This window comes from Asaia siamensis (assembly GCF_014635085.1).
GTDB classification, from domain to species: domain Bacteria; phylum Pseudomonadota; class Alphaproteobacteria; order Acetobacterales; family Acetobacteraceae; genus Asaia; species Asaia siamensis.
Genome location: NZ_BMCH01000003.1, coordinates 288358 through 344045 on the forward strand (window position 1 = coordinate 288358; position 55688 = coordinate 344045).

The following is a 55688-nucleotide window of genomic DNA, read 5'->3' on the forward strand; positions in this document are numbered from 1 at the left end:
GCGTGACCATTATTTCGACGCAGGTGTCACCCAGTCTCTCCTGCCCGGCTGGCATGCCTCATTCGATGCCTATGTAAAGCTCGCCAAGAACATGATCGATGAGGGCCAGTTTGGGGCACCGATCATTCTCTCAGCCTTCAACTATCGACGCGGTCAGGTGAATGGCTACGAGCTTTCAACCAATTACGAGCACGGGCCGCTCTCTCTTTACGGCAATGCCTCATGGTCGCGCGCCATCGGCAAGGATATCACCACAGCCCAATGGACCATGGACCCCGATGATCTGGCCTATATCCAGCATCGCTGGATCCATCTCGATCATGACCAGCGCTGGACGGCCTCGGCAGGTGGCAGCTACTCCTTCTTCTACCATACAGGCCACCCGACACGGATTTCAGCCTCCATGGTCTATGGCAGCGGGCTGCGCGCGGATGGCACCGTGCCGAATGGCCGCTCCGTGCCGATCTATGCGACGTTCAATCTCTCTCTTGTTCAGTCCTTCAGGGATCTGTTCCGTGTGCCGTTCCTCAAGCGCACCGAACTGCGCCTGGATGTGCTGAACCTCTTCGACAAGACCTATGAAATCCGTGATGGCTCGGGCATCGGTGTCGGCGCCCCGCAATACGGACTGCGCCGCACGATCCTGACGGGTATTTCCCAGCGTTTCTGATACTGCCTCAAGGTTTTGCCCCGAACCGCACGAAAGGCGACACCCTTTGGAACCCTATCCTGGGGGATGAAAGGGGTGCGCCCCTTTCCGGGGCGCGGGGTAGCGCCCCGCATCACCGTTATACAAGCGGAAAATGACACGCCACACGGCGCAGGCCCGGCCGCTCCTGCAGTTCCGGCCGATCGACCGCACAGCGCGACTGGGCCACAGGGCAGCGCGTGTGAAAGCGGCATCCTGTCGGCGGCGAAAGCGGGCTCGGCACGTCGCCTTGCAGGGGCGTCCCCAGCAGTTTGCCCGGCTGAGGCACAGCCTCGACAAGGGCAAGGGTATAGGGATGTGACGGTGCTGCGAGCAGCGCGAGCGTCTCGCCCTCCTCCACGATTGCGCCGAGATACATGACCGCAATGCGGTCTGAGATCTGACGCACCACGGCGAGGTCGTGGGAGATGAACAGGCAGGCCAGATCGAGTTCGGCCTGGAGATGACGCAGGAGATTGACGATCTGTGCCTGAACCGAGACATCGAGTGCCGAAACCGGCTCATCCGCCACGATCAGACGGGGCGACAGGGCGATCGCGCGGGCGATATTGAGCCTCTGACGCTGGCCACCCGAAAGAGCCGCGGGATAGCGGTCGAAGAATGCAGCCGAAAGCCCGACACGGTTGAGCAGGGTTTCAAGACTCTGGCGAGACCAGGGGCGCCCGTGAATGCGAAAGGGCTCGGCAAGCGCGCTGCCAATGGTCCAGCGCGGGTTGAAAGCCGAGGCGGAATCCTGAAAAACCATCTGCAACTGACTGCGCAGGGCACGCTGCTCTCGTGCGGAGCATTTTGCGAGATTCTGGCCATCGAACAGGATCTCGCCGCTATCCGGGCGGTCGAACCCCATGAGAAGCCGCCCGAGAGTGGATTTGCCACAGCCGGACTCGCCCACAAGGGCCAGCGTCTCGCCGCGCGCCACATTGAGAGAAATACCATCTACCGCACGCAGGGCAGCGCCACCGCCGAGCTTGTACATTCTGGCGACATTTCTCGCCTGGAGAAGCGCTTTCATGGCACCAGCACGCAGGCTGCACGATGCGCCCCCTCCCCCCGCATGGGCGGACGGATGGCACAGTCAGGCGTGACTTGCGGGCAGCGTGGCGCGAACACGCAGCCCACGGGGCGCGTATCTGGCGAGGGTGGCACCCCGTCAATGACCGGAAGGCGCTCTGGCCGTGAGCCAGTCATGGGCGGAATGGCGCGCAGGAGGGCTTTTGTATAGGGGTGGAGCGGCGCCTGAAGCACTTCAGCGACCGGGCCGGTTTCGATCACCACGCCAGCATAGAGCACGGCCACATCGGTGCAGCTTTGCGCCACCACGCCCATATCATGCGTGATGAGCATGACGCTGGCCTCGCGCGCGCCAATCTCCTTGAGAAGGGTGAGGATCTGGGTCTGAACCGTTACATCCAGCGCCGTTGTCGGCTCATCTGCGATAAGAAGCTCGGGATCGCAGGAGAGCGCCATGGCAATCATCGCGCGCTGACGCAGGCCGCCGGAAAGCTCATGCGGAAAACGCTGCGCCGTCTGCTCGGGCGACGGCACGCCCATGCGCCCCAGAAGCGACACCACACGCTCTCGCGCAGCCTGATGCGAAAGCGCGGTATGCACTCTTATCTGCTCGACAATCTGTGGGCCGATGCGCCGCACCGGCAGAAAAGCCGTCATCGGGTCCTGAAAGATCATGGCGGCGCGACGCCCCCGAAACCGACGCCAGTCACGAGAAGAGAAACGGGTCAGATCTTCGCCGTCAAACCTCAGGGTGCCGCTGAGTTGGCCTTGGGGCTGCAAACCCAGCACGCTGAGCCCCGTCAGGCTCTTGCCTGAGCCTGACTCCCCCACCACACCCAGTATCTGGCCCCGTTTGACGGTCAGGGACACCCCATCGAGCAGAATTCCTGCCTGTCGATGCTGCAGGCGAAGATCGGATACGCTGAGAAGTGCCTCACCCGTCATGAGACCCCCTTCCCATACGTGGGTCCAGCAGGCGGTAAAGCCCGTCGATCAGGGCATTCGCGATGACCACAAAGAAAGCGGCATAGAGCACTGTCGCCATGATCAGGGGCAGATCGAGCGTGCTCAGGCCCTGATAGGTGAGATGCCCGACACCGGGCAAGGCGAACACCACTTCAATCAGCAAGGCGCCACCGCCCAGTAACTGCGCAAAATCGAGACCGAAAAGAGAGAGCGCGCTCAACCCCGAAAGACGCAGGGCATGGCAGAACCAGAGGCGCCACGGCCCAACGCCCTTGGCGCGCGCCGTGCGAAGTGCATCGTCCTGCATGGCTGTCAGCAGATCGGTTCGCAGCACGCGGCTGTAGAGACCGATGAAAGCGACAGCGAGTGTCATGGCGGGCAGGATCAGAGCCTTGGCCCAGCCAAGCGGGCTGGTCATGAACGGCACATAGCCCAGCGGCGGCACCCAGCTGAAAAGCCAGCTGTCATGAAAACGGCTCTCGCTCACCAGATTGACCATTTCTCCCAGCCAGAAAACCGGGATCGACAGACCGATCAATGCGAGCAGGGAGACCAGACGATCGATCCACTCGCCCTGAAACGCAGCACCGATCAGACCGAAAACAAGGGCGCCTGCGACCCAGAACAGAGCCGCCCAGAGCACGAGAGAGAGCGTGACAGGCGCCGCCGCGAACACTTCGGACACGACATTCTGGCCGTGATTGACATAGGAGGTCAGGTTTCTGGAGATGAAAAGATGGTCCATCATCGTCAGATAGCGCATGGGCAGGGGACGATCGAAACCATAGGCGTGACGCACCCGCTCGATGACCTCAGGGCTGGCCCCCCTTCCTGCAATACGCACTGAGGGATCGGAACCCGGTGTGGCAAAGAACACCGCAAAGACCAGCACCGAGATGCCGAAAAGCACCAGCACCATCTGACCAAGACGCGAGGCAACGCCCTTCATCTTCTGCCTCGTGCGCGAAGTTCGGCCTGCGCCGCGTCACCCAACGCGTTGAGCGCGAGCACAGTCAGGATGATAGCAACACCGGGCGCAATCGCCACAACAGGACGGCTATAGATCAGCCCCTCGCCATCATGGATCAGGCTCCCCCAGGACGCGGCAGGCGCCTGCACACCCAGACTCAGAAATGACAACGCTGACTCGGCAAGCAGGCAGAGCGCCATGATGAGGGGCGAGAGAACCAGTACCGTCTCTGCCAGGAGAGGCAGGATCTCGCGAAACACGATACGCAGCGACGACGCCCCAAGCCCGCGTGCGGCCAGCACGAAACCGGCACTCGACAGGCTTCGGGTGCGGGCTCTGATAGGCCTTGCGGCATAAGGCACGTAGATGAGCGCGATGATACCTATGGGCAGCAATAGACTATCGGGTTGCACGTGAAACGGCCCGAAAGACAGATCATGCCCGACCGTTACAACGCTCAGGCTGATGGCAAAGAGATAAACCGGCACAGCCCAGAGAATATCGAGCGCCCGGGAGATGATGATATCGATCCAGCCACCGCAATAACCGGCCAGCAATCCGCAGAACGTCGCCATGACAAGACAGAGACAGGCCGCGGAAAAAGCGATCAGCAGTGACGCCCGCGCGCCGTAAAGCAGACGCGCGGCAATATCGCGCCCCTGGGAATCTGCCCCAAGCGCATAAGCTCCCCACCGCCATGACGGCCCGATAGGAGACAGGCCCAGATGAAGCGGGTTGTCATTGGGCTGCATGATATCAACACGCTTCCCGTCACGCAGCACCGTGCCCGCCAGAGAGGATTCCATCGGGTCGACGCCGACGTTTTCTGCGTAAAGCGGCGCTGCAAGAGCGCAGAGTATGAGTAAAAGCAGCATGCCCAACGCGGCCGCAGCGCTTTTCCGGCGGTACAGAAATCTTCCGGTCGCAGAGAAAATCATACCACGCACCAGGCCTTGCCAGCGTGATCCGGCATCAGGGCCTGCGACAGGAGGATGAAGCAGAGACGACTGATCGGATAACCTCCCCCTGTCAGAATACGGCACTCTCAGCCGTGGCAGAATCACGGCATAATTTCAACGCAGGAATGATCGCGGACCGAGACAAAGCTGGGCGATCAGACGGCGCGACAGGGCAAGATCGGGGCAACCCGTCTGCTTGCAGGCCAGCTCGAACCCCTGCACCGCTTCGCAGGCCCGCCTCAATCCCGCACCATCCCAACGCTCGAGCGCCTTGGTAAAACTGTCCATCTTTTTGAAGAAGACGGGCGGCTTGAGCAGCTTGATGGCTTCCTGGCGCGATTTTCCCTCATCCATCCAGTCGAGCACGCGCTGAAGTCGCGTCATCAGGGAAAGGCAGGCACGCGCAAGGGCTATGGGAGAGAGACCATCGGCAAGGGCCCGCTCGAGCGCGATATCGGCCACGGCGCGGTCGCCTGCCATGGCAGCGGTCGTCGCATCATCGAGCGTGGCATTGGCCGAATCACCAATACAATCCTGCACATCATCGAGCGAGAGCTTGCCGCCCTCCCCCGCATAGAGCACGAGTTTTTCGACCTCGCTGCGCACTGCCGCCCGATCGGCGCCCAGAACGGAAGAAAGCCAGAACAGCGCCTCCCGATCGACCGCCACAGAGGCATCGCGAAAAAGATCGCTCAGTGAGGCGATCAGCGTACGCCCCTCTTCAGGATAGCAGCCGATCGAGGCGATTTTCGGATGGGCTTCGAGGGCGCTGCGCAGTTTGGCGCGTGACGCAAGGCCGGGGGCCTCGATCACCAGCACAGTATCGCTATCAATGGCCAAGGCAGAAGTCACACGAGGAAGCAGCGCATCCTGAGCATCACGCACCCAGACCACGCGGCGCCCGCCGATGAGTGAAAGCGCACCGACTTCTTCTTCCACGCGACCATGCTGTTCCTGGTCGAGCAGGGCCACACGAAACGGATCATCAAGCGAGTCAGCAATCTGACGCACGCATTGCGCGGCGCGCTCGCGGATCAGCCCCAGATCATCGCCGTAAAGCAGAACCCCGCGCCACTTGCCGATTTCGGCAAGTGTACGCGCAGTCGAACGGGCATCGATCTTCATGCGCGATCAGTCGTCGTTCTGGCTGTTCATGTCTGTACGACCCGTCGCCGCTGCAGGGAAGCCGTCAGGACCGGCCTTTTCGTAGGGCTGTCCATCCTTGGTCGGCATGGCTGTCGGATCGAAATAGGACGGTATTTCGCTCGGGTTGTTGCGAGAAGGCTTGATCTGCGTCTTGAACCAGGTTGCGATCTGCTGGCGAATGGCGCCAGCGAGGGTTTCGGCAATACGCGCCCTGACCGTCTCGTCATTGAGTGTCTGGGCAAGATATTGCTCGAAGGTCGCATTGAACCCATCAAGCGTCGATACATCGCCCTCGGCGAGGAATTTGGGCGACGGCTCGACGGTCCACAGACGCCAATGGGCCGTGCCAAGCTCGCGATACCGACCCGAGGTATTGTCGCTGTGAATATCGATGGCTGATTGATTGACGCCAAAACTTACATTCAGCGTGTAGCCATCAGGCGCCTTGGTGCTGGCGCCACCAAGCTGCTCCTGCAACGCCAGACGCAGTTCCTGCCCCTGACGTTCCGGAATTCTGGCAACGTAGATGCGCTGCAACTCATGCATGACGTGCGCCCCGCCTGCCCCGTTGCTTCCGTAAAGCGGCTGGAAACCACAGCCGCTCAAGGCCAGAGAGGCAAGCAGAACGAAACGACGCATGAAATCAGCCTGCCACCACGAAATTGACGATACGGTTCGGCACGTGGATGCGCTTGACGATCCGCTTGCCTTCGAGCATCCGCGCCACATTGGGCTCAGCCTCGGCGAGAGGCAGGACCATATCAGAGGGCGCATCAGGCGGCACCTGAATTGTGCCGCGCAGCTTGCCCATGATCTGGATACCAAGCGTGATGCTGTCGAGCGCGAGGAATTCCTCGAGCGCAACCGGCCAGGCACGTTCGACAACCATCGCGCTTTCCGGCTCGAGCAGCGCCACCATTTCCTCGGCCAGATGGGGCATCATGGGCGCAATGAGAAGCGCCAGCGACATGGCGGCTTCGCGACGGGCTGCACCGATCCCTTCCTCATCCGTTTTTTCGGCTTCGGAAAGCGCTGCGCTCAGCTCATGCAGACGGGCCACAGCCACATTGGGCGTGAACCCTTCCAGGGCTTCGGTCACGGCCTTGATGGTGCGATGCGTCGCCTGACGCAGGCTGCGCCCACCCTCGGCAAAAGCGGCACCCTGCGGTACCGAGACTGCAACGGCCTGGACCAGACGATAGAGACGCTGGCCGAAACGGGCTGACGCCGCAACACCTGCCTCGGTCCATTCCATATCGCGTTCCGGCGGGCTGTCAGAAAGCACGAACCAGCGCGCCGTATCGGCGCCGAAACGCTCGATGATCGCGACCGGCGACACCGTATTACGCTTGGATTTGGACATCTTCTCGAGACGGCCAAGCTGTACCGGGCCGCCATTGTCACGGCGCACATAGCCATCGCCCGAACGCACGACATCTTCCGGGGCCAGCCAGCCATTCTCGTCGCGATAGCTCTCATGGGTGATCATGCCCTGGGTGAACAACCCGCCAAAAGGCTCGTCGAGATCGAGATGCCCCGTTTCATGCATGGCGCGCGTGAAGAAGCGCGCATAAAGCAGATGCAGAATCGCGTGTTCGATGCCGCCGATATACTGATCGACCGGCAGCCAGGAATTGGCTGCGATCGGGTCCGTCGGTGTCGAGGCATGAGGCGCCGTGAACCGCGCAAAATACCAGGAGCTGTCGACGAACGTATCGAAGGTGTCGGTCTCGCGCCGCGCCGCGGCCCCGCATTGCGGGCAGGCGACATGTTTCCAACTCGGATGATGATCGAGCGGGTTGCCGGGGCGGTCGAACGTCACATCATCCGGCAGCTTGACCGGCAACTGGTCATCAGGCACCGGCACGGCGCCGCAGGACTCGCAATGCACGACGGGGATCGGGCAGCCCCAGTAACGCTGGCGCGAAATACCCCAGTCGCGCAGGCGCCAGTTCACGACTGAACGGCCAATGCCCATTCCTTCGAGGCGTTCGATGGCCTTGCGCTTGCCTTCTGCCGTGCTCAGCCCGTCGAGGAAGCCCGAATTGATCAGTGTGCCATCACCCGTGACGGCGGTCTTGCCGACGGTAAAGCTGCTTTCTTCCTGACCTGTCGGCAGGATGACAGGACGCACGGACAGATCATATTTACGGGCAAAATCGAGATCGCGCTGATCGCCGCAAGGGCAGCCGAATACGGCGCCCGTGCCGTAATCCATAAGCACGAAATTGGCGATCCAGACCGGCACCGTTTCGTCAGGGGCAAACGGGTTGCTGACGCGCAGCCCGGTATCGAAGCCACGCTTTTCGGCTGCTTCGATCGCCTCTTCAGACGTACCGAGGCGCTGGCACTCCTCAATAAACGCACGCGCGCCCTCATTATCCTGCGCCACCTTCGCGGCAAGCGGATGATCTGCCGCAATGGCGACAAAGCTCATGCCGAAAAGGGTGTCGGGGCGTGTCGTGAAGACCTCGACAGAGTCCAGATCGACATCGAACCCTTCCGGCGGCGCATGGAGCGCAAAGCGCACGCGTGCGCCTTCCGAACGGCCGATCCAGCGTTCCTGCATGACGCGCACACGCGCAGGCCAGCGATCGAGCTTGTCCAGCCCTTCAAGCAGGGGGGCAGCAAAATCGGTGATCTTGAGGAACCACTGCGACAGGCGCTTCTTCTCGATCAGCGCGCCTGAACGCCAGCCGCGGCCATCGACCACCTGCTCATTGGCCAGCACCGTGTTGTCCACAGGGTCCCAGTTGACCGCCGATTCACGACGTTCGACCAGGCCCTTGCGCCACATATCGAGAAACAGCTTCTGCTGATGTCCGTAATATTCCGGCAGGCAGGTGGCGATTTCACGCTCCCAGTCCAGCGAGAAACCCAGGCGCTGCAACGTGCCACGCATGGCGGCGATGTTGTCGAGTGTCCACTGGCCAGGATGCACACCGCGTTCGCGCGCCGCATTCTCGGCAGGGAGACCGAACGCATCCCAGCCCATCGGATGCAGCACCGAGAAACCGCGCGCACGCTTGTAGCGGGCAACCACATCGCCAAGCGCATAGTTGCGCACATGGCCCATATGGAGCTGACCAGACGGATAGGGAAACATCTCGAGCACATAATATTTCGGCTTGTCGGCAGCGGGATGATCCTCCGCTGCAAAAGCGCGCGCGCTATCCCATCTGGCTTGCCATTTGGGCTCGGCCTTGTCGAAATCGTAGCCGAGTGTCTCTTGTTCCGTCATGATCTTCTATCGTTTGTTCCGGTCGCGTTTACGTCGAAAGGCCGGGAATTAATCCCGGTTGCCATTATCAGCACGAAGCTGACGCGCGCGGGCGAGAATACGGGTGGTGATGTCAGAGGTCGTGTTGGGCGCCACAGGGGTATCGACCCATTCCGTGCCCTGCTTTTCCTGACGGAAAACCGAGACGCGCAGTGCATCGGAGCGCAGACGACGGTCAAGAATATAGGCCGCAATCTTGAAGCGCTCGTTGGTGCTGGCCGGCGGCTGATACCAGTCTGTCAGGATCACGCCACCATTGGCATCGGCCGATGCAAAGGGCATGAAAGACAGGGTATCGATCGCACCACGCCAGAGATAGGCATTCACGCCACCCTTGAGCTCGTCGTCACCGCCTGTCGCGCCACGATCAACGCCCAGAAGATGGTTGCGGGGCTGGGTCAGGCTGTCCGGATCGCGACCACCGCCACAGGCGCTTAGCGCCATCAGGGCGCAAAGCGGCAGAACGGGCAGAAACCGTCCCAGAGAGAGGGGCGCCCTGACAGGCGCATTGAGAGGGGCAATCGGCTGCAAACGAGGAGTCATGATGTCCCTATTAGACTGGCACTGGCCGCGTGTCGAAATCCCCGATCGCGATACCCGCGTCCGGCGCTGAAAACAGTTCATATCGCGCCCGCCCGGTCACGCCAAGCGGGGCAATAGCTTTATCCTCTGGGGATACTGACGCGTTCAAGCATCTCGCGCAGCCATGTCTGCATGGTGTCAGGCAGATAGGCATGGCGTGAGAGGACACCAGCGATGGTCACTTCCGGCACCAGACGCAGGAGATGACGCTTCACGCGCTCGGCCTCTTCACCCACGCCCTGTGCGGCGAGTGCGACAAGGTAGTACAGCACACCAGCTGCACTTCTCGGATAAAGACTGACAAAAGCCGCACCGGCCTGACGGGCTTCCTCGGCATTGCCGGACAGTTCGAGCACGAGAATGCTGAAGGGCTCGGACAGCACGGCGAAAGGCTGAGACGCCCGCAAGGCGCGGAACTGCTGGATCTCTTCCAACGCGCTGGCTTTCTCCTCCGAGAGAAGGGCTTGCGTTGCCTTGAGTGCGTGAATGGAAGGCGAAATTGCAATTGCCGGGAAGACACCGCCTGCACCGGTATATTCGGTTGTCAGCGCCTTCGCCTCGTCCAACTGCCCCGGCGTAAAGGTGCGGGTGATCATGGAGAGCCAGACGCCCAGCGGGTTCGCCCGAAGCTGGATCGCGACATAACCGGCAGCAGAGGCAATCTCTTCCATCTCCTCCTGTGCGCTGCCGGACCAGTTATCCTGATAAAGGAAGAACCGGATGAGCGACCGCACATACAGGACGAAAACCGATTCCTGATCGGATTGATAGGCACGCTCGGCGAGTTCGCTCACCTCGCTCGACAGCGTAACATCGCAGCGCAACAGCAGGGTCAACGCCCGGATGGCCATCTGGAAAGCAGAGAGCTCGGCAATCGGACGCGACATCATCCGCTGCCCCTCGGAGAGGAACAGAGACCATTGCAGCGACTTCATGACGTAGAACAGCAGCGCGCGCTGGGCGCGTGTGTCCTTCGGCAGCTCGAAACGATCTGCCCAGACAACGCTTCCTTCCTGACGCAGGCTCAGCAATCTGATGATCACATAGCCTTCCGACGTCTCATCATGCGCGCAATTGGCGCGCACCAGACCCGAAATAACGTAATCGGTACCCGGATTATGGGTATTGCCCAGAAGCGGCCCGGTCTCTCCCTGAGGAGTCTCGGGGAAAGGCACGACCGTGAAGGTCTGCAGGCCTACCAGCTTCACCTCGAGACGTTCCGTCAGCTCTGCCGCAAGGGCCTCGGCATGCTCGCCCCCCGTCGCCTTGATCGGTGCGACGGCAATCGAGCCCAGCGTGCGCAGTGGCGGGCCAGCCGATAGAAATGAACCCTCTCCTCCCGCCGCGGCGAAAAGACCCACGCTTTCGGCATGGCGGTCGGCGTGAATCAGAGCGGAATCGACTTCGGGCGAAGCACCATGATGTGACTTGGCATAGGAATCGAAAGCGATTCGTTCCTGCAGCCCACGGACCAGACCCATGGTTGCCGGGCCTGGCACCGTGCCAAGCTGATCCTGAAAAAGCTGCACGACCTGATCGCCCAGGGCAGCAGCCTGAGCGTATTCACCCTTGGTCACCCAGGCCTGGATACGCGCGCGCCAGGCAGCTTCGTTCAGACCGTCGCGCAGCAGCAGATGATCGGCCGTCTCAAGGATCGCATCCGGATCGACCTGTGTGCGCAATGCACTTTCGAAAAGCTGATAGATGTGACGGTTAAGGCGCGTGCGCTGCCCTTCGATCCACTCATTGAAAGCAGGATCGATGCCATTCAGTTCACCCAGCAGAACCTCGCTCGGTGGAGGCAGTTCGCGCAGGATAGATTTGCCACCATTGAGAATTCGCTCGACATCGACCGAAGTCAGGGCAGGCTTGAGAGCAAGCGTATGACGCTGGACATCGATTACATCGACACCGAGCGGGCTCAGCGCATCGAGAAGGCGATGAATTTCCTGACGCAGTGACGCACGCGCCAGATCATCAGGGCGACGGCTCCATAGCAACTCAGCCAGATGCGACCGCGCAACGGGTTTACGATCCGACAGCGCAAGTATGGCGAGCAGGCCCTTGGTCTTTCCGCCGACAGGAAGCACACTTTCGCCAGTAAGCGTTGTCGCTTCCATGCGACCGATAAGTCGCAAACGCAGCAGGGTGGAATCAGTTTTAGCAACACCACGGAGGGCCAGATCGAACATTACTTCACGCTTTCACTTCTTAAAGCCTTATATCACATTTTTATCTCGGTTTTTTTACGAAACGTATTTCACACTTCAACATCGCGCGCAGTCGAAGGAAAGACGGTGGTGCCGAGACTGTGCTTGTCGACAATGGCCCCTTGGGGGACAAGACGCAGTAAATCTTTCGTCCCTCACAAACAGAACATCTCTACATACCCGACGTCGACCGGGCAGGAGACTTACTACAAGAAACAATCTTAGTTTGACTTGGCAGTATTGCAACCGATGATAGGGAACAGAAAAATTTGAAAGCCCGGCGCTTGCCTAGCCTGCGTGCGGCCCCTAGAATGGCTATGGTGGTCCGCGTAGCTCAGCAGGATAGAGCACAGGATTCCTAAAAATTGGGCGCCATGGTCGGAAACGTCATGGTGGATCTGCTCAAATTCGGGGAAAGCTCTGGCAATATGCCGTGCCAATCCCGAGCCAAGCGCTTCTCTGAAAAGAGCGGTGAAGGTGTAGAGACTGTACGGGCAGCGCCTGTCGTCCGGCTTGCCGGGCCATGGTGAAGAGACAGTCCAGACCACGAACGACAAGCCGGGCTCTCTGCCCGCCTGTCGGCGGCGAAAGCCGAAGTGGGATGAATCCTGGGGCCGTGGGTTCGAATCCCGCCGCGGACACCATTATTTCATGATCACCGCAAAATCCGGATCTTGCCTGACCGGCCCCTTTCGGGGCACTGACCGATGGCTGGCGTCAGAACGCGACCGCAGTCGTCTCCGGGGCAAACAGCGCGTGCAACAGCAATGCGATCAGAACGACCCCGATCAACACCCCGAAAAGACGTCCGAAGAGACGAAAAGAGCCCACGACAAGGAGGAGGAGCAGCAGGGCCAGAAGCGCCGTCTGCACCTGATGTGGGATGCCCAGCGCAACAAGGCCTCTTCTGGCCGCCTCTTCGATTACGGCGATCACGGAAACGATCAGGGTAAACAGCCCCAGAATCAGGCCGACCACCACCGAGATTGCATTCTGGATCACGCTATTACCCTCCGACGCGGCCCGACCGCTGTGTTGCCACGCTTGGTGTTCATATTACCGAGATCGTTCCCCCTCACAACGCGCCATTTGCTTGCAGCCCTGAAAACCGCTGCAAACCACCATGTCACCATCGACCCGTTCCGCGAGCGTCATTTGATATACTGTGACGTAATGGCCTAGACCATGAGCCATCGGGAGCCCCTGCCAGACCGGACAGGGTTGCCCGATGGGCTGTTTCCCGATCTGCGCCGCAATAGCGTATTGTCTGGCGGATCAGTTTAAGGCCCGGTCTTCAGGAAGGAAGAAACATCACCATGAAGCGCATGAGTATGACCACGATCATCGTCATCGCGATGCTGCTCGGCATCGGCGTAGGCGGTACGGCCCATGCGCTTATTGCCGACACCATCATGCAGCAGCATTTCGCGCATTACGTCTCGATCGGCTCGACCGTCTTTCTGCGCCTCATCAAGATGATCATCGCCCCGCTGGTTTTCTCGACGCTGGTCGTGGGCATTGGCCACATGTCCGACGCTGCCTCGGTGGGGCGCGTGGGGGCGAAGGCGATGATCTGGTTCGTAGCGGCCTCCCTCTTCTCGCTGACGCTCGGCATGCTGCTGGTCAATCTCTTCGGTCCGGGCCTTGGCATGCACCGCCTTCAGGGCGTTGCAACCTCGCCGGTTGCCACGGCTGGCATGTCGCTCGACAGTTTTGTCAAACATATCGTGCCGGATTCCGTGTTTCGCGCCATGACCGATAACGAGATCCTGCAGATCGTGGTGTTCTCGGTGTTTTTCGGTATCGCCTGCGCCTCGATGCCTGAGAAGGCCCGTGTGGTCATGGAATGGACCGAAAGCCTGTCCCATATCATCCTGAAAGTGACGGGCTATGTGATGATGCTCGCACCCGTAGCGGTTTTCTGCGCCATGGCCGCCACCATCACCACGAACGGGCTCAGCGTTCTGATCAATTACGGCAAGTTCATGGGCGAATTCTATATCGCCCTCTTCCTGCTGTGGTGCGCCTTGATCGCAGCAGCGTTTCTCATTCTCGGGCGACCGGCACGTCGCCTTGTCTCGCTGATGCGTGAGCCCTTCCTGCTTGCCTTCTCGACCGCAAGTTCAGAGGCCGCCTATCCGCTGATGCTCGACCAGCTTTCACGCTTCCCGATTTCGCGCCGGATCTCGTCTTTCGTGCTGCCGCTCGGCTATTCGTTCAATCTGGACGGCACGATGATGTATTGCACTTTCGCCAGCATCTTCATCGCCCAGGCCTATGACATCAGCCTGCCCTGGAGCACGCAGATTATCATGCTGCTCACGCTGATGCTGACGAGCAAAGGTGTGGCGGGTATTCCGCGTGCCTCTCTGGTGGTGATTGCTGCGACACTCAGCCAATTCAAACTGCCGGAAGAAGGCGTGCTGCTCATTCTCGGCATTGATACATTTCTGGATATGGGCCGCTCTGCCACGAATGTCGTTGGCAACTCTCTGGCGACCGCCGTGGTCGCCAAATGGGAAGGCCAGCTCCCGTCTGAACCCGCCCAGCCCGTCAAGGGCTGAGCGGAGCAGGTCGCAGGGTCAGGCCCTGCGACGGCTCAGGGCGATCAGCCCCCAGCCAAGGGCCAGGATCAGCCCAATGAACGGTATGGCGATAACCGTGTAGGTGCCCTCGGGGTAGTCGAGGGCCATCATCACAACCACAAAGCCCAGAAAGCCGAGGGTCAGCCAGGCGGTATAGGGCGCACCCGGCATACGGAAACCTGCGCTCTCGATCTCACCGCTATTGACCAGTTTGCGCATGCGTATCTGGCAGATCAGGATGAAGCTCCAGGTGCTGATGATACCCAGGGCTGCCACATTCAGCACGATCTCGAAGACGCGCGCGGGAATGAGATAGTTCAGCCCAACGCCTACGAGATAGACGCCAACCGTGGTCAGAATGCCGACATAGGGCACTGACTGACGGTTCATTTTGGCCAGAGCACGCGGCGCCGACCCACCGAGCGCCAGAGCGCGCAGAACACGTCCAGTCGAGTAGAGGCCCGAATTGAGGCTCGACAGCGCCGCCGTCAGCACGACGATGTTCATGACCGTATCGACATGTGGCACACCAAGCGCCTGAAAGAAGGTCACGAAGGGGCTGATACCCTTGTGATAGGCCGTCCAGGGCAGCAGGCAGACCAGCAGGATGACCGATCCGACATAGAAAAGGCCGATGCGCCAGATCACGCTGTTGATGGCACGGGGAATGATCTCACGCGGATTGGCACACTCACCTGCGGCAGTGCCCACAAGCTCGATGGCCGAATAGGCAAAGACCACGCCCTGCATCAGAAACAGGGCCGGCATGATGCCATGCGGGAATAGGCCGCCATTTTCCGAAATGAGGTGAAAACCGGGTACAGCGCCACCAACGGGCATTTTCAGGCCAAGCACGACGCAGCCGAAAATCAGGAAAAGCGCGAGAGCCACCACCTTGATGAGCGAGAACCAGAATTCCAGCTCGCCGAAATAGCGTACGCCAATCATGTTCATGGTGCCGACGATGCCGAGCGCCACGAGTGCAAACACCCATTGCGGCACATGATCGAACGTGCCCCAGAAATGCATGTAGAGCGCAACAGCCGTGATATCGACAATGCCGGTCATGGCCCAGTTCAGAAAGGACAACCATCCTGCTGCATAGGCCGCCTTCTCACCCAGAAACTCACGGGCATAGGAGACGAAGCTGCCCGCACTCGGGCGATACATCACCAGTTCGCCAAGGGCTCGCAGGATGAGGAAGCAGAAAAGACCGCAAACCAGATAATCGATAGCCAGAGACGGCCCTGCCTGTTGCAGTCTCGTCCCTGCCCCGAGGAACAGGCCGGTGCCGATGGCGCCACCGATGGCGATCATCTGGACCTGACGTCGCCCCAGATCCTTGTGATAGCCCTCATCCACTTGTGGCGGCGGATGGTGATGTGACTTGGATGGAATGTCCAAAACTTTGTAATCCTGACCCAGTTGACGAATTTTCTTATGTAATCGTAACGAAATCTTTGACCTCTGCCAATCGTTTACATGAACGACGGGCCGAAGGCGGCGATAATGAAATCGAGATCACAGGGGCCTCTCTGTCAAGACATGACCCGTCCCGCAGGCGCGCTGGACACCTGGATTTCAGGCAGGATCAGGGGCCGCCCAGATGTCACATCAATGTGTCTTTCATCACATCGATATGTCATATTCCTGAACCGTTTCCCCTCCTAGTCTGACCGGCCTGAGCGACATAGAGGGCGCAAAAGCCCGGAAACTGACGCGGAGACGAAGCATGAAGCGGTTTTTCAACACGCGCGAGACCATTGTGAAAGAGGGGCTGGAGGGCCTGCTGCGCTCCTCCTATGGAGCCGATCTCTGCCGGTTGGATGGCGCGGAAGACATTCACGTCATCCTGCGCAGGGACTGGCAGAAAGAGCGCGTCGCCGTGCTCTCCGGCGGTGGCTCGGGTCATGAGCCCGCCCATGCCGGATTCGTCGGCAAGGGCATGCTGACAGGCGCAGTCTGCGGCCAGCTTTTCGCCTCCCCCGGTGTCGACGCCATTCTGGCCGCCCTCAGGGCTGTCACCGGCGAGGCGGGCTGCCTTCTGATCGTCAAGAACTATACCGGCGACCGTCTGAATTTCGGCATCGCAGCCGAACAGGCAAAGGCACTGGGGCTGAAAGTCGATCTGGTCATCATCGGTGATGACATCGCCCTTGGCCGCACCGACAAGGCGCGCGGCATCGCGGGCACCGTGCTCGTTCACAAGATCGCTGGAGCAGCCGCTGAAGCAGGTCAGTCGCTGGCAGAAATCGCCGCTCTTGCCCGCAAGGTGGCAGGCTCGCTCAGTTCGATCGGTCTGGCGCTGAGCGATTGCAATGTGTTTACCCCGGACCAGAAGCCACGCCTTACCGATAACGAGGCAGAACTCGGGCTTGGCATTCATGGTGAAGCCGGGGTCGAGCGCATCCCCATGGCAAATCTCGACACCCTTATGGCGCGCACGGCAGACAAGCTTGAAGCATCCCTGCCGGATGAGGGTAAATTCGTCATTCTGCTGAACATGCTCGGCAGCGTGCCCCCTCTCGAGGCATTCGCGCTGCTGGATGGTTTTTCACGCACGTCTCTGGCCGGTCGCACGGAATGGATCATAGGCCCGGCGCCCCTCATGACTGCACTCGACATGAACGGGTTCTCGCTGACAGCGCTGCCCGCAGACCCGGCCTTCATCGCTGCCCTTGCGGCCGATGCCGCGCCGCGATCCTGGCCGGGACTGGCGCATTTCGCGCCCGTCGCGACGCTGCCCTGCCCGGCCCTGCCGGATACTTTCGTCGATGCGCCTTCCGATGATCCCATCCTGCGCAAGCTGATCACAACAGGTGCTGAGGCGCTTCTGGCCAATGAGGCGCGGCTGAACGCCCTCGACGCCAAATGCGGTGACGGTGATGCCGGATCGACCTTTGCAGAATCTGGCCGACAGATTCTCAAGGCGCTCGACTCATTGCCGCTCGCTTCACCACAGAAGCTGCTGGCCACAATCGGGCGCCTGCTGGCGCGGCATAGCGGCGGCTCCAGCGGCGTTCTGCTTTCGATCCTTGCCACGACAGCGGGGCATGACGAAAACTGGCGCGAAGGCCTGCAGAAAGGCGCAGCGCAGATGCAGGCCTATGGGGGGGCCCATGCGGGTGACCGCACCATGCTCGACGCGCTGCTCCCTGCTATCGAAGCGCTCAATGCCGGGAAGTCCCCGGCTGCAGCCGCTGCTGCTGCCCGCGCAGGAGCTGATGCCACACGGAGCATGAAAGCCCGCGCTGGCCGTGCCTCGTACATCCCCGCAGACCAGCTTGCCGATATTCCCGACCCGGGCGCTGAAGCCATTGCGGTGCTTTTCGAAAGCCTCGCAAAGAGTCTCTGAAAAGAGCGGCTTTCCCATCATGGCGACGGGGAAGCCGAATTCTTCCCGCTTTGCACATCGGCCTCGAAAAGCAGGAAGCGCCTTGTGACCGACGCAATCGATGAAGACGATACCGCTCTGGTCACTTCCCATCCGGGCGGGCGTCTCATGAAGAGAGGCATCGCGGGCCGCAACGCACAGTCGATGTCGGGACAAGGCATTATGTGACGGTTCAGCCCACCGCCTCAGCGTCGCTGCCGGAGAAAGTCGCTGCTCGCCACAGCTCTTTCGTTCACGAGCGTCTGGCCTGATCTCCTGCCTGGCCTGTCGGGCAGAAAAGCGGCGTTCTGTTTATTCACTGTGCAGAAGTTTCCCCTGCTAAGCAGCGCCCTGTCCTGATCAGCCGTGAGCGTCGTAGACCCGCTGAAGCCTGGTTTCAAACCTCGAGCCGGTCGAGCAGGCTTTCGACCATGCCGAGATAGGTCTGGCCGAAAAGCCGATAATGCACGAGGGCTGGCCACAGGCGATAGACATCAATCGAACGATCATAACCGCCAGGCAACGGGCCGTAGCTGCGCCAAAAGCTTTCGGGCGGTGCGGAGAAAAGTGTCAGCATCGCGAAATCGGCACTGGCATCCCCGATAAGCGATGCCGGGTCTATCAGCACAGCTTTGGTCTCGGCGCGCTCGGTTCGGGTCAGAATGAAATTCCCACCCCACAGATCGCCATGCAGCAGACTGGGGCGCGGCGCCTCGGGAAGGAAACGCTCGAGCGTCCTGCTGATATGGCTGACTCTTGCAGCGGTCTCTCTGGGTAAAAAGGAGAGACAGGGTTCCAGCCGGTAGTCACGCCAGAAATCACGCCAGTCGGAGGTCCAGGCATTGGCGATAGGCATGGACCCGAAAGCATAATCTTCAGACCAGCCATAACGGGGCGGTTGATCGGCAGCGTGCAGGGTCGAAAGGGTTTTTCCCAAAGCGGCCCATCCAGCCTCGGAAAGCCGTGCCGCCCTGATGAAAGACAGAACGAGCAGATCCCCCTGTGCTGCCAGTATCTCCGGCACCGGGGCACCGGTCGCCCCAATGGCACGCAGCATGGCCGCCTCTGCCGCTGCCTGACCGCCAAGTTTGACGACCGCCTCACGACCCGATTCGAAACGAAGATGCCAGATTTCAGAGAGGTCGCCGCCGCCCATCGGCGCGGCGTCGAAACTGAATGACTCCCCGATCAGCAAGGCCGCGCTTTCAAGCCGTGTGGGCATCAGGAATCCAGCGTGAAACTGGCAAGACTGGCGCAACCAAGCGCGATTTCCTGCCACGCTGCCTCGAAGTCTATATCCTTGCCATAGAACGGGTCGGAAATTTCCTCCCCGCTACGTTCGGGAACATAATCGAGCAGGAGGCGGATACGTTCGTGATCCGCCTTGGGTGCGAGGCGACGCAGGGCCCGCAAATGGCCGGAATCTAGGGCAATGATGTGATCAAAGCGGGTAAAATCGTCCTCCTGAACCTGCCTGGCGACATAGTTCTCGATATCGAGGCCATGACGCTTGGCAACGCGGCGGGCACGGATATCGGGCGCTTCGCCCACATGCCACACGCCGGTGGCAGCAGAGTCGATATCCAGCGTCAGGCCGCGTTTGGCAGCTTCGGCGCGCATGGCAGCTTCAGCGAGCGGGGAACGGCAGATATTGCCTGTGCAGACAAAGAGAAAAGAAGGCAGAGGCATAGGGATATTCCCGCTTGATCACTATTCAGAGCCCGTGGCGGGGATAACACCCCTGCCATTAAAGGATCGATACAGAATAGACCGCCCAGCGCCGTTGAGAATGGCGCGTCTTATCAAGACTTTGCTACTTCAGATATACGGAACTTTCCTCCTGATGGAAGATCAGCCCATCAGCGCGGCCAGTTCCCGAGAATGTCGTCCCGCACAAAAGCCGGCAGGGTGATGTAGTCGAGCTTTCTGGCCTCATCCTCTCCATCGCGCAGACCGATTTCAAAGAACCGCCTGACCTCGGGGTGCGAGGCTCTGGGTACGATGGCATAGGTTGCACTCATGATCGGCCAGGCGTTTGCGCCGGGTCCGTCGAGCAGATCGATCACATGGCCCTGTGCGTGCAGCCAGTCAGCCTGTGCCGCCGCCGCAGCGAAATTCGCAGGATTGGCCTCAACATAGGCCCCGTCATGGCTCTTCATGCGCGCCATCGGAATGTGGTTATGGTTCGCATAGGCATATTCCACATAACCGATCCCGCCAATCGTCTCGCGCACACTGGCCGCCACACCGTCATTGCCGCGCGCGCCAGCGCCCTCGGTCCAGGCGACGGAGGTGCCAGCGCCAGTCTTGGCGCGCCATTCGGGCGAGACGTGAGAAAGATAGGATGTGAACACGAAGCTCGTTCCCGATGCATCGGCACGATGGATAGGGGCCACATCGATATCCGGCAGGGTCAGATCGGGATTCAGCGCCTTGACGCGCGGATCATTCCACTCGCTGATGCGTCCATCGTAAATCGCAGCAAGCGTCGGACCATCGAGACGCAGGACGCCGGCAGGTAAATCGGGCAGATTGACGATGACCACAATGGCACCGAGCGCCGTCGGGAATTGATAAAGCTGATGATCAGCCAGAAGCGCCTTCCCGGCAGGCTTGTCCGAGGCGCCGAAATCGACCGTCCCCGCCACAACCTGATTGAGGCCCGCGCCAGAGCCGACACTCTGGTAATTGACACTGATACCGCCCTTGCCTCGTGCCAGCACGCCCCAGCTTTCGTAAAGTGGAGCAGCAAAGCTTGAACCGGCGCCCGTGACGCTCTGGGCATGCGCCACAGAGGGCGAAACGAAAGCTGCCAGAGTAAGCAAAGTCAAAATACGCGAAGACGAAATCATGTCACCGATCAGTTTTCTGTAACAACAGCGGGCCTCTTCAGGGTAGCGTGAGCGCAGAAGACCCGACTCTTTCATTACCACAGCACGGCAAAAGGATCGAAATCCCCATGCAACCCGGTTTTTCTCAGGCGTGGCCTGTTTCTCAACGCAGCGAACGGGCAAGGCGTTGGGCCTGGATCGTGCACATTCTGTTCATCGCGTCGTTTTTCTTCGGCATCACCAGTATTCCCGGTGTGATCGTGGCCTATCTCAAGCGTGGCGATGCAAAGGGCACGATCTATGAGAGCCACTTCACCTATGCAATCCGCACTTTCTGGCTGGGTCTGTGCGGCGCGGCCATCTCAGGCGTCCTCTGCCTCGTCTTCGTCGGCTATATCCTGTTCAGCCTGCTTTTCGTCTGGTGGCTGATTCGCGTTATCCGTCCGATCATTGCGCTCACCGACGAAGTACCCATGCGTAACCCGCGTGGCTGGTTCTGAAGCTGTCTCTGCGCCTCCCCTGCGGGAGGTAGGTCAGCTCGCCTTTGGCAGCCAGATACGGCAGGTCATGCCTTTGCCAAGGGCGCTTTCGATACGAAGGCGCCCACCATGGCGATCAACGATGTGTTTCACGATCGCCAGACCAAGCCCGGTCCCGCTCTGGGAAGCCGTGACGCGCCCTTCCACCCGGTAGAAACGTTCGGTCAGCCGTGGCACGTGCTGCGTATCGACACCACGCCCATTGTCAGAGACCGAAATCTCGACCCCCCTGCCATTATCGGCGACGATCCCGACACGGATCTCGATCTCAGACCCTGCATATTTGAGCGCATTTTCGACCAGATTAAGCAGAACCTGCACAATCTGGTCTTCATCTGCGGGAAAGAACAGATCTTCATCCGTCGGCAGAAGGATCAGCTTTGCGTCTGAGGATCGTATCAGGATCTGGCTGTCTTCCAGCAGGCGATCCATGATGTCCTGCGCCGCCACGAGATCATTGGGGCGCATATGCTCGAGACGCTGCACGCGGGAGAGATAGAGTAGACGCTCGATCAGACGCTCCATACGGGCGGCCTGAGCCGCCATGACAGCCAGAAACTGCTGCTGCGCCGCCGGATCGTCAGAAGCAGGCCCCTGCAAGGTCTCGATGAACCCGATCAGCGAGGCGAGAGGTGTGCGCAGTTCGTGGCTAGCATAGGCCACGAAATCGGCGCGCATACGATCCACCACCTCGACTTCCGAACAATCCTCGAGCACGGCAAGAACGCCATCAACCCAGCCGATATCGCTTGCGAAACGCTCGGACCATTTGCGGAAGGTCACCTGCACGATGCGTCGCACAGGCACGTCTAGTTCGACACGCGTGACGACACCGGTCTCAGGCGTCAGGGTCGCGAGTACCGATTGTACCGCCGGATGACGGATTACCGCACCCAGCGCATCGCCAAAGGTGGAATGCGCGACACGATTGGCATGATAGATACGCCCGCCCTGATCGAGCAGCACGGCCGGAATTGGCAGTAGATCGCAGAAAACCGGCGCCCCTGGCGCCTCACCTTGAACGGGCTTGGGCGTCAGGGCGGTGGGGGGAACCAGAACCAGCCGGCGCCGCCAGGCGCGCCATGAAAAACCCCACCCCAGAAGCGAGAGCGCAAGAAGCGCGATAAGAGCAAAGGTCAGGGCCGGGCTCCCTCAGGCCTGATCGTCGAGGGCGTAGCCGGCAGAGCGCACGGTACGCACATAATCCATCTCGTCATCCAGATTGAGCGCCCGGCGCAGGCGCCGGATATGCACATCGATCGTCCGCAATTCGACATGCACATTCGAGCCCCAGACCTTCTGAAGCAGATCCTCGCGCGAAAAGACGCGCCTCGGGTGGCGCATCAGGAACTCAAGCAGACGGAACTCGGTCGGGCCCAGCGTAAGGGCGCGCCCGTTGCGCTCGGCACGATGTGTCTGCAGATCGAGTTGCAGGTCGGCAAAATTCAGCACGTTCTGCTTGACCGGTTGGGTGCGACGCAGCAGCGCGCGCAGGCGGGCGTCGAGAGCCTCAATGCTGCATGGTTTGGCGATATAGTCATCCGCCCCGCTGTCGAGGCCGCGAATGCTGTCCTGCTCGTCAGCACGGGCCGTCAGCATCAATACCGGCAGGTCGTGAAGCGACGACGTGCCTCTGATGCGCCGACAGAGATCAAGGCCCGACATACCCGGCAGCATCCAGTCGAGCACAATCGCATCGGGACGTGCGCGCGAAATATGCTCCCACGCCTGCTCGGCTTCAGGGAAGGCCGAGACGTCATAGCCAAGCTTGTCGAGATTATAGCGTATCATCAGCTGAAGAGACGGATCATCTTCAACGACAACGATCTTTACGAGGGCACCGCTCATCGTGAAACCAGATCATCCCCGGCTGCAATCCCGCCACGCGGGCGCACCGCAGGCAGATTCTCACCCGTCACAGCATAATAGACGCGCTCGGCAATATTGGTCGTGTGGTCACCGATACGCTCGAAGTTCTTCGCGATGAAGAGCAGATGCGTACAGGGGCTGATATTACGCGGGTCTTCCATCATATAGGTGACAAGCTCGCGGAACATCGCCGTGTAGTATTCGTCCACTTCGCGGTCAGCCTGCCAGACTTCCGTCGCGCGGTCAGAATCCTGCTGGGTGACGGCATCGATAACGCGACGCAGATTTTCCTGCACAAGGCGCCCCATGCTGCGCAGGCCCGAAAGCGAGATCTGACGGTCAACCAGGTCAAAACGCTGGCTGCGACGCGCGATGGAGGCCGCGTAATCGCCGATGCGTTCGAGATCTCCCGTGATCTTGAGTGCAGCCACGATCTCGCGCAGATCGCCAGCCATCGGGCTACGCAAGGCGAGCAGACGAATGGCCAGCGCCTCGACATCGCGCTCGAGCATATCAACCTGCGGGTCCTGCGCAGGGGCCGCCTGGGCCGCGTCTTCATCATGCTCGGTCACGGCGGCAACGGCCTGCGCCACCTGGCTTTCGACGATGCCCCCCATACGCGCCATCATGGCGCGCATGCGGTCTAGTTCCTGCTCGTAGCTCTTGACGGTGTGAAGGCTGTCCGCTGGCATAATTGCTTGTCCCTACCCGCTTGGGGAAAACTTAACCGAAACGCCCGGTAATATAATCTTGTGTCTGCTTCTGACGCGGATTGGTGAACATCCGGTCAGCACTATCCATTTCAATCAGAGAGCCAAGATAGAAAAAGGCCACCTGATCGGCGCAGCGTGCCGCCTGCTGCATGTTATGCGTCACGATGGCGATAGTGAAATCCTGTTTGAGCTCGTCGAGCAGTTCCTCGATACGCGCCGTCGAGATGGGGTCCAGCGCCGAGGTCGGCTCATCGAGAAGCAGAACCTCGGGCTTTGTCGCAATGCTGCGCGCAATGCACAGGCGCTGCTGCTGACCGCCCGACATGCCGCCTGCCGGCTCCTTCAAACGGTCGCGCACTTCCTTCCACAGGGCCACGCGCGTCAGGACGTCCTCAACGCGGGCATCCATCTCGGAACGCGAAAGCTTTTCATGCAGGCGTACCCCGAAGGCGATGTTGTCGTAGATCGACATCGGGAAGGGCGTCGGCTTCTGGAAAACCATGCCGATACGCGACCGCAGCATGTTGAGATCAAGGCCCGGATCGAGAATATCCGCACCATCGAAAAGCACCGTTCCCGTGGCTTTCTGACCCGGATAGAGATCGTACATTCGGTTGAAAATGCGCAGCAGCGTGGATTTGCCACAGCCCGATGGGCCGATCATGGCGGTCACATTCTGCTTGCGAAAATCCATGGTGATGGATTTGAGAGCCTGTTTCTCACCGTAATAGAAATCCAGCTCACGCACAGCGAGAGCGGCCTCAGGCGAGGCGGGACTCTGCGACGAGAGGGAAAGATCCTGCAGGGCTTCGCTCATGAGCGTAACGTCCTCTTGCTTATGACTGTTTGCTGCGGAAGCCGAACCGCACGATGATATTGATGCTCAGAACGCCAAGTGTGACCAGCAAGGCGCCGGTCCAGGCAAGGCGAACCCAGTCGTCATAGGACGCACCAGCATATTGATAGATGGCGATCGGTAGGCTCGCCATGGGTTTGTTGAGGCTGAAAGACCAGTTCTGATTGCCCAGCGAGGTAAACAGGAGCGGCGCCGTCTCGCCGCTGACACGTGCCAGCGCCAGCAGGATGCCCGTCAGGACACCCGGCAGGGCCGAGCGCAGGCAAAGGAACAGCACCACACGCCAATGCGCTGCCCCAAGCGCCGAGCCAGCCTCGCGCATAGCCACCGGCACGAGGCGCAGCATGTCTTCGGTCGTGCGCACGATGATGGGCACAGCCAGAATGGCAAGCGCCACCGATCCGGCAATGCCGGAGAAATGGCCGAACGGCGCCACGAGAACGAGATAGACGAACAGACCGATCAGGATGGACGGCGCCGAAAGAAGCACGTCGGACACAAATCGAACCGCTGTCGCAAATTTCGAGCCACTGCCGAATTCGGAAAGATAGATGCCGCAGCCAAGGCCGATCGGCGTTGCCAGAATGAGCGCCACCGCCGTCTGAATGAAACTGCCGAGAATAGCATTGGCCAGACCGCCGTTGCTGCCCGGCGGCCCCATCGGATGGATCAGCGCTGCGATGGAAAGACCGGCAAGGCCGTTCCAGAGCAATGTCCAGAGGATGGATGCCAGGGCAAGCACGAGAATGCCCGTCGCGACGAAGCTCATGCCCGTTGCAAGGCGGTCCATCACGAGGCGCTGTGTGGCGCGCGGGTCCTTGCGCCAGCCCTCTCCCATGGTCTTGCTCATGCCTTTTTCTCCCGCAGCAGCCAGCGCGCAATCGCAAGGGTCGTGAAGGAAAGCAGCATCAGAATGAAGCCGAGTGCGAGTAGCGAGGAAAGCTTGAGACTACCTGCAGCACTTTCGGGAAATTCTAGTGCTACCAGCGAGGCCACCGTGTTGCGCGGGGCAAAAAGCGACCAGCCGATCGTATTGGCGTTGCCGATCACGAAGGTGACGGCCATCGTCTCGCCAAGGGCGCGGCCCATACCCAGCACCACACCGCCGATCATGCCAGCGCGTGACCAGGGAACAATGACCCGTCGCATGACTTCCCAACGCGTGGCGCCCAGCCCATAGGCACTCTCCTTGAGCATGGGGGGCATGACAGCAAACACGTCACGCATGACGGCCGTGACGAAAGGCGTGATCATGACGGCCAGAACGATGCCGCCCGTCAGCAGGCCATAACCAAACGGTGCGCCATGCACGAGCCAGCGGATACCGGGCACATGACCAAAATGGTGACGAAAAAAGGGCTGCACATGCTGCGCCATAAAAGGCACGACGATAAAGAAGCCCCACATGCCGAAGATGATCGACGGCACGGCGGCAAGAAGCTGCACGGCTGTACCGACAACACCAGCCACCATCGGGGGTGCAATATTGGTCAGCCAGAAGGCCGCGCCGAAGGCCAGAGGTACACCGATCAGGACTGCGATAAGCGTGGAGCCGATCGTGCCGAAAACCGGAGCCAGCGCCCCGTATTCGTTGGTAACCGGGTTCCAGACATTGCGAATGACAAAGGATGGACCGAAGGTGCTGAACGCCTTGCTGCCGCCGAATGCCATCGTGAGAACGAGCCCGCCGAGCGATACCAGAACAAGCAGGGCGCAGGCAGCGACAAGCAGCCGAAAGAGGCGATCGCCCTTCCAGAACGGGATTTTTCGGGCTTCCTGTATCGGTGCAGGCTGGGTCCGCGGAGCGGCGGCGCTAGTCATTCGGTCGGTACGTCCTGGCTCAGACAAGAAGTAAACAGGTCAACAAGGCACCATGTGCCAGTCTGTCGTGTAGCTTCCCCGTCACGCTGAGACAACAAGCCTCGCCAATCGGGCGCCATGAATATTTCATGACATGCTCAAAACTGCCGCCCTTCTGCCCAGCCGTGAAGGAGGAAATGCATCAATGGGCCAAGAGCCCAGCCTTTCACATCCTCATGCCGCGCCTCATAGGCGCTGCTGGACCAGGGCTGAACCATCCGACTGTCGCGCATCAGAACCGGAGCATTATCGAGATGCACAGGCAAGGCTGACGCAGATTTCGCCCATGGCAGGTAAAGATGGAGCATACCATTATAGCGTGACAGGTAATACTCCTCGTCCTCAAGCAGGATATCGACGAGATGACGTCCCGGAAGATTGGGGGTGGCCGCATAGCGCGTCAGCATGGTGCGATCGGTAGGATCAAGCAGGGAATTGGATAGTTTCACCCGGGTCCGGCGCTGCATTTCCTCATAATCATGGTTATGCCAGTGCAGATAGGAAAAGCGTGTCATCGCGTAGCCGGATGCCAAGCGCGAAGATGGATTATGCTGCCCGTTATCCATCACCCCGATGCTGCAGGCGGGAACAAAGCCCTTGAAAAACTCGATATCAAGGGCGAACCAGCCGGGACTGGAAGGGATATTGAAAAGGGAGCTTCCAATACGGAGCGTCCGTCTCTCACCGATATGCGCGCTGAATTCGCGCATTATGCTCTCTCTGCTCGTCGATATTCCGAAATCTCCAAAGACGACGAGGAACTCATCGCAATCGACAGGCAAGGCGAAGTCGTAATGATCGCCTTCATCCCAGAGCCGGATCTGCTCCGCCAGATGAAGACCCTTGCCATGAAAATCGGCCGGATCGTTTCGGTCGCGCCTGACGGTCGCACCACATCGCGCGGCGTGGTCAAGCAGATGGAGCGTAAAGGGGTCGCACGACCCATTGTCGAAGATCGTCAGATTCTCAAATCCGAAGATCTGACCGTAATAGGAAAGCCATGCCATGAGCATGTTTCCCTCATCACGCTGCATCATCACGACGCGTATTCTGGGCTCACCTGTTCTGGGCTTGGGCCTCATGAAACAGCCCCATCGGGTCGAAATCGGGGCATTTATCTAGCCATAAAGATGGAACTGCGGCATCTCTGGAAGCAACGACGCAAAACGGTTATCGATCCGATCGGCACGAAAGACAGAATATGCACGCTGCCCCAGCCAACAGTCCGTTCATCGGTTATTGCGATGGTGTCCATAAGGACACCCTGATCGGATGGGCCGTCAACAGGCTCGACCCGACAACCCCCACACGCCTGCATATTCTGATCGACGGACAGGAAATTGCCCAGATCCTGGCAGATCAATCGCGCAGCGATGTGCAAACAGCGCTGAAGGCGCCGCATGACAGACTGGGATTTATATTTTCCATTCCACCGGAATTCATGGATGGAAAAGAACATAATATTTCCATACGCCTTCCCGATCGGACAATTCTACCAATTACAGACCAGACTGCACCAGAAGGCAAAACATTATTTCATGTTTTTACAATAGAATCGAGAGCTGAATACACCAGCTGCGTCGATGGTATCAAACAGGGCGCGCTCAAAGGCTGGATCCTGCAGAAAATGCCAGGCGAAGACGAATGGCGTGGCGATTGCGTGGTATCGGTGTCGGCCAATGGCGTTCTGGTGGCGCAGGTCAGAGCCGATCGTTACCGCGGAGACGTGGCCGCCGCCGTTGGCTGCGCGCCCAATTGTGGATTCGATATCCCGATTCCGCAACGTTTTCGTGGGTCTTCCCCACGCAGCTTTTCGGTCAAGGTTCTTCCCGAGGGCGATGAACTCATGGGAAGTCCCTTTACCAGTTCCATCGCTGACGATGCGCTCGAAACCCGCCTGCTCGATATTGCCGATACCATCGACAAGCTTCATCGCGAACTGACCAAGCTTCGCACAGAAATACGCAGCGCCATCCCGCAGGCGGGCTATAATCTTGGCAATTATGACCGCTGGGCATCACTTTACTACACTGCGCTACGCGAGCGCACTGCGATGCTGCGTATCAAGGCGCCGATTGCAGAAGAGCCTTTGATCAGCATTCTCTGCCCGACCTACAAACCTCTCCGGGCCGATTATGTTACGGCCATCAACTCGGTTATCAGTCAGACTTGGCGCAACTGGGAATTGATCCTGATCGATGACGGCATGGTCTGCCCGCAGACCACCGCACTCATGGAGGATTTTGCGGCAAAGGACAGCCGCATCCGCATTCTGCCCCTCAGCAAGAACCTTGGCATCTCAGGCGCGACCAACGAAGGCATGAAAGCTGCGACAGGGCAGTATACGGTCTTCTTCGACCATGACGATATGCTGGTCGATGTCGCCCTCGAAACCATGATGCGCAAAGTGCAGGAAACCGGCGCGCGTCTGCTCTATTCAGATGAAGACAAGGTTGATCAGGCCAATAACTGGCAGTCGCCCAATTTCAAGCCGGATTTCAATTATCGCTATCTGCTGGGCTGCAACTACATCTGTCATCTGACCATGATCGAAACCGCCACCATGCGTGACGTCGGGCTTCTGCGTGCAGAGTATGACGGGGCGCAGGATCACGATTTCATTCTGCGCGCCTGCGAGATCCTGCCTCATGACGAGATCGCCCATGTGCCAGAGCTGCTCTATCACTGGCGCATGACCCCCAACTCGACGGCGGTGACGGTCGGCAACAAGAATTACGCCATCGCAGCCGGGGTCAAGGCGGTATCCGACCACCTTGCGCGCCGGGGATACGAGGCCGCGGTTTCCTCCATCAACGGGCTGACGCTCTATCGCGTTGACTGGCGCCTGACAGACACGCCCTCCGTGTCGATCATCATCCCCTTCAAGGACCAGATCGACATCACCCGGCGTTGTGTCGAGGAATTGCTCAACCATACGGATTACAGCAATTTCGAAATCGTTCTTGTCGATAACTGGTCGGTCACAGCCCAGGCACGCGACTTCATGCGGGAATATGCCGCAAAGGAAAAAATACGCTTCCTGACAATCGAGGAGGCTTTCAATTATTCACGCCTGAACAATATTGCCGCCCAGACCTGCACGTCAGACTACCTCCTGTTCCTCAATAACGATGTTTTCGTCGAGCAGGCTAACTGGCTGCGTCTGATGATGAATGAGGCACTGGCGGGCAATCGCGTCGGCGCTGTTGGCGCGCGCCTTCTCTACCCCAACCAGACGATCCAGCATGCCGGTGTCGTCGTGGGGCCGGCAGGTGTCGGTGCCCACGCCCATCGCGGCTGCGGCCCCGAGGATTACGGCTATATCGGGCGAATTCTGCTTAGCCATGAGGTGACCGCCGTTACAGCAGCCTGCATGCTCGTGCGTCGTGACGTCTTTGACGAAGTAGGATGCTTTGACGAGGAGCATCTCAAGATCGCCTATAACGATGTCGATCTCTGCCTCAGAATTCGGTCGGCAGGGCATCGCATCATCTATTGCGCCGAAGCCGTTGCAGCCCATCATGAAAGCCTCACCCGTGGCTCCGATGACGTGCCGGAGCACGAGGCCCGCTTCTTCGAAGAGGGACAGGTGATGCAGCGGCGCTGGGCAGGACAGGCGCTCTATGATCGCGACCCTGCTTATCCGCGCTTCTTCACAGTCGACCTGCAGCCTTTCTTCGACCTGGTCGATCCGCGCAGCACATAAAAAAGGGGGCCGAGGCCCCCTTCCCCTTATTCACGGGATGGCTCAACTTTCTTGTTCTTGAACTCGTCGGCGATGCTCAGGAGATAGATGGCAAACCCGCCCAGGGAGAGCGCCAATCCAACCCAGCCGACAGACGTCCAGCCGAGCCCGGCGGAGATGGCAAGACCGCCGAGCCAGGGCCCCACTGCATTGGCGATGTTGAAGGCGCTCTGGTTGAGGGCTGCCGCCAGGCCTTCGGCACCAACCGCAACTGTCAGCAGACGCGCCTGCACCACCGTTGCCAGACCACCGCTCGCACCGATCATGAACACGTTGATGGCCAGCGGTATGAATTTATGCGCCGCCTCTGGAAAGCCAGCCATGGCTGCCGCCCCCATCAGAAGCACACCAGCGAGGGTTGGCATCATCTTGTGGTCGGCCAGCCAGGCGCAAACCAGTGTCCCGATCGTCATGCCCACACCGAACACGGCAAGCATGATCGGCACATAGGATTCAGGCACCTGGGTTACATGGATCATGATCGAAGCAAGATAGGTATAGACGCAGAACACACTACCAAATCCGACCGCTCCGATGGCGAGGGTAAGCCAGACCTGCTTGATCTTGAGTGCCGTAAATTCATTGAGAATGCTGGCATCCTTACGCGGCGCATCCTGGGGGGCGAACAGGATGATGAGAATCGCCGTGCAGAGTGCGAGAGCCGCGATAAGGCCAAAGGCCCAGCGCCATCCCACAATCTGCCCGATCCCGTTTGCCAGCGGCACGCCACCGATCGTGGCAATCGTCAGGCCGAGAATGACCCGCCCCACTGCCTGCGAGCGCTTGTTCGGCGGCACGAGAGAGGAAGCCAGAATGCTCGCGATGCCGAAATAGGCACCATGCGGCAGACCGCTGATAAAGCGGCAGACAAGAAAAAGCAGATAATTGGGAGCAACCGCGCTCAGCCCGTTGCCGAGCGTATAGAGCAGCATCATGCTGATCAGCATGGTGCGACGGCTGATTCCGGCGCTGAAAAGCGCGATGGTCGGCGCACCGATACACACACCAGCGGCATAGAGCACGATGGCATGACCAGCCTCGGGATCACTCACACCAAAAGTATGGGCGATCATGGGCACAAGACTCATCGCGGCAAATTCTGCCGTGCCGATTGCAAAGGCGCCCAGGCCAAGACTAAAAAATATGACGCGTATGTCACGCATCGACCGTGCCAGATCGCCAGATCTCAAGCCGCTCATGCCACCCTCAGCAATTCTTTCCAAAATTGTAATCTTGAATCAGGGCGCGCCCATGGACCTTACCGCCAACCCCGAGACAGTTTCAGCCCTTACCCTAGCTTCGGATCAATACGAAGAGGCTTTGGCGCAGAATGATGTTGCGACGCTCGACGCATTATTCTGCGACGACCCGAACGTCATCCGGCTGGGAGCGACCGAAAATCTCTTCGGCCCTCTCGAGATCGCAGAATTCCGCCGTCAAAGGCGTGGCGGAGCCCCGCCACGCGAGCGGCTGAGGCGCGAAATTGTCGCTCTGGGGCCAGAATCAGGCTGCGTGACAGTTATCTTCAAAAATCTGCGAACAGGCCAGACCGGGCGCCAGAGCCAGACATGGATTCGCCAGAATGGCGTCTGGCGTGTGCTGGTTGCGCATGTGTCTTTCCTTGTCTGAGCGCGCAACCGTCCCATATCTTTCACGTTCAATCATCATCGCTTTCTGCGACTGTCCGATAGAAAATCGTAAGGGTGAAACCATGACAACGAAACATGCGATGCACACGACACAGAATGCTCTCAAGTCGAATGCAAAGACCGTCTCGATCGAGACGCTGAATGCCCGCCTTGCCGATCTTATCGATCTTGCGCTGATCACCAAGCAGGCTCACTGGAACCTCAAGGGCCCACAGTTCATCGGCGTTCATGAAATGCTCGACGGCTTCCGCGACAGCGTCGATAATCTGGTCGATGAAGTGGCTGAACGCGCTGTCCAGCTCGGTGGCACGGCTTACGGCACAACGCAGGACGTGACCAAGAGCTCGTCTTGCAAGCCCTATCCGACCGACATCTACAAGATTGCCGACCACATCTCGGCGCTGATTGATCGCTATGCAACGGTCGCAAACAATGTGCGTGCCTCGATCGATATCACCGATGAAGCAGGCGATGCCGATACCGCTGATCTATTCACTGAAGCTTCGCGCGCGCTCGACAAGCATCTGTGGTTCCTCGAAGCACACACCCAGGAGCCGACCGGCCAGATGCGCGACGGCGATCACGATGGCGCCCGGTAATCTAAATTTTTCTTAAATATTTTGAATAATTTAGAAAAGTCCCTGCCTCCAACCGGTGGCAGGGACTTTTTTTGTCTCATTAGTCAGCAAAAGCATCTGCTTAAGCGCGAAAACCCATTAATTATTTTCTAAATTAACCAGTATAATTATGTTTTGATGTTTTTTGACGATTTAAGGACGTTTATAAACGATAATCTTATAAAGATAACGTAACTGGTCGTTTCAACTACACTCGTTTAACGACAATACGCTCGTAGCGCCCCCGGGCTTCCTAAATGAGGGTGGAACATTATGAGCATTGTCACGATTGTCGGGAGTTCCGGCACCGCAATTCACGTCACTGTCGGCGGCGGCAAGGCACAGGACCTCGCAGAGGTCTATGCGCGGCAGATGGTCGACGCCTTGGCGCGCGACAAACTCACAACTGTCCTCCTCTCACCCGGTGTTTCCACCCCCCATGATACGGACGGGAGCCTCTATAGTGGCTTCGTCACAACCGGAGGCAGCTACGCTCCTACCGGCACCTATGATTTCATCGGGGTCGGGGCACTCAACGACGCTACTAATTCAATGGCCTCGCTCAATGAGCGGGTCACGGTCAACGGTTCGGGCATCAACGCCACGGGCGTCCTCTCGGTGCTCGGCGGCACTACTGCGGGCCTGACCTATGAAGCTGGCGTAAGCGATGGCAGCTTTCTGGCGGTGACTGGCGACAACTATTTCAACGGCGGTACACAAAGCGCGAACTGGACTATCGTCACGGCCGGTGGCAACGACACCATTCTTGCTACGAACGGCACCAACTCCATCGACGCAGGCACCGGTAACAATCTGATCCTGCTGCAGCAGGGAACGAATAACGTCGTCTCCGAGGGACGAGACACGATTACAGGTGGCACAGCAGGCAATGCCTCCATCACAATCCAGGGCGGCAATACGATCGTCTCGTTAGGCGGCACCGCTTTCATCAGTGACGATGCCACGATCGGCAGTCTTATCACGGTTGGCGATAACAGCACGGTGCAATCGGGCCAGGGCTCTACCGTGGTCTTCTCTGGTGCCAACGGCACATTATCCGGCGCGCAGAATGACACTGTTTCGGCGTTGGGCAATCTGTCGGTAGTTCACGGCAGCAACCAGACGATCAGCGTCTCGGGTTCGCTGCAGTTCATCGCGGGCACGGGCAGCACCAATATCTCGGCCGCTCAGAGTACGCTCTGGGGTGCCAACGATCTCTCAGCGACCGTCTCCGCCGGAAACACGGCCCTGTGGACCGGCAACCAGCTGGGATCGAGCAGTAACCAGTTGATTGATGCCTCTTCTTCGAAGGGAACGCTGGAAGCATGGACGGGCGCTGGTGATCAGACCGTCATCGGGGGACAGGGAAGCGATCATTTCGTCTTCGGTACAGAATATGACGGAAACACCGACGCTACTTATGTAACCGTCTCAGGCGGCAGTGGGTCAGCCAACTCTTTCGGCGTTCTTACAGGTCACACGGCGGGCGACATTACAATCACCGATTTTGCTGCGGCCAGCGGCAACAAGTTCTTCATGTATAATTACAAGCCGGAAGACGCCGAAGCAGCCGTAAAGAACCTGCTTGCCACAGCCACAGTCCAAGGCGGTAATACCTCAATCATGCTGGATAATAACATGAAGGTCACGTTTATGGGCGTGACCGACCTCAACTCGTCGAATATCAATATCAGCTGAGACAGCTTTTGACCGTCCGCAATACGGAAGATGAGGTTTCTGCCTCAGCGATTGACGAGCGCCATATTGCCTTCGTTATAGCGCGGCCCCGACACCTGATCGGCTGTCAGCGCCCTGTCGAGCTGGGCCATATCCTCATCGACCAGGCGGACATCCAGAGCACCGAGATTCTCGTCGAGATAACGCGTACGCTTGGTGCCCGGGATTGGCACGATATCGGGCCCCTTGGCCAGCAGCCAGGCTAGAGCGATCTGCGCAGGCGTGACCTGATACCGCGCGGCTACGTCTCCGACGCAGGCCGCAGCCTTCATATTGGCCTCGAAGCATGCCCCCATGAAACGGGGATCGGTATGGCGGAAATCCGTAGCAGGATAGGATTCCGCAGGTTGCGCCGTCCCCGTCAGAAAACCGCGCCCCAGCGGGCTGAACGGCACGAAACCGATACCAAGCTCGCGCAGAACGGGCAGAATGTCAGATTCCACATTGCGCTCCCACAGGGAGTATTCGCTCTGAACCGCCGTCACAGGATGCTCGGCATGAGCCTCTCTGATGGCGGCAGCTCCGGCTTCTGACAGGCCGAAATGCAGAACCTTGCCTTCCTCGATCAGGCGTCCGACTGTGCCTGCCACCTCAGCCATGGGCACCTCGGGGTCGACGCGATGCTGATAGAGCAGATCGATCCTGTCGGTTTGCAGACGCTGCAGCGATGCCTCGACAACCTCACGGATATGGGCGGGACGGCTATCAACGCCGTTCACCTTTCCATTGTCGATTTTGAAACCGAACTTGGTGGCGATTTTTATCCGACTGCGCCTTGAGGCCAGGGCACGACCCAGCAGCGCCTCATTGGTGAACGGACCATAGACCTCGGCCGTATCGAACAAGGTAACACCGCGCTCGATGGCACGGTCCAGCGTTGCAAGACTCTCCTGCTCATCTGCCGCGCCATAGGACTGGCTCATACCCATGCAGCCCAGCCCGAGCGCGGAAACCCTGAACCCTGACGATCCGAGAACCCGATAGTCCATCCCTCATACGCTCCCTGCCTGTCTGATCTTGGGAATGAGAAAGCCTTTCCGGGTTCAGGGTTGCCTTCATGCGTGGGTCACGTTGGCGGGTTTGCGCAAAAGCCGCGTGAGATAGCCCATCATCATGGTCTCATCCGCAGAGAGATCATGGGCACCGGCTTCGCTGTCCAGCAGGGTTTCTGCCTTGCGCGCGAAGGCTTCTCGCAGACTGCCATCGAGATAGCCCGTCAGGATCTGGGGATGGATGTAGCATTTCCGGCAGACCGAGGGCGTGTTGCCAAGCTGCGCTGCGACATGCTCGATCGTCCGCAGGACGTTCTTCTTGGCCCGAGCCTTGGTATCACTCTGTGCAAGACTGGACAAGGTAAGGGCGGCGAGATGGGTCGCGGCCCAGGTCCGGAAATCCTTCGCCGTTATATCCTCGCCCGTGATTTCCTGCAGATAGGCATTCACGTCATGCGAATGAATATCGTGGCGCGCGCCCTCATCATCGAGATATTGAAAGAGCTTCTGGCCAGGCAAATCCTGCAATCGCGTCAGCACCCGCACAAGACGGGCATCCTTGATTGCAAAATGCGCCTCGATCCCGTGCTTGCCCTTGAAATCGAGCGCGACCTGCCCGCCCTTCAGCTTGACGTGCCGATGACGCAGCGTCGTGAGCCCGAAACTGCGATTGTCACGCGCATAGCTTTCATTACCAATGCGCGCCATGGTGCGTTCCATCAGACGTACGACGGCAGCAAGCACGCGCATACGATTGAGTTGGGGATGACGCAGATCTTCATCCACACGACGGCGGATTTCGGGAAGTTTTTCGCCAAAGACAAGCATCCGCGCGAACTTGTCTTCATCACGCACGAGGCGCCACCGGGGATGATAGCGATATTGCAGTCGGCCACGCTTGTCCTTGCCGACTGCCTGAAGATGACCACGCGGATTGGCGCAGATCCACACCTCATCATAAGCAGGCGGGATGGCGAGCGATTTCAAACGTCTGAGCGTTGGCTCATCGGTAATCCGCTCACCCTGCGTGTCGCGATAGAAGAAGCCGCGCCCAGCGCGATGCCGGGTTATGCCGGGTCTGGTGCGGTCGACATAAATCAGGCGCGCCGCTTTGGCGTGATCGCGCGCTTCCTGCTCTGCACTCGAAGTCGTCTCGTCGCTCATGAACCGCTCTTCCCTCCGGGAGGGGGAGAGCGCAGGAGAGGGAAAATGGTTCCGGCCCTCTCCCGCAGGATCGATCAGTTACCCGGCAGACGGATCAGGTAATCAAAGGCTGAGAGAGCTGATTTGGCGCCATCGCCGACGGCGATGACGATCTGCTTGTAAGGCGTTGTCGTCGCATCGCCCGCAGCGAACACGCCCGGCACCGATGTCGCCCCGTGATCATCAACCCTGATCTCACCGAAATCATTCAGCGCCAGGGTATTGCGCAGCCATTCGGTATTGGGCAGCAGACCGATCTGTACGAATACGCCTTCGAGGTCGATATGATGGTCCTTACCATCGCCACCACGATAGGTCAGGCCATTCACCTTGGTGCCATCACCCTCGATCTGCGTGGTCAACGCCTCGGTCAGCACCGTCACATTGGGCAGGCTCAGCAGCTTGTCCTGCAGCACCTTGTCGGCTTTCAGCTTCGAACTGCGCTGAAGCAGCGTGACATGGCCGACAATGCCAGCAAGATCGATCGCTGCCTCGACACCACTATTGCCACCACCTGCAACGGCAACGCGCTTGCCCTTGTAGAAGGGGCCATCGCAATGCGGGCAGTAGGCCACGCCCTTGGTGCGATACTGTTCCTCACCCGGCACACCGAGCTGGCGCCAATGAGCCCCTGTCGCCAGAATGACCGTCCGGCTGTGCAGAATGGCCCCACTCTCGAGCGCGATCCCATGCAGCCCACCGGGCTTGGCAGTCGGGAAGAGTTCCTTGGCGCGCTGTCCGGAGATGATCTCGACGTCATAGCTGCGGACATGCGCCTCGAGTTGTGCCGAGAGCTTCGGCCCCTCAGTCTCCTTGATCGAGATGAAGTTCTCGATTCCGGCCGTATCCATCACCTGACCGCCAAAGCGATCGGCCACCAGACCCGTACGAAGCCCCTTGCGCGCTGCATAAACGGCTGCAGAGGCACCGGCAGGCCCGCTACCGATGATCAGCACATCGAAAGCAGGCATGTCCTTGAGACGCTCGGCAGCGCGACGCGGCGCATCATCATCGAGCCTGGCCAGGATCTGCTCGACATCCATACGGCCGGAGCCAAACACCACGCCATTCAGATAGATCTGCGGCACGGTCATGATATTCTTAGAAGCGACTTCTTCCTGGTAAAGAGCGCCGTCGATGGTCGTTACTTGGATAGCCGGATTGAGCACGCTCATGGCGTTGAGCGCCTGTACCACGTCAGGGCAGTTCTGGCAGGAAAGCGAGACGAAGATCTCGAAGCGGAAATCGCCTGCCAGCCCTTTGATCTGGTTTGCAATCTCGGGGGAGATCTTGGGTGGATGGCCCCCGGCCTGCAACAGGGCCAGAACGAAAGAGGTGAACTCATGCCCCATCGGAATGGCAGCGAAACTCACCCCGTGACGCAGATCTGCCCGGCGAATGACGAAGGAAGGGCGCCGTTCGCTGACGCCCTCTTCCGAAAAGGACAGGTTTTCGGAAAGGGCAGCTACTTCCACCAGCAGGTCGCGCATTTCGCGTGCCTTGTCGCTGCTGTCGAGAGAGGCTTCCAACACGACCGGATGGGCCAGATTGGCCAGATAGGTCGTGAGCTGTGACTTGATGGCGTCCTGCAACATCAGGCTTATCCTGCTCTTTTCCGAAAAACTGCATTATCGCGGCGCGCCATCGGGGCGCGCCGGAAATGACCCGGCGCAATACGCCGGGTCATGACGACCTCAGATCTTGCCGATCAGGTCGAGCGACGGGGAAAGGGTGGCTTCGCCTTCTTTCCACTTGGCCGGGCAGACTTCACCCGGATGCGACGCGACATACTGCGCTGCACGCACCTTTTCGATCAGTTCGGCTGCCGAGCGACCGACGCCACCGGAGGTGACTTCGATGTACTGGATCTTGCCTTCCGGATCGATCAGGAACGTGCCGCGATCGGCCATGCCTGCTTCTTCGATCATGACGTCGAAGTTGCGGCTGATGGTGCCGGTCGGGTCAGCAAGCATGACGTACTTGATCTTGCCGATAGCCGGCGACGTGTCGTGCCAGGCCTTGTGCGTGAAATGCTTGTCGGTGGAAACCGAGTAGATCTCGACACCGAGCTGCTTGAAGGTCTCGTAATTCTCTGCGAGGTCTTCAAGTTCGGTCGGGCAGACGAAGGTGAAGTCAGCCGGGTAGAAGAAGAAAACGGACCACTTTCCCTTGACGTCGGCGTCGGACACCTTGACGAACTTGCCTTCGTGATAAGCGTCGGTTTCGAAAGGCTTCACTGACGAATTGATGCGTGGCATGTCATATGCTCCTGGGTTGCACATCTCTATTGGGTGACGGGGAGACTGTCACACGCATACGAACGCTTCGGAAATCGTTTCTGTCAATGGCAGTTATCGGTAAAACCTTTTTCCTCTGACACAAGGATTGGTCCTATCTATGGGTATGACCTATATTCCTCTTTCAGGCCTCTCCCTGCGCGATATCGAGTATGTGGTGGCGGTTGATGATCTGCGCAACTTCTCACGTGCGGCCGAACGCTGCGGCGTCAGTCAGGCTGGATTGTCAGAACAGGTACGTAAGCTCGAATTGCTGCTGGATGTCACCTTGTTCGAGCGGTCTCGCCGCCATGTGGCCCCGACTCCGGACGGAATCCGGCTGATCGCCATGGGCCGCGAGGTTCTTGCCTCGGCCCGCGCCATGATCGAAGCCGCCCGTGCACGCACCGGCCCGCTTGAAGGGCTTCTACGCATGGGGGTGATTGCCACGCTTGGCCCCTATTACGTGCCAAGTCTTCTGCCGCTTCTGCGCCGCGCCTATCCCGAATTGCGGCTGCAACTGACAGAAAGCCTTACCCATCTCATGCTGGCCAAGCTGCGTCAGAACGAGCTCGACCTCGTCTTTGCCGCCCTGCCCATATCGGGAGAGAGCTTCGAGACGGCACCGCTTTTCGAAGAACCCTTCATGGCAGTCTTTCCAAAGGCGCACCCTCTGGCTGCGCGTGAGACGCTGACGATGGAAGATCTGGCGAGCCACGATCACGAAAACGGGCTACTGCTTCTCGAAGACGGTCATTGCTTGCGTGATCAGGCGTTGTCTGTCTGCGGCATGATGCCAATGCGCGACCAGCAACGCCTGGCCACGAGTCTCGAAATGCTCTGGCATATGATCGGCGCCGGTGAAGGCTACTCACTCATTCCGCAGCTTGCGCTCAGAAACCGGGCGGAATGGGACGAACTGGTCGTGACCCGCCCCATGACACCCGCCAGCCGACAGATCGGCCTGGTCTGGCGCAGTTCCGACCCACGTGGACCGGCCTTTCGCGATTTCGCCGCGTTTCTGGCCAGCAAGATCCCTGAAGGGTGCCTGCCCGTCACGGCAGAATAACCCGTTGGGTCTGACCTGAAGGGAGGAACAGGCCCCTTCCCCTCAGGTCAGACCCGGAAACCCCAGCGCCGCGACAGCGTCAGAACAGCCAGCTCCAGAAGCCCTTGTCCTTGAGATCGCTCTCGCAGCTTGAATATTGCGCGGCATAGACATTGGCCCGCGCACCTACCTTTCTGGCTGCCGTCATCAGCCAGCCCTTGCTGGCGTAGGAGCGCTTGCGATAGCCGCCCCACCCCTCGTGATAGGCAAGATACTGCCGCATCCCGTCGGTCACGGGCACCCGCGCCTGTTTCTTCGTGTTGGTGACATACCAGTTGATGAAATCGAGCGAGTCGGAGAAATTCTCACGGCTGGCGCTGGTATCGGTCGCCTTCTGGTAATCCTGCCAGATATCCGTCTTGGCCTGAGGATAGCCATAGGCGGTGGTCACGTAGCCCCAGGGGATGAACCAGAGCAGATAAGTCCGCTTGGTGTGCAGGTTACTGTGGAAGCCCGACTCTTGGTACATGATGGCCATGGGTACCGAGAACGGGACATTCCATTTCTTCTCCTGCCGCAGAGCCGCGTGATACCAGCCGCGCTTTTCGTGAAAGACGGAGCAGATATCGTCCGGATGGGCCGGTGGCGCCGGGGTGCAGGCACAGAGAAGCAGGGATGCCAGAGAAGAAGATGAGACGATCCTGCTGACTGACACCTTGTTCCTTACCCTTCCCTGCTCAAAGCCGATCCCTGCCGACCGGCTCTTGTGCAGGGTCAGGAACGATGCGGCGCCTCAGTCCTCGAGTTTGACATCTCCGGCCCACTGGTCGCGGGGCACGAGTGTCAGATCGGCTGCGCAGGTGCCGACCATATAGCGATCGGCATCCCAGGACCAGATTTCGGGTGCGTTCAGCGGCTCATCGCCACCATAGGTTGGCAGCGAAAACGACAACCCTACTGCGCCTGTCTTGATTGCCTCGAAGAGGCTGTCCAATGTCGGATACATCATGTGCCGTGTGCCTTTTGTTGCGATGAACCGGTTATTGTTTTCCGGCTTGCAGGCAAAACCTTCCATGCACAGGCGAGTTTCCCTTGAGCGTCTGGAGACTCGTCTCACATTTTCGACAGTACCGAGAAGGATCTTTCCCCGTGACACATAGCGCCGAAACGGAGCGTTCCGATGAGCAGGAAAGACAGCGGCGCCTGAATCTGCTGATCGACAGGCTGCCTGAACGGCTGCAGCGACTCACACGCTGGCTGCTGGCCCCCTCCCGTATCTGGGTGAGAATACCGGCAGGCATCCTGTTCATGATCGGGGGATGTCTCGCGTTTCTGCCCATTCTCGGCGTGTGGATGCTGCCGCTGGGCTTCTTTCTTCTGGCCGAGGATGTGCCGTTTCTGCGCCGGCTCAGCGGGCGCCTGCTGCTCTGGATAGAGCAGCGTCATCCAGGCTGGATGGGTCTCAAGGACTGAGCCCCCCGCCCGGGCTCGCCCCTACTGCGCGGCGGCGGCAGGCTCTGGTGCCTTGCGGACACAGGCATCCTGCGTCTGCACCTGGTCGGTGCATTGTGGCAGAGGCTGCGTGGCTGGAACCGGCCAGAACAGCCGGATGCCAAGCGAAACCAGGACCAGCACAAGCGCCACCAGGGCCCAGGGCATGATCGAGGGCAGTTTTTTCGGGGGCTCCGGATCAGGAACCCCCTCCTGCATGATCCGATGAAGATCGTTCACCCGCTCAGCCCTTTTTCAGGACGGCCTGCATCTCTTCCCATTCGCGCTTGGTCAGCCCGGAATCGGACTGGGCAACCACTTCACCGGCAAGCTTGCGACGCAGCACGTCGATCATGCCGGCAGAGAAGGTAAAGGCACCCAGACGATAATCCTCGAAAGCGGATGCCGTGATCGGCACCCAGGCGCGCAGCACATCGAGCATCGCCTCGGCATAGACGCGTATCTCATACTGGGCGTGGCTGTCGGCGCGCAGGCTCAGGAAATGCAGCAGGTTGTGAAGATCGATCTTCCAGTACCACTGCGTGTAGGTGTTGAGCGTCAGGTTCATGCGTGCGAGTTCACGCGCCAGACCCAGACCCTCAGGATCGAGCATGGTCTCATAGTTTTCATAGCAGCGCGACGCATCCTGACGCAGCAGATCGAGCACTTCCGCCGCCTTATCAGGCGAGAGGGCCTCTGCCCGGCCCTGACGGTTCGAGACGCTCTGGGCCGAAACCTGACCGGGTTCGGGCAGATAGAATTCGCGGTCGAGAATTGAATAGCGCGCCGAATATTCGTTCACGCTCGCCATACGATGGCGAATCCACTGACGGGCAACGAAGACTGGCAGTTTCACATGGAACTTGATCTCGCACATCTCGAACGGCGTCGAATGGCGATGACGCATGAGATAGCGGATCAGCCCGGTATCTTCAGAAACCTTCTTAGTGCCGCGCCCATAGGAAACGCGGGCGGCCTGAACCACGGCCCCGTCATCGCCCATATAGTCGATAACGCGGACGAATCCGTGGTCGAGCAGCTCGATAGGGGTGAAAAGAAGCGCCTCGAGCGCAGGCACGGTCGGCCGGCTCGTCTGGGAGGGCGCAAGGCGGGAGGCGTCGATCTCGGCGCGTTGTTCTGGTGTCAGCGGCATGGGGCGAGGCTTACCACAAGATGCCGGGTCATGACACCGCTCGATGGGGTCACAACGCAGTTTGCCCGGCGTACTTCCTGCGCCTGCAGCCCCGCACAGGGCCCCTTGTCGCCGGAGGCCAGAGCGCCTATATGCAGCGGTGCCGGAGGGCTTGCCCTTGGCTATGGTGATAAACGGTAAGTGGAATAATCGTTACGGACCCGGGGGCAGTGCCCGGCGTCTCCACCATTCTTTCCTTATGGAAAGTCAGGGGACGAAACAGGCTCGACGTGCGTGGTAAAGACTTATCTTTTGCTCGGCATTGTACCGCCGTTATCGGGCTAAATCACAAGTGCCAATGATAACACAAAGGTGCTCGCTGTCGCTGCATAAGCGATAAGCGCGGTTCGGGAGGGCACCGGGCAACAGAAGCCCTCCCACTTTTCTCCATCCCCTTCTCTGCCCTTGCCATGAGGCATGAAACGTCGCATCCCTGCGGGATCGTTTTTCGAAAAATGGATGGGTTGGAATGAGCGACGATCAGGGCGACGGCATGGATCACGATTTGCCAGAAAGCCTGCTGCCCTATGACGAGTGGGTCGAGGACGCCTATCGCGAGGTCATGCTGCGCGCACTCGATTACGCCGGCGCCGAAGGCCTGCCGGGCGAGCATCACTTCTATCTGACTTTCCTGACCGATTATCCGGGCGTCATCATTCCCGACCGTCTGCGCGCGCAGTATCCGCACGACATGACGATCGTGCTCCAGCACCAGTTCTGGGACCTGAAGGTTGATCGTGAAGCCTTGACCGTCTCTGTCGGACTTTCTTTCGGCGGGATCGGCAGCGTGCTCGTCATTCCGTTTGCAGCGATCACCGCCTTTGCCGATCCGCATATCCGCATGGCACTGCGCTTTACGGTCGCGCCGAGCGAGATAGCGACGGAAGTGGAAGAGCCCGAGGCCGAAACGCCCGAAGAATCCTCCTCTCAGGCATCTGGCGAGGAAGGTCAGGTCGTGAGCCTCGACGCCTTCCGCAAACGCCCTCACTGATTTTTCTACTACGGACCGACAGGTTTTGCTGTCGGTCCGTTCAGGGTTTCAGGCGGCGCTGACCAGCGAGAAGACGAGTTTGCGGATCTCCGCCTCGACCGCCCCCTGCCCCTCACCTGTCACGAGCTGCGGTGCCAGCTTGAGCACATGAAGCAGCACGATACCGCGTGCCGCTGCAGTGTCCTGCGCTTCAGGACAGGTCTTTTCCAGAACAGCCACGACACGCGCCAGAAACTGGTCGCGCCACGCCTTGCCTGACTGCTCGGCATCGGGACGCGCTGCCAGAAGCAGCGTCGTATAATCACGCTCGTCACGCTTATCGAGCCAGGCCCCCAGCAACTGCCCCGTCACTGCATCGCAGTCACCCGGTCGTGCTCCGGCGCAGATCTCGTCGAGCCGCGCCAGACGATCATGGATGAAGCGCTCGAGCAGGGTGAGAGACAGGCTCTCCTTGGTTGGAAAGAAGCGATAGAGCGAGCCGATTGCCGTGCCAGAGCGCGCGGCAATCTCTGTCATGGTCGCACCGTCAACCCCCTTTTCGAGGAACAGGGCTCCAGCCGCGTCGAGAATACGCGCCACGCGCTCACGCCCGCGCTGTCTTTTCGGCGCAATAGCGTTTGACTTATGCGAGGATTCCCTCTCATAAGTGGGGGGTGACGTGCTCATAAGCGGAAAGATCTCCCATGCTTGCTCTTGATCCCAAAACGACAGCGCTCGTTCTGATTGACCTGCAGAAAGGCATTCTGAGTATGCCTGTCACGCCCCATTCCAGCAAAGACGTGCTGGGAAAAGGCACGTCGCTAGCGCAGCGCGCTCGTGCCGCGGGCGTGCCGGTGGTGCTCGTTCATGTCGGCTTTGCTGCCGATTTCGCCGATGCGCCGCCCCAGAATGTCGATGCCCCTCTTTCTTCCGCAGCGCCACTTCCCGCTGACTGGAGCGATTTTGCTTCGGGCTTGCAGCAGGAGGGCGATCTGGTTGTGCTCAAGCATCAATGGGGCGCTTTCACCGGAACCGATCTCGATCTGCAGCTGCGCCGCCGCGGCATCAAAACCATTATCCTTGCAGGCATCGCGACCAATTTCGGGGTCGAATCAACCCTGCGTCATGCTTGGGAACTCGGCTATGACCTCGTGGTTCCCGAAGATGGCTGCACCTCTCTCGACAAGGACCTGCATGAGATGGCGTTCACACGCGTCTTTCCGCGGCTTTGCCGTGTGACACGCACCGACGAGATCAGCTTCACGGCATGAGGGCATGATCATGACGACCAGAGCGCAGACGAGAGCACGGACACTTGCCGGGCTGGGAGTGCTCTCCGCGCTTCTGACCGGGGGCCTTGCTCTTGCAGGTTTCCCTGCCGCGTTTCTGGTCGGCCCCATGATCGCCGCGATCATCATCGCCGTGATGGGTGCAGACATACCACTCGATCGACGATTGCCGCCTCTGGCGCAGGCCGTGATCGGGCAGCTCATGGCGCATAGTCTTACGCTCAAAGTGCTGCATGAAGTCGCAGCGCAATGGGCCATTTTTCTTGGCGGCGTTTTCTCAGTCATCATTCTCAGCTTCACGCTCGGCTGGATACTCGCGCGCTTGCGGGTCATGCCGGGCAATGTGGCGCTCTGGGGAGCCTCTCCCGGCGCCGCCACGGCCATGACATTGCTATGCGAGAGCTATGGGGCCGATCAGCGCCTTGTCGCCTTCATGGTCTATCTGCGTGTCCTTCTGGTCACACTGGCCACTTCCATTGTCTCGCATCTCGTTGTGACGACACGCAGCCCCGTTCATGCCCTGACATCAGGGGCAGACCTGCCCTGGTGGCCCAGCCTGGCCATTGTGGCTGTGACGGCCCTGATCACGCCTCTGGTCAGACTTGGCGCAGCCCCGCTGCTGCTAAGTCTCGCAGGCGGGCTGATCGTGCAGACCGGTCTTGGCTTTCACTACCGGCTGCCGCTCTGGCTGCTGGCGCCGAGCTATGTGGTTATTGGCTGGATGATCGGGCGGCGCTTCACCAGAGACGTGCTTCACCATGTCTGGCGCGCCCTGCCTGCTGTCACGGTTTCGACCAGCATCCTGATTGCGGGCTGCGCTCTGCTTTCCTGGCCATTGGCGCATATCGCGCATGTCGATCTGCTGAGTGCCTATCTGGCCACAAGCCCCGGCGGCGCCGATTCCGTTGCTATTATTGCCGCCTCAACGCCGATCGATGTGCCGTTCGTCATGGCCATGCAGATCGCCCGTTTCATGGTTCTGATCCTTGTGGCGCCGGGCATCGCCACCTTTCTCACCCGCTTCCTTCCGGCTAACGGGACATCAGGTGTTAGGGCCCGCTAGCGCTTAAGAATATAGCGGAATGACGGGACTCCTTGCGATGAACAGGATGCAGGGTGTGGTATCTGATTGGGGATAGAGGACGCAGAAAGCGCTGCTTGATGCGAGACGCACGGAAGGTAAAACATCGGCTCGGGCTGTGCGTTGAGCAGTAGTGGCCATTGTCTGGTGTTACCAACAGCGCGCAACGTGGTGCGTTCCTTCTGGAAAGCCTGATCACCAGGTGGGCGCTACCCGCCTATCCATCCTTCAGACGAAGCGAGGCGTCTGGGCAGACTTCCGGGATAGAGGGGTCGACCCGCTTGCCCTGCAGGTGCACCACGAAACTGCGCTCGTCCCCCGAATGGGCCTGATGCCACTGAGATCTCGATGCCAAGCTCCGGGCAAGTCTCAGAAAATGGCGCGCTGTCGAAACACGACAGCAAAAAACCACGTCTTCCCTCCCCTTGGTGACTCGCATTGCGTCCGCCGCAGATCGCTTCCGGAACCGACAGACCCTAGTCAGGCAGGGCGCAACCCTGATAGTGCTTGATCCGCTTCTGTTTGATGCGCCCCTGTCAGCGAAGGTTCGGCCCGCATGCGTTTTACCGTCGATCGCCTCGACCATATCGTTCTCACGGTTCGTGACCGTGCGCTCTCCGCCAACTGGTATCAGCGCGTTCTGGGCATGGAAATCGAGGAATATGGCCGCAACAACCGTGTCTCGCTGAGCTTTGGCGGCCAGAAGATCAATCTTCGCCCCGTCGAGTCCGAGGGCTGGACCACAGCCGAGCGCGCTGCCCCCGGTGTAAGCGATCTGTGCTTTACCACGGCCATCGACTCAGAAAATATCCAGCGTCATCTCGAGAAATGCGGCGTTGCCGTGATCGAGGGGCCGGTTATCCGTATCGGCGCGCTGGGGCCGATCACCTCGGTCTATATTCACGACCCTGACCAGAACCTGATCGAGATCGCTTCCTATCAGGGATAGGCTGAAAGGCGGGGCATACCCCGCCTTTCGATAGTCGTGCTTACCAGTTCTTGCTGATGAGCCAGAACTCTTCGGATGTCAGCGTGACCAGACCGCCGCCCGGCAGCGAGGTTTCTGCCGCTGCTGAGGCGAGGGCCTCGATGCGCTCGACCATGACAGTCTTGCGCACATGGGTCTCGGACTGTTCCTTGACCTGACCAAGAGCAGTCAGGGCAGATTTGGCGGCCTTGGCGACGCGGGCGGCATCGAGTGCTGCATAAGACATGGCGGATCTCCTGTGACGTTTGTTCTTTCTGTCTAATCCATTCCGCCCGTCACTTCACCCCCCGGAATGCGCGGGGCAAAACCGCTTACGGTGCCTGATCGGCAACAAAGTCGAAGGTGACTGTCACAGGCAGACCGACCCACTGCCCCGAAGCCCATGGCCCCTGCCCCACACCGAACAGGGCGCGTGAAAAGGCAGCCTGCCCCTGGGCATGAGCTTTGCTCCCATCGATATGCAGCGTGAAATCGAGCGTCACCGGATGGCTGAGATCGCGCAATGTCAGCGTGCCAACAGCCTCATAATGGTCACCCGAAATCTGACGGACGCTCGTGGAAACGAAATGCGCCTTTGGAAAATGCGCGATATCGAACCAATCGCTCCCCGGCAGAGCCGTATCGCGCTGCGTGTCGCCAGTCTTCGCGCTGGCGAGATCGATTGTCAGTTCGAAATGCGCCTTTTCCGGCGCAGCCGGATCGAGAATGATCGTCGGTTCGTAGCGCGTGAAAACGCCCTTGAAAGCCGAGCCCGTCTGGGTGCCGGCAAAGCCGAGCTGGCTATGGTCCTTTTCCACCTGCCAGCTCGCTGCCTGCGCAGTAGCCTGACAGGCAATACCACCGCACAGCAGAAGCACGGGCACGAAGGGCTTGAGAACAGACATCATATCAGAGGTCCTCGTGTCTGGTTCGACGCCATGAGGGCAGCATCCGCATCAGCACGGCGTCGCGCAGAATGAAATGATGGCGCAGTACCGCCAGAATATGCAGCGCGAGCACCGCCATCAGAAAATAGGCGCCGTAAGCATGAAGCGTGGTGAACACAGCCTCGACCGGGCGCTTGTCCGCGAGATGGGGCAGATAGGGAAGATCGGGCCACGGAATCAGACCGAACAGCACAGTCGGTATGGCAAAGACCGAACTCGAGACCAGCGCCCAGCCCGTCAGCGGCAAAAAGAACATTTCACCGTAAAGCAGGAAATGGCCCAGTTTCGCCAGCCGGATCTCATGCTGCGCCATGCTGGCAGGCAAGCCAGGCGGTCGGTGCAGAAGGCGCCAGATCAGCCGCAGCAGCGCCGCAAGCAAGATCGTGATGCCGATCGATTTGTGCAGCTGGAACAGGCGGAACATGGTGCCCGGATCGAGTGACCCATGAACCATGATCAGCCCGATGGCGAGAAGAGCCAGGATGCCAAGGGCCATGATCCAGTGCAGGATCATGGCCACGGCGCCATAACGTTGTGTCGCTAGCGACATGTCCCGTCATCCACCTGAGAGTCAGATCAGGACTGGCGCTCGAACGCACCTGCGATATGCAGGGTGACACTGTCGCCCACCAGCGGCACATAACGGCTCACGCCGAAAGCCGAGCGCATGATGACGGCATTGCCCTCGAAACCGACCGTTTCCTTCTTGTCGAGCGGGTTGATGCCGCTCCCGATCAGGCGGGCCTTGATCGTGACCGGATGAGTTACGCCATGAAGGGTCAGATCGCCCGTAATATTGGCAGTTTTCGCGCCGGTCTTGACCACCTTGGTCGAGACGAAATGAGCGGTCGGGAATTTGTCGGCATCGAACCAGTCAGCGCTCTTGAGCTCGCCATCGAGCTTTGCCACCGTGGTCTGGACCGAGTTGATCGGCAGGGTGATATCGAGCTTCGTGGCATCGATATGCGCCGGATCAAGGGTCAGCGTACCCGAGGCCTGTGAGAAGAAACCCGAGAAATCGCTGAACCCCATATGGAGCAACGAGAAGCTGATCTGGGTGTGATAGGGCTCGACTGCATAGCTACCCGCCTGAACGGCCTTCGGGTCGGGCGATCCGCCCTGCTGGGCGTGCGCCCGCGGCGTGCCGGCAGCGGCTAGGGCGGTGATGAGGGCGGCGCTGGCGAGAAGGGTCTTGTGCATGAACAAATCCTGTTGGCTAAAAAAGACTGGATCGGGGTCGGCCCGAGAGAAGACTCCCGGGAAAGAATCAGAGAGCGAGCGCGGCAATTTCAGCGCGGGCAGCGCTCATGGCCGTCTCGCGGGAATCACCGCCGCGGCTCAGGCCTTCGGCGCGGATCCAGGTGACATCCTTCAGCCCGACAAAGGCGAGAACGGCAGCGAGATAGGGCTCCTGATGATCCATCGAGGCTGCCGGATGACCTGCACTGTACTGGCCGCCGCGCGTCGAGATCAGAATGGCCTTCTTGCCCTCGGGCAGCAGGCCGACCGGCCCTTTTTCGCTGTAGCTGAAGGTCTTGCCCGCCACCATAATCCGGTCGATCCAGTTCTTGAGCTGGGCAGGGACCGTGAAATTGTACATCGGCACGCCAATCACCACGATATCGGCTGCGAGCAGCTCGTCGATATGCGCGTTGCCACGGGCCAGATCGGCCTGAAGCGTCTCATCGGTCACCTCACCGCCAAAGCGCGCCGCGATATGTCCTGAGCCAAGCTCGGGGATCGGCTGGGCAGCCAGGTCGTGATAGGTGATTTCGGCCTCGGGATGAGCGGCCTTCAGATGGGCAATCGTCTCTGCCGAAAGTGTGCGGCTGGCCGAATTATCACCCAGAATGCTCGAATCGAGATGAAGGATCTTCATGAGAGCTTCGCCTTATGTCGTGTCGGATGAAGCGGTCCGGCATGAAAGGAAAAACATACCGGTCCGCTGGTCTTTGTTACCGTCCCACATCGTGACCCATCTCGACAGTCAATATATTCCGATGGATAGTATCGCTTTACACGATAGGTGAAGGCTCCATGCTCGACAGGATCTCTCTCGACCAGCTGCGCGTATTCATAGCCGCTGCCGACGAGGGCAGCTTCTCTGCGGCTGCACGACGCTTCAGGCGTTCGCAGCCCGCCATCAGCGAAATGATCGCAACCCTCGAATCACAGATCGGCGTTCAGCTTTTCGACCGTATCGGTCGCTATCCGCAGCTGACCAAGGCCGGTGAAACCCTGCTGGCCGATGCACGCGGCATTGTCATGAATGTCGATCATATGAAGGCGCGTGCCTATGGCATGTCATCGGGTATCGAACCCGAGCTGTCGGTCGTGGTCGATGTGTTCTTCCCCATGGACCGCATGACCCGCGTGGCGCGCGGCTTTCGTGAGACTTTTCCCCATACGCCGCTGCGCCTGTTCGTCGAGGCTCTTGGCGGCGTCTTTCAGCCTGTTCTCGACGGGCGCGCCCAGATCGCGATTGCGGGGCCCCTGCCGGACGTACCGCCGTCCTGCTCGACCGAAACCCTGGGCGATATACGTTTTATGATGGTGGCCTCTGCCGAGCATCCTCTCGCCCGCCATAACGGCCCGATCCCGCGTGACGAACTCGCGCGGCATGTGCAGCTCGTGCTGACCGACCGCACCGATCTGTCGGCGGGACGCGAACGCGGGGTGCTTTCTCCCTTCACCTGGCGCCTCGCCGATCTCTACGCCAAGCATCATTTTCTTCTTGGCGGGCTCGGCTGGGGCGGCATGCCGGTCCATAGCGTTGCCGATGATCTGGAGGCTGGCAGACTGGTCGAACTGACCATTGACGGGATCTCGCCGGGCGGGGCGAACATGCCCATGAGCGTGGTCTATTCGACAGCTGAACCCCCCGGCCCTGCGGGGCGCTGGCTGATAGACCATCTCAAGCTCTGCCCCAGAAGACAGGCTGCGCGTGAAGCTGAAGAAGGCAGGAGCGCCAGCAACGCGGCGGGACAAGGCATGAACGAGGAGCAAGCCACGACCCTCGCGATCTGATCCCCGCAACTGTCATTGCAGGGCGAACACTGCGGGTCAGAACGGAGAACCCGGTTTTTCCTGATTTGCGCTGGCATTTTCCGACCGATCTGGCCTAAACGAAGCCGCCCATGCAGATATCCGATTTCGATTTCGATCTTCCGCGCGAGAATATCGCTCTGGAACCCGCCCGCCCGCGTGACAGCGCCCGTCTGTTGCGCGTTGCTGCCGGTCAGAAGCTGGCCGAAACGCGCATCAGCGACCTGCCCGGTCTGCTCGAACCCGGCGATCTGCTGATTGCCAATGACACGGCAGTCATCCGTGCCCAGCTCGCAGCAAGGCGGGGCGAGGCGAAAATCGGCATCACGCTCGATCGTATCCTGAGCGACGGCAGCTGGCATGCGCTCGCGAAAAACGCCCGCAAGCTGAAGCCGGGCGACACGCTGCATTTCGGCACGGACCCGGTGACCGCCGAGGTGGTCGAGAATGAGGGCGATGGCGCGATCTCGATGCGCTTCTCTGCCGAGGGCGAGGCGTTTGACGACTTCCTCAAACGGGCCGGTGTGCTGGCCCTGCCGCCCTATATCGATCGTCCTACCGGCCCAACCATGCAGGATGACAGCGACTACGCCACGATTTTCGAGCGCCACAAGGGCGCCGTCGCCGCTCCGACAGCGGGGCTGCATTTCACCCCCGATCTGCTGGCAGCGCTCGATGCGCGCGGTGTGAAGCGTCACACCCTCACCCTGCATGTGGGAGCTGGCACCTTTCTGCCTGTGCGTGACGAGATTGCCAGCCACAAGATGCATGCCGAATGGGGCCGCATCGACGCCCGGACGGCACAGCTCATCAATGACACCCGCGCCAGTGGCCGGAAAATCGTGGCCGTAGGCACAACCAGCCTGCGCCTGCTTGAAAGCGCCGCAGACGAGCACGGCATCGTTCACCCCTGGGAAGGTGAGACCTCGATTTTCATCAAGCCGGGCTATCGTTTCCGTGCGGTCGACAGGCTGATGACCAATTTCCACCTGCCGCGCTCGACCCTGTTCATGCTCGTCTGTGCGCTGGCCGGAACCGAGACCATGCGCGACGCCTATCGCCATGCGATTGCCGAGGGCTTTCGCTTTTATTCCTACGGAGATGCCTGCTTGCTGGACCGCGCCCCATGACCGAATCCGCCACGAAAATGCAGTGGAAGGCCGAGGCCTGTTGCGGTCAGGCGCGTGCGGGCCATCTGCATACCGCCCATGGCACGATCCCGACGCCTACGTTCATGCCGGTCGGCACGGTCGGCACGGTCAAGGCCATGACCATGGATGCCGTGCGCTCGACGGGTGCGGGTATCATTCTGGGCAATACCTACCACCTCATGCTGCGCCCCGGCGCCGAGCGCGTGCGCAGGATGGGCGGCCTGCATCGCATGATGGACTGGTCCGGCCCGATCCTGACCGATTCAGGTGGTTTTCAGGTCATGTCGCTCGGCGCGCTGCGCAAGCTCGATCAGGACGGGGTGACGTTCAACTCGCATATCGATGGCTCGAAGCATCGCCTGACGCCGGAAAGCAGCACCGACATCCAGCACGCGCTCGATGCCACCATCACCATGTGCTTCGATGAATGTCCTGCCCTGCCCGCCACGCCGGAGCGTCTCGAATCCTCCATGGAATTGTCCATGCGCTGGGCAGCGCGCTCGCGCGAGGCCTTTGTGCAGCGCCCCGGCTATGGCCAGTTCGGCATTGTGCAGGGTGGCACGGAACGCGATCTGCGTGCCCGCTCAGCGAAGGCCCTGACCGATATCGGCTTTGAAGGCTATGCCATTGGCGGTCTGGCGGTGGGCGAAGGTCAGGAGCTGATGTTCTCGACGCTCGATTTCACCACCCCGCTCCTGCCGCAGGACCATGCGCGCTATCTGATGGGCGTGGGCACCCCCGATGATTTGCTGGGCGGTGTCGAGCGTGGCGTCGATATGTTCGATTGCGTCATGCCCACGCGCGCAGGCCGCACGGCACGCGCCTATACCGAGCGCGGCACGCTCAATATGCGCAATGCGCGCCATGCAGAAGACAACCGTCCGATCAGCCCCGATTGCGATTGTCTGGCCTGCTCACGCCATAGCCGCGCCTATCTGCATCATCTCTTCCGTGCCAATGAAATTCTGGGGCCGATGCTGCTGACATGGCATAATCTGGCTTATTACCAGCGGCTGATGCGCCAGATAAGGGTTGCCATTGTCGACGGCACCCTGCCGCAGAAAGCGCTTGCCCTGCGCGCCGACTGGGCTGCCGGAGACTGGACACAGGACGAGTTCCCCCAGCCGGACTGGCCGCCCGTCCCATGACGCCTCTCTCCCCATGAGCAAGAGCATCGAAGACCGCATTGCCGACCATGCGCGGCATCTCGGTTTCGATGCGATCGGCTTTTGCGACGCCTCCCTGCCCGAAGAAGCCCGCACGCGGCTGCGCCAGTTCGTGGAAGACGGGCGGCACGGCACGATGAGCTGGATGGAGCAGCGCATCGAACAACGCGGCGACCCCAAGGCCCTCTGGCCTGAAGTCCGCAGCGTGATTTCACTCGGGCTTTCCTACGCGCCTGAGGCCGATCCTGCCGAAACGCTCGACCAGCCCGATACGGGCACGATCTCGGTCTATGCCCGCCATCGCGATTATCATGACGTGCTCAAAGGCATGCTCAAGCATCTGGCGCAATTCGTGGTGCGTCAGGATGTTGGCGGCGACGACACGCAGGTAAAGGTGTTTGTCGACACCGCGCCGGTCATGGAAAAGCCCCTGGCCGAACAGGCCCAGCTTGGCTGGCAAGGCAAGCACACCAATGTCGTCTCACGCATTCATGGCTCCTGGCTGCTTCTGGGCGAAATCTACACCACGCTTGAACTCACCCCATCGCCGCCCCGCGCCGGGTCATGCGGCAGCTGCACACGCTGCCTGACAGCCTGCCCTACCGATGCCTTTCCGCGCCCCTATGCGCTCGATGCGCGGCGCTGCATTGCCTATCTCACCATCGAGCATGACGGGCCGATACCGGTCGAATTTCGCAAGGCCATGGGCAATCGCATCTATGGCTGCGATGACTGCCTCAATGCCTGTCCGTGGAACCGGTTTGCTGCGACCTCGCGCCACATGAAGCTCCAGCCCCGTGCCGATCTGATGGCCCCCAGACTGGATGATCTGGCCCGGCTGGACGATGCCGGATTCCGCAGCTTTTTTTCCGGCTCACCTATCAAGCGCATCGGGCGCAATCGCTTTGTACGCAATGTGCTGATTGCGCTCGGCAATTCCGGCAATCGCGCGCATCTGCCTCTGGTCGCGCATCTGACGCAGGACGAAAGCCCGATTGTCGCGGACGCTGCCGCATGGGCGCAAACCGAATTACAGGAAGCCGCATCGAATGAGTGATCTCGTCAAACGCAGCTTCACCCTGTCACGCCATCGCACCAGCATCGCCCTCGAGCCTGAATTCTGGGCCGTGCTGGAAGAAATGAGCGCAGAGAATTCTCTGGCCTCCCTGATCGCCAGCATCGACGCAACCCGCCCACCGGAACGCCCGCTCGCCTCGGCATTACGGGTGGCCTGTCTGGTTTTTCAGCGCAGCAGGTGAATGTGATCCGATAACGCGTCCTGCGCCTTGTACCGTCAGACTTGCGCGTCCTGCCTACTGCGCAGCAAACCAGTCATCCCTTGCGGCGGCGGCCTATCAATGCGCCGACCCCTGTCACGATGACATAGGCCAGAACGATGCTGACCAGCATCATGGTCGCCATGATGATGCTGGCCTGACTCAGGCCCAGACCGAGAGCGTCATTGAGAGAAAAGACGGGGGACAGCATCTTCCATGTCCGCCCCGACCAGGCGAAATAATGATGGGTCGCGTTGCCCAGAGCGAGATAGACCAGAAGAGCGACGGACAGGGTAATGAGCGCTTTCATTTGACTTCCAGCGTCCCGTAGCAACGCATGCCATTCAGATAGGCAATAGGTTGGGCGAGCAGAAATTCACGCAGGCGGTAGAAATCGTGGGCATCCGGTAGCGTGATGCATCCCTTGCTGATCCCCCAGAACCCGACCGGGTGCAGCCTGAAAGCCCCTCGCCTGATGCCGTCTATCGATGTCTGGTCGTCTATGACGTCATCATCCCGATAAAGGGCGAACCAGTCCTGACGATTGGTGCCCGCGAATAAATCACCGATATGATCCCTGACGATACCCAGTCGGCCACCGCACTGCCGATCGAGAATATGGTAAAGCCCCAGCGGGAGCGGGCCATTGTTCCGGTTGCTGGTCGCCGCAGCGCGGTTGGTCAGAGTGCCAGATCCGGAATAAGCGGGAAACGAGCCGAACCCCGCGCAGGTAAGCACCGAGAAATCTTTCTCATTGAGGTAGAATACGCAATGCACGGGCAAACGATTTCGCCTTCAACAGAGAGAACAGAAGAGCATACTGCAGTACTCCTGTCCTGTTTGCATTTCGCCGGCTGAAAAACCATTGCCACTCGGCTTCGTTCGCGCTTTTGTCAGTCACATCACAAGGTTTTTCCGGGGCTTCGGGCCGCCTCTCACCTGATCGTGAGCGAACCCCTAGCCAATGACGATTGTTGTCGATATTTAACGACAACATCATATTGCTCACCTCTGTGACGCTGGGGCTTCATCGATCCATGACGTCTTGCCCATCTGGCACTGCCACTTCTCCTGACAGCCTCGAAGCCTTCATCGACGCCGAGATCACGCGTGGCAGCTTTGCGAGTGAGCGCGCCATGATCGAAGCCGGACTGACCCTGCTGCGTGAGAAAATGGCTCTTTCGGCAAAGCGGGAGGGGATCGCCTTTCCTCCTGCCGGGGGGCAATGCGGGGCGCTGATACGCGGGCTCGACTGGACACAGCATGCCGTTGGCCCGACGCGCATATGGTCTGATCCGCTGAGAGCGACGATAACCAATGTCGTCAATTCCCCGGTGGCCAAGATGCTGCTTTGGGGGCCGGAGCAGATCCTGTTCTATAATGATG

Annotated in this window: 59 protein-coding genes and 1 other RNA gene (2 of these 60 only partly in view); 22 read left to right on the forward strand and 38 right to left on the reverse strand. The window is 59.7% G+C overall.

Annotated elements, in window-relative coordinates; all coding sequences use genetic code 11:
- On the forward strand, positions 1–670 hold the 3' portion of the coding sequence (locus IEV53_RS07140; RefSeq protein WP_188426088.1) for a TonB-dependent receptor. 1676 nt of this gene lie to the left of the window's left edge; the window shows 670 of its 2346 coding nt (coding positions 1677–2346); its start codon lies off the left edge, out of view; its stop codon occupies positions 668–670.
- 118 nt (positions 671–788) lie between these two features.
- On the opposite strand, the gene IEV53_RS07145 is transcribed toward IEV53_RS07140, so the two are convergent.
- From IEV53_RS07145 to IEV53_RS07190, 10 genes are all read right to left on the reverse strand, one after another.
- A complete protein-coding gene (locus tag IEV53_RS07145; protein ID WP_188426089.1) occupies positions 789–1721 on the reverse strand; it encodes an ABC transporter ATP-binding protein in 933 nt (310 codons plus the stop codon).
- On the reverse strand, positions 1718–2665 hold the full coding sequence (locus tag IEV53_RS07150) for an ABC transporter ATP-binding protein (protein WP_188426090.1): 948 nt from the start codon (positions 2663–2665) through the stop codon (positions 1718–1720). Before IEV53_RS07150 ends, IEV53_RS07145 begins: the two co-directional genes overlap by 4 nt.
- Positions 2655–3635, reverse strand: coding sequence for an ABC transporter permease (locus IEV53_RS07155; protein ID WP_188426091.1), 981 nt, complete (start codon positions 3633–3635; stop codon positions 2655–2657). Before IEV53_RS07155 ends, IEV53_RS07150 begins: the two co-directional genes overlap by 11 nt.
- The gene (locus IEV53_RS07160) at positions 3632–4531 is read right to left on the reverse strand and encodes an ABC transporter permease (RefSeq protein WP_229719739.1); all 900 of its coding nucleotides are present in this window, start codon (positions 4529–4531) and stop codon (positions 3632–3634) included. The genes IEV53_RS07155 and IEV53_RS07160 overlap by 4 nt, the downstream gene beginning before the upstream one ends.
- A gap of 198 nt (positions 4532–4729) precedes the next feature.
- Positions 4730–5740 carry a DNA polymerase III subunit delta gene (holA, locus tag IEV53_RS07165; RefSeq protein ID WP_188426093.1) on the reverse strand — a complete coding sequence of 337 codons (1011 nt, stop codon included), beginning with the start codon at positions 5738–5740 and terminating at the stop codon, positions 4730–4732.
- Between the two features lie 6 nt (positions 5741–5746).
- The gene (locus IEV53_RS07170) at positions 5747–6400 is read right to left on the reverse strand and encodes a hypothetical protein (protein WP_188426094.1); all 654 of its coding nucleotides are present in this window, start codon (positions 6398–6400) and stop codon (positions 5747–5749) included.
- Between the two features lie 4 nt (positions 6401–6404).
- Positions 6405–9002 carry a leucine--tRNA ligase gene (gene leuS / locus IEV53_RS07175; RefSeq protein ID WP_188426095.1) on the reverse strand — a complete coding sequence of 866 codons (2598 nt, stop codon included), beginning with the start codon at positions 9000–9002 and terminating at the stop codon, positions 6405–6407.
- A 48-nt stretch (positions 9003–9050) separates the two neighbouring features.
- A complete protein-coding gene (locus IEV53_RS07180) occupies positions 9051–9584 on the reverse strand; it encodes a DUF3576 domain-containing protein (RefSeq protein WP_188426096.1) in 534 nt (177 codons plus the stop codon).
- Positions 9585–9703: 119 nt separating this feature from the next.
- On the reverse strand, positions 9704–11815 hold the full coding sequence (locus tag IEV53_RS07185) for a hypothetical protein (RefSeq protein ID WP_188426097.1): 2112 nt from the start codon (positions 11813–11815) through the stop codon (positions 9704–9706).
- Between the two features lie 735 nt (positions 11816–12550).
- Entirely contained in the window at positions 12551–12835 is a 285-nt protein-coding gene (locus IEV53_RS07190) for a hypothetical protein (protein WP_229719740.1), read from the reverse strand.
- A gap of 314 nt (positions 12836–13149) precedes the next feature.
- Here IEV53_RS07190 and IEV53_RS07195 point away from each other — a divergent pair, with 314 nt between their 5' ends.
- Positions 13150–14397 carry a dicarboxylate/amino acid:cation symporter gene (locus IEV53_RS07195; RefSeq protein ID WP_188426098.1) on the forward strand — a complete coding sequence of 416 codons (1248 nt, stop codon included), beginning with the start codon at positions 13150–13152 and terminating at the stop codon, positions 14395–14397.
- Positions 14398–14415: 18 nt separating this feature from the next.
- On the opposite strand, the gene IEV53_RS07200 is transcribed toward IEV53_RS07195, so the two are convergent.
- On the reverse strand, positions 14416–15822 hold the full coding sequence (locus IEV53_RS07200) for an amino acid permease (RefSeq protein ID WP_229719742.1): 1407 nt from the start codon (positions 15820–15822) through the stop codon (positions 14416–14418).
- 328 nt (positions 15823–16150) lie between these two features.
- Here IEV53_RS07200 and IEV53_RS07205 point away from each other — a divergent pair, with 328 nt between their 5' ends.
- Both IEV53_RS07205 and IEV53_RS14905 read left to right on the forward strand, forming a co-directional pair.
- The gene (locus tag IEV53_RS07205; RefSeq protein ID WP_188426099.1) at positions 16151–17773 is read left to right on the forward strand and encodes a dihydroxyacetone kinase subunit DhaK; all 1623 of its coding nucleotides are present in this window, start codon (positions 16151–16153) and stop codon (positions 17771–17773) included.
- 84 nt (positions 17774–17857) lie between these two features.
- Positions 17858–17980 (forward strand): hypothetical protein, encoded by a 123-nt coding sequence (locus IEV53_RS14905; protein ID WP_264784127.1) that lies wholly within the window; start codon positions 17858–17860, stop codon positions 17978–17980.
- Between the two features lie 208 nt (positions 17981–18188).
- Here IEV53_RS14905 and IEV53_RS07210 read toward each other — a convergent pair whose 3' ends face one another.
- From IEV53_RS07210 to pstS, 3 genes are all read right to left on the reverse strand, one after another.
- Positions 18189–19013: a fructosamine kinase family protein gene (locus tag IEV53_RS07210; protein ID WP_188426100.1), complete on the reverse strand. Its 825-nt coding sequence runs from the start codon at positions 19011–19013 to the stop codon at positions 18189–18191.
- A complete protein-coding gene (locus IEV53_RS07215; RefSeq protein ID WP_188426101.1) occupies positions 19013–19480 on the reverse strand; it encodes a low molecular weight protein-tyrosine-phosphatase in 468 nt (155 codons plus the stop codon). Before IEV53_RS07215 ends, IEV53_RS07210 begins: the two co-directional genes overlap by 1 nt.
- 170 nt (positions 19481–19650) lie before the next feature.
- Positions 19651–20643 carry a phosphate ABC transporter substrate-binding protein PstS gene (gene pstS, locus IEV53_RS07220; RefSeq protein WP_188426102.1) on the reverse strand — a complete coding sequence of 331 codons (993 nt, stop codon included), beginning with the start codon at positions 20641–20643 and terminating at the stop codon, positions 19651–19653.
- Positions 20644–20750: 107 nt separating this feature from the next.
- On the opposite strand from pstS, the gene IEV53_RS07225 reads away from it, so the two are divergent.
- Positions 20751–21122, forward strand: coding sequence for a DUF4870 family protein (locus IEV53_RS07225; RefSeq protein ID WP_332364052.1), 372 nt, complete (start codon positions 20751–20753; stop codon positions 21120–21122).
- Positions 21123–21155: 33 nt separating this feature from the next.
- Here the strand turns inward: IEV53_RS07225 and IEV53_RS07230 are convergent, their stop codons facing one another.
- From IEV53_RS07230 to IEV53_RS07260, 7 genes are all read right to left on the reverse strand, one after another.
- Positions 21156–22127, reverse strand: coding sequence for a sensor histidine kinase (locus IEV53_RS07230; RefSeq protein WP_188426104.1), 972 nt, complete (start codon positions 22125–22127; stop codon positions 21156–21158).
- Between the two features lie 186 nt (positions 22128–22313).
- Complete coding sequence (phoB, locus tag IEV53_RS07235) at positions 22314–23009, reverse strand: phosphate regulon transcriptional regulator PhoB (RefSeq protein ID WP_188426105.1); 696 nt, start codon at positions 23007–23009, stop codon at positions 22314–22316.
- The gene (gene phoU, locus IEV53_RS07240) at positions 23006–23722 is read right to left on the reverse strand and encodes a phosphate signaling complex protein PhoU (protein ID WP_188426106.1); all 717 of its coding nucleotides are present in this window, start codon (positions 23720–23722) and stop codon (positions 23006–23008) included. The genes phoB and phoU overlap by 4 nt, the downstream gene beginning before the upstream one ends.
- A gap of 31 nt (positions 23723–23753) precedes the next feature.
- Positions 23754–24560, reverse strand: coding sequence for a phosphate ABC transporter ATP-binding protein PstB (pstB, locus tag IEV53_RS07245; protein ID WP_188426107.1), 807 nt, complete (start codon positions 24558–24560; stop codon positions 23754–23756).
- 19 nt (positions 24561–24579) lie between these two features.
- The gene (pstA, locus tag IEV53_RS07250; RefSeq protein ID WP_188426108.1) at positions 24580–25449 is read right to left on the reverse strand and encodes a phosphate ABC transporter permease PstA; all 870 of its coding nucleotides are present in this window, start codon (positions 25447–25449) and stop codon (positions 24580–24582) included.
- Entirely contained in the window at positions 25446–26420 is a 975-nt protein-coding gene (gene pstC / locus IEV53_RS07255) for a phosphate ABC transporter permease subunit PstC (protein WP_188426109.1), read from the reverse strand. The genes pstA and pstC overlap by 4 nt, the downstream gene beginning before the upstream one ends.
- A gap of 137 nt (positions 26421–26557) precedes the next feature.
- Positions 26558–27541, reverse strand: a complete 984-nt coding sequence (locus IEV53_RS07260; protein ID WP_188426110.1) for a glycosyltransferase family 2 protein — start codon at positions 27539–27541, stop codon at positions 26558–26560.
- A gap of 119 nt (positions 27542–27660) precedes the next feature.
- Between IEV53_RS07260 and IEV53_RS07265 the strand changes: the two genes are divergently transcribed.
- Positions 27661–30165, forward strand: coding sequence for a glycosyltransferase family 2 protein (locus IEV53_RS07265; RefSeq protein WP_188426111.1), 2505 nt, complete (start codon positions 27661–27663; stop codon positions 30163–30165).
- A 26-nt stretch (positions 30166–30191) separates the two neighbouring features.
- On the opposite strand, the gene IEV53_RS07270 is transcribed toward IEV53_RS07265, so the two are convergent.
- Complete coding sequence (locus IEV53_RS07270; protein WP_188426112.1) at positions 30192–31403, reverse strand: MFS transporter; 1212 nt, start codon at positions 31401–31403, stop codon at positions 30192–30194.
- A 52-nt stretch (positions 31404–31455) separates the two neighbouring features.
- On the opposite strand from IEV53_RS07270, the gene IEV53_RS07275 reads away from it, so the two are divergent.
- From IEV53_RS07275 to IEV53_RS07285, 3 genes are all read left to right on the forward strand, one after another.
- Entirely contained in the window at positions 31456–31833 is a 378-nt protein-coding gene (locus IEV53_RS07275; protein ID WP_188426113.1) for an AtzH-like domain-containing protein, read from the forward strand.
- A gap of 82 nt (positions 31834–31915) precedes the next feature.
- Positions 31916–32452 carry a DNA starvation/stationary phase protection protein Dps gene (gene dps, locus IEV53_RS07280; protein ID WP_188426114.1) on the forward strand — a complete coding sequence of 179 codons (537 nt, stop codon included), beginning with the start codon at positions 31916–31918 and terminating at the stop codon, positions 32450–32452.
- A 291-nt stretch (positions 32453–32743) separates the two neighbouring features.
- The gene (locus IEV53_RS07285) at positions 32744–34168 is read left to right on the forward strand and encodes a beta strand repeat-containing protein (RefSeq protein WP_188426115.1); all 1425 of its coding nucleotides are present in this window, start codon (positions 32744–32746) and stop codon (positions 34166–34168) included.
- A 44-nt stretch (positions 34169–34212) separates the two neighbouring features.
- On the opposite strand, the gene IEV53_RS07290 is transcribed toward IEV53_RS07285, so the two are convergent.
- From IEV53_RS07290 to ahpC, 4 genes are all read right to left on the reverse strand, one after another.
- Positions 34213–35196: an aldo/keto reductase gene (locus tag IEV53_RS07290; protein WP_188426116.1), complete on the reverse strand. Its 984-nt coding sequence runs from the start codon at positions 35194–35196 to the stop codon at positions 34213–34215.
- A 66-nt stretch (positions 35197–35262) separates the two neighbouring features.
- Positions 35263–36363, reverse strand: coding sequence for a DNA topoisomerase IB (locus tag IEV53_RS07295; protein ID WP_188426117.1), 1101 nt, complete (start codon positions 36361–36363; stop codon positions 35263–35265).
- Between the two features lie 74 nt (positions 36364–36437).
- Positions 36438–37997, reverse strand: coding sequence for an alkyl hydroperoxide reductase subunit F (gene ahpF, locus IEV53_RS07300; RefSeq protein ID WP_188426118.1), 1560 nt, complete (start codon positions 37995–37997; stop codon positions 36438–36440).
- 99 nt (positions 37998–38096) lie between these two features.
- The gene (gene ahpC, locus IEV53_RS07305; protein ID WP_188426119.1) at positions 38097–38660 is read right to left on the reverse strand and encodes an alkyl hydroperoxide reductase subunit C; all 564 of its coding nucleotides are present in this window, start codon (positions 38658–38660) and stop codon (positions 38097–38099) included.
- Positions 38661–38805: 145 nt separating this feature from the next.
- On the opposite strand from ahpC, the gene IEV53_RS07310 reads away from it, so the two are divergent.
- On the forward strand, positions 38806–39747 hold the full coding sequence (locus tag IEV53_RS07310) for a hydrogen peroxide-inducible genes activator (RefSeq protein ID WP_188426287.1): 942 nt from the start codon (positions 38806–38808) through the stop codon (positions 39745–39747).
- Positions 39748–39826: 79 nt separating this feature from the next.
- Here the strand turns inward: IEV53_RS07310 and IEV53_RS07315 are convergent, their stop codons facing one another.
- Positions 39827–40441 carry a transglycosylase SLT domain-containing protein gene (locus tag IEV53_RS07315; RefSeq protein ID WP_229719743.1) on the reverse strand — a complete coding sequence of 205 codons (615 nt, stop codon included), beginning with the start codon at positions 40439–40441 and terminating at the stop codon, positions 39827–39829.
- 78 nt (positions 40442–40519) lie between these two features.
- Positions 40520–40801 carry a hypothetical protein gene (locus IEV53_RS07320; RefSeq protein WP_188426120.1) on the reverse strand — a complete coding sequence of 94 codons (282 nt, stop codon included), beginning with the start codon at positions 40799–40801 and terminating at the stop codon, positions 40520–40522.
- 74 nt (positions 40802–40875) lie between these two features.
- Here IEV53_RS07320 and IEV53_RS07325 point away from each other — a divergent pair, with 74 nt between their 5' ends.
- Complete coding sequence (locus tag IEV53_RS07325; protein ID WP_188426121.1) at positions 40876–41199, forward strand: hypothetical protein; 324 nt, start codon at positions 40876–40878, stop codon at positions 41197–41199.
- A gap of 21 nt (positions 41200–41220) precedes the next feature.
- Here IEV53_RS07325 and IEV53_RS07330 read toward each other — a convergent pair whose 3' ends face one another.
- Together IEV53_RS07330 and thyX are read right to left on the reverse strand one after the other, a co-directional pair.
- A complete protein-coding gene (locus IEV53_RS07330) occupies positions 41221–41457 on the reverse strand; it encodes a hypothetical protein (protein WP_188426122.1) in 237 nt (78 codons plus the stop codon).
- A 4-nt stretch (positions 41458–41461) separates the two neighbouring features.
- Positions 41462–42370 (reverse strand): FAD-dependent thymidylate synthase, encoded by a 909-nt coding sequence (gene thyX / locus IEV53_RS07335; protein ID WP_188426123.1) that lies wholly within the window; start codon positions 42368–42370, stop codon positions 41462–41464.
- A 101-nt stretch (positions 42371–42471) separates the two neighbouring features.
- Here thyX and ssrA point away from each other — a divergent pair.
- Positions 42472–42791: a transfer-messenger RNA gene (ssrA, locus tag IEV53_RS07340) on the forward strand.
- Positions 42792–42878: 87 nt separating this feature from the next.
- Positions 42879–43400: an SspB family protein gene (locus IEV53_RS07345; RefSeq protein WP_188426124.1), complete on the forward strand. Its 522-nt coding sequence runs from the start codon at positions 42879–42881 to the stop codon at positions 43398–43400.
- 48 nt (positions 43401–43448) lie between these two features.
- On the opposite strand, the gene IEV53_RS07350 is transcribed toward IEV53_RS07345, so the two are convergent.
- Entirely contained in the window at positions 43449–44066 is a 618-nt protein-coding gene (locus IEV53_RS07350; protein WP_188426125.1) for a TetR/AcrR family transcriptional regulator, read from the reverse strand.
- 17 nt (positions 44067–44083) lie between these two features.
- Here IEV53_RS07350 and IEV53_RS07355 point away from each other — a divergent pair, with 17 nt between their 5' ends.
- From IEV53_RS07355 to IEV53_RS07365, 3 genes are all read left to right on the forward strand, one after another.
- Positions 44084–44650, forward strand: coding sequence for a hydrolase (locus tag IEV53_RS07355; RefSeq protein ID WP_188426126.1), 567 nt, complete (start codon positions 44084–44086; stop codon positions 44648–44650).
- 10 nt (positions 44651–44660) lie between these two features.
- Positions 44661–45731 (forward strand): AbrB family transcriptional regulator, encoded by a 1071-nt coding sequence (locus tag IEV53_RS07360; RefSeq protein ID WP_188426127.1) that lies wholly within the window; start codon positions 44661–44663, stop codon positions 45729–45731.
- A gap of 574 nt (positions 45732–46305) precedes the next feature.
- The gene (locus IEV53_RS07365; RefSeq protein WP_188426128.1) at positions 46306–46698 is read left to right on the forward strand and encodes a VOC family protein; all 393 of its coding nucleotides are present in this window, start codon (positions 46306–46308) and stop codon (positions 46696–46698) included.
- 40 nt (positions 46699–46738) lie between these two features.
- Here the strand turns inward: IEV53_RS07365 and IEV53_RS07370 are convergent, their stop codons facing one another.
- From IEV53_RS07370 to IEV53_RS07390, 5 genes are all read right to left on the reverse strand, one after another.
- Positions 46739–46963, reverse strand: a complete 225-nt coding sequence (locus tag IEV53_RS07370; protein WP_188426129.1) for a hypothetical protein — start codon at positions 46961–46963, stop codon at positions 46739–46741.
- An 85-nt stretch (positions 46964–47048) separates the two neighbouring features.
- On the reverse strand, positions 47049–47624 hold the full coding sequence (locus IEV53_RS07375) for a YceI family protein (protein ID WP_229719745.1): 576 nt from the start codon (positions 47622–47624) through the stop codon (positions 47049–47051).
- A gap of 1 nt (position 47625) precedes the next feature.
- A complete protein-coding gene (locus tag IEV53_RS07380) occupies positions 47626–48213 on the reverse strand; it encodes a cytochrome b (RefSeq protein ID WP_188426130.1) in 588 nt (195 codons plus the stop codon).
- A gap of 26 nt (positions 48214–48239) precedes the next feature.
- Positions 48240–48863: a YceI family protein gene (locus tag IEV53_RS07385; protein ID WP_188426131.1), complete on the reverse strand. Its 624-nt coding sequence runs from the start codon at positions 48861–48863 to the stop codon at positions 48240–48242.
- 67 nt (positions 48864–48930) lie between these two features.
- Complete coding sequence (locus tag IEV53_RS07390; protein ID WP_188426132.1) at positions 48931–49542, reverse strand: FMN-dependent NADH-azoreductase; 612 nt, start codon at positions 49540–49542, stop codon at positions 48931–48933.
- Between the two features lie 158 nt (positions 49543–49700).
- Between IEV53_RS07390 and IEV53_RS07395 the strand changes: the two genes are divergently transcribed.
- From IEV53_RS07395 to IEV53_RS07415, 5 genes are all read left to right on the forward strand, one after another.
- Positions 49701–50690 (forward strand): LysR family transcriptional regulator, encoded by a 990-nt coding sequence (locus tag IEV53_RS07395; RefSeq protein WP_188426133.1) that lies wholly within the window; start codon positions 49701–49703, stop codon positions 50688–50690.
- 110 nt (positions 50691–50800) lie between these two features.
- Positions 50801–51838, forward strand: coding sequence for a tRNA preQ1(34) S-adenosylmethionine ribosyltransferase-isomerase QueA (gene queA / locus IEV53_RS07400; RefSeq protein ID WP_188426134.1), 1038 nt, complete (start codon positions 50801–50803; stop codon positions 51836–51838).
- On the forward strand, positions 51835–53007 hold the full coding sequence (tgt, locus tag IEV53_RS07405; protein ID WP_188426135.1) for a tRNA guanosine(34) transglycosylase Tgt: 1173 nt from the start codon (positions 51835–51837) through the stop codon (positions 53005–53007). Before queA ends, tgt begins: the two co-directional genes overlap by 4 nt.
- A 13-nt stretch (positions 53008–53020) precedes the next feature.
- Entirely contained in the window at positions 53021–54082 is a 1062-nt protein-coding gene (gene queG, locus IEV53_RS07410) for a tRNA epoxyqueuosine(34) reductase QueG (protein WP_188426136.1), read from the forward strand.
- A complete protein-coding gene (locus tag IEV53_RS07415) occupies positions 54075–54284 on the forward strand; it encodes a ribbon-helix-helix domain-containing protein (protein WP_188426137.1) in 210 nt (69 codons plus the stop codon). Before queG ends, IEV53_RS07415 begins: the two co-directional genes overlap by 8 nt.
- Before the next feature lie 73 nt (positions 54285–54357).
- On the opposite strand, the gene IEV53_RS07420 is transcribed toward IEV53_RS07415, so the two are convergent.
- Entirely contained in the window at positions 54358–54612 is a 255-nt protein-coding gene (locus IEV53_RS07420) for a hypothetical protein (RefSeq protein WP_188426138.1), read from the reverse strand.
- Positions 54609–55040, reverse strand: a complete 432-nt coding sequence (locus IEV53_RS07425; RefSeq protein ID WP_229719746.1) for a DUF2778 domain-containing protein — start codon at positions 55038–55040, stop codon at positions 54609–54611. Before IEV53_RS07425 ends, IEV53_RS07420 begins: the two co-directional genes overlap by 4 nt.
- A gap of 299 nt (positions 55041–55339) precedes the next feature.
- Between IEV53_RS07425 and IEV53_RS07430 the strand changes: the two genes are divergently transcribed.
- Positions 55340–55688, forward strand: partial view of a hybrid sensor histidine kinase/response regulator gene (locus tag IEV53_RS07430; RefSeq protein ID WP_229719747.1) — the start only. The gene runs 2813 nt beyond the window's last position; 349 of the gene's 3162 nt are visible here — the first part of the coding sequence; it begins with the start codon at positions 55340–55342; its stop codon lies beyond the right edge, outside the window.

What these genes read in the sequence shown, in the direction of transcription:
- IEV53_RS07350 (WP_188426125.1), bottom strand. Translation starts at nt 44,066, where the DNA reads ATGAGCACGTCACCCCCCACTTATGAGAGGGAATCCTCGCATAAGTCA.
- phoU (WP_188426106.1), bottom strand. Translation starts at nt 23,722, where the DNA reads ATGCCAGCGGACAGCCTTCACACCGTCAAGAGCTACGAGCAGGAACTA.
- IEV53_RS07145 (WP_188426089.1), bottom strand. Translation starts at nt 1,721, where the DNA reads ATGAAAGCGCTTCTCCAGGCGAGAAATGTCGCCAGAATGTACAAGCTC.
- pstS (WP_188426102.1), bottom strand. Translation starts at nt 20,643, where the DNA reads ATGATTTCGTCTTCGCGTATTTTGACTTTGCTTACTCTGGCAGCTTTC.
- IEV53_RS07150 (WP_188426090.1), bottom strand. Translation starts at nt 2,665, where the DNA reads ATGACGGGTGAGGCACTTCTCAGCGTATCCGATCTTCGCCTGCAGCAT.
- IEV53_RS07415 (WP_188426137.1), top strand. Translation starts at nt 54,075, where the DNA reads ATGAGTGATCTCGTCAAACGCAGCTTCACCCTGTCACGCCATCGCACC.
- ahpC (WP_188426119.1), bottom strand. Translation starts at nt 38,660, where the DNA reads ATGCCACGCATCAATTCGTCAGTGAAGCCTTTCGAAACCGACGCTTAT.
- IEV53_RS07370 (WP_188426129.1), bottom strand. Translation starts at nt 46,963, where the DNA reads ATGTCTTATGCAGCACTCGATGCCGCCCGCGTCGCCAAGGCCGCCAAA.
- IEV53_RS07295 (WP_188426117.1), bottom strand. Translation starts at nt 36,363, where the DNA reads ATGAGCGACGAGACGACTTCGAGTGCAGAGCAGGAAGCGCGCGATCAC.
- holA (WP_188426093.1), bottom strand. Translation starts at nt 5,740, where the DNA reads ATGAAGATCGATGCCCGTTCGACTGCGCGTACACTTGCCGAAATCGGC.
- IEV53_RS07320 (WP_188426120.1), bottom strand. Translation starts at nt 40,801, where the DNA reads ATGGAAGGTTTTGCCTGCAAGCCGGAAAACAATAACCGGTTCATCGCA.
- IEV53_RS07225 (WP_332364052.1), top strand. Translation starts at nt 20,751, where the DNA reads ATGCAACCCGGTTTTTCTCAGGCGTGGCCTGTTTCTCAACGCAGCGAA.
- IEV53_RS07275 (WP_188426113.1), top strand. Translation starts at nt 31,456, where the DNA reads ATGGACCTTACCGCCAACCCCGAGACAGTTTCAGCCCTTACCCTAGCT.
- ahpF (WP_188426118.1), bottom strand. Translation starts at nt 37,997, where the DNA reads ATGTTGCAGGACGCCATCAAGTCACAGCTCACGACCTATCTGGCCAAT.
- IEV53_RS07365 (WP_188426128.1), top strand. Translation starts at nt 46,306, where the DNA reads ATGCGTTTTACCGTCGATCGCCTCGACCATATCGTTCTCACGGTTCGT.
- IEV53_RS07210 (WP_188426100.1), bottom strand. Translation starts at nt 19,013, where the DNA reads ATGCCCACACGGCTTGAAAGCGCGGCCTTGCTGATCGGGGAGTCATTC.
- pstC (WP_188426109.1), bottom strand. Translation starts at nt 26,420, where the DNA reads ATGACTAGCGCCGCCGCTCCGCGGACCCAGCCTGCACCGATACAGGAA.
- IEV53_RS07345 (WP_188426124.1), top strand. Translation starts at nt 42,879, where the DNA reads ATGAGCGACGATCAGGGCGACGGCATGGATCACGATTTGCCAGAAAGC.
- IEV53_RS07290 (WP_188426116.1), bottom strand. Translation starts at nt 35,196, where the DNA reads ATGGACTATCGGGTTCTCGGATCGTCAGGGTTCAGGGTTTCCGCGCTC.
- pstB (WP_188426107.1), bottom strand. Translation starts at nt 24,560, where the DNA reads ATGAGCGAAGCCCTGCAGGATCTTTCCCTCTCGTCGCAGAGTCCCGCC.
- IEV53_RS07205 (WP_188426099.1), top strand. Translation starts at nt 16,151, where the DNA reads ATGAAGCGGTTTTTCAACACGCGCGAGACCATTGTGAAAGAGGGGCTG.
- IEV53_RS07390 (WP_188426132.1), bottom strand. Translation starts at nt 49,542, where the DNA reads ATGAAGATCCTTCATCTCGATTCGAGCATTCTGGGTGATAATTCGGCC.
- IEV53_RS07395 (WP_188426133.1), top strand. Translation starts at nt 49,701, where the DNA reads ATGCTCGACAGGATCTCTCTCGACCAGCTGCGCGTATTCATAGCCGCT.
- IEV53_RS07285 (WP_188426115.1), top strand. Translation starts at nt 32,744, where the DNA reads ATGAGCATTGTCACGATTGTCGGGAGTTCCGGCACCGCAATTCACGTC.
- IEV53_RS07380 (WP_188426130.1), bottom strand. Translation starts at nt 48,213, where the DNA reads ATGTCGCTAGCGACACAACGTTATGGCGCCGTGGCCATGATCCTGCAC.
- queG (WP_188426136.1), top strand. Translation starts at nt 53,021, where the DNA reads ATGAGCAAGAGCATCGAAGACCGCATTGCCGACCATGCGCGGCATCTC.
- IEV53_RS07310 (WP_188426287.1), top strand. Translation starts at nt 38,806, where the DNA reads ATGACCTATATTCCTCTTTCAGGCCTCTCCCTGCGCGATATCGAGTAT.
- IEV53_RS07215 (WP_188426101.1), bottom strand. Translation starts at nt 19,480, where the DNA reads ATGCCTCTGCCTTCTTTTCTCTTTGTCTGCACAGGCAATATCTGCCGT.
- leuS (WP_188426095.1), bottom strand. Translation starts at nt 9,002, where the DNA reads ATGACGGAACAAGAGACACTCGGCTACGATTTCGACAAGGCCGAGCCC.
- thyX (WP_188426123.1), bottom strand. Translation starts at nt 42,370, where the DNA reads ATGCCGCTGACACCAGAACAACGCGCCGAGATCGACGCCTCCCGCCTT.
- IEV53_RS07195 (WP_188426098.1), top strand. Translation starts at nt 13,150, where the DNA reads ATGAAGCGCATGAGTATGACCACGATCATCGTCATCGCGATGCTGCTC.
- pstA (WP_188426108.1), bottom strand. Translation starts at nt 25,449, where the DNA reads ATGAGCAAGACCATGGGAGAGGGCTGGCGCAAGGACCCGCGCGCCACA.
- IEV53_RS07360 (WP_188426127.1), top strand. Translation starts at nt 44,661, where the DNA reads ATGACGACCAGAGCGCAGACGAGAGCACGGACACTTGCCGGGCTGGGA.
- IEV53_RS07260 (WP_188426110.1), bottom strand. Translation starts at nt 27,541, where the DNA reads ATGAGGCCCAAGCCCAGAACAGGTGAGCCCAGAATACGCGTCGTGATG.
- phoB (WP_188426105.1), bottom strand. Translation starts at nt 23,009, where the DNA reads ATGAGCGGTGCCCTCGTAAAGATCGTTGTCGTTGAAGATGATCCGTCT.
- tgt (WP_188426135.1), top strand. Translation starts at nt 51,835, where the DNA reads ATGACCGAATCCGCCACGAAAATGCAGTGGAAGGCCGAGGCCTGTTGC.
- IEV53_RS07265 (WP_188426111.1), top strand. Translation starts at nt 27,661, where the DNA reads ATGCACGCTGCCCCAGCCAACAGTCCGTTCATCGGTTATTGCGATGGT.
- IEV53_RS07375 (WP_229719745.1), bottom strand. Translation starts at nt 47,624, where the DNA reads ATGATGTCTGTTCTCAAGCCCTTCGTGCCCGTGCTTCTGCTGTGCGGT.
- IEV53_RS07160 (WP_229719739.1), bottom strand. Translation starts at nt 4,531, where the DNA reads ATGCTGCTTTTACTCATACTCTGCGCTCTTGCAGCGCCGCTTTACGCA.
- queA (WP_188426134.1), top strand. Translation starts at nt 50,801, where the DNA reads ATGCAGATATCCGATTTCGATTTCGATCTTCCGCGCGAGAATATCGCT.
- IEV53_RS07170 (WP_188426094.1), bottom strand. Translation starts at nt 6,400, where the DNA reads ATGCGTCGTTTCGTTCTGCTTGCCTCTCTGGCCTTGAGCGGCTGTGGT.
- IEV53_RS07420 (WP_188426138.1), bottom strand. Translation starts at nt 54,612, where the DNA reads ATGAAAGCGCTCATTACCCTGTCCGTCGCTCTTCTGGTCTATCTCGCT.
- IEV53_RS07355 (WP_188426126.1), top strand. Translation starts at nt 44,084, where the DNA reads ATGCTTGCTCTTGATCCCAAAACGACAGCGCTCGTTCTGATTGACCTG.
- IEV53_RS07270 (WP_188426112.1), bottom strand. Translation starts at nt 31,403, where the DNA reads ATGAGCGGCTTGAGATCTGGCGATCTGGCACGGTCGATGCGTGACATA.
- IEV53_RS07185 (WP_188426097.1), bottom strand. Translation starts at nt 11,815, where the DNA reads ATGTTCGATCTGGCCCTCCGTGGTGTTGCTAAAACTGATTCCACCCTG.
- dps (WP_188426114.1), top strand. Translation starts at nt 31,916, where the DNA reads ATGACAACGAAACATGCGATGCACACGACACAGAATGCTCTCAAGTCG.
- IEV53_RS07180 (WP_188426096.1), bottom strand. Translation starts at nt 9,584, where the DNA reads ATGACTCCTCGTTTGCAGCCGATTGCCCCTCTCAATGCGCCTGTCAGG.
- IEV53_RS07385 (WP_188426131.1), bottom strand. Translation starts at nt 48,863, where the DNA reads ATGCACAAGACCCTTCTCGCCAGCGCCGCCCTCATCACCGCCCTAGCC.
- IEV53_RS07155 (WP_188426091.1), bottom strand. Translation starts at nt 3,635, where the DNA reads ATGAAGGGCGTTGCCTCGCGTCTTGGTCAGATGGTGCTGGTGCTTTTC.